The organism is Rhodococcus sp. D-6, assembly GCF_040256695.1.
Classification (GTDB): Bacteria; Actinomycetota; Actinomycetes; order Mycobacteriales; family Mycobacteriaceae; genus Rhodococcus; species Rhodococcus pyridinivorans.
In genome coordinates this window covers 2,064,760-2,122,132 of sequence record NZ_CP132970.1, presented here as the reverse complement: position 1 = coordinate 2,122,132, position 57,373 = coordinate 2,064,760, and the positions used below count along the sequence as shown (strand labels likewise).

55 protein-coding genes and 1 riboswitch (2 of these 56 running past the window's edge) are annotated in these 57,373 nt (G+C 69.5%); of the genes, 28 read left to right on the top strand and 27 right to left on the bottom strand.

From position 1 onward, the window contains the following. A protein-coding gene (locus tag RBB84_RS09980) for an RDD family protein (protein ID WP_033097791.1) crosses the window boundary here: on the top strand, positions 1-2 show a 2-nt sliver of it. The gene continues 475 nt to the left of window position 1, outside the view; a 2-nt sliver of its 477-nt coding sequence is all that appears in the window; the start codon falls outside the window, past its left edge; only part of the stop codon is in view: it crosses the left edge, with 2 bases visible at positions 1-2. A 111-nt stretch (positions 3-113) separates the two neighbouring features. On the opposite strand, the gene RBB84_RS09975 is transcribed toward RBB84_RS09980, so the two are convergent. From RBB84_RS09975 to RBB84_RS09955, 5 genes are all read right to left on the bottom strand, one after another. After that, positions 114-854 carry a DUF4191 domain-containing protein gene (locus RBB84_RS09975; protein ID WP_033097792.1) on the bottom strand — a complete coding sequence of 247 codons (741 nt, stop codon included), beginning with the start codon at positions 852-854 and terminating at the stop codon, positions 114-116. Between the two features lie 83 nt (positions 855-937). Beyond that, the gene (gene lipA, locus RBB84_RS09970; protein ID WP_006554408.1) at positions 938-1,948 is read right to left on the bottom strand and encodes a lipoyl synthase; all 1,011 of its coding nucleotides are present in this window, start codon (positions 1,946-1,948) and stop codon (positions 938-940) included. A gap of 54 nt (positions 1,949-2,002) precedes the next feature. After that, complete coding sequence (gene lipB / locus RBB84_RS09965) at positions 2,003-2,782, bottom strand: lipoyl(octanoyl) transferase LipB (protein ID WP_006554407.1); 780 nt, start codon at positions 2,780-2,782, stop codon at positions 2,003-2,005. A 127-nt stretch (positions 2,783-2,909) separates the two neighbouring features. Then, on the bottom strand, positions 2,910-5,057 hold the full coding sequence (gene sucB / locus RBB84_RS09960) for a 2-oxoglutarate dehydrogenase, E2 component, dihydrolipoamide succinyltransferase (protein ID WP_084295047.1): 2,148 nt from the start codon (positions 5,055-5,057) through the stop codon (positions 2,910-2,912). A 298-nt stretch (positions 5,058-5,355) separates the two neighbouring features. Continuing rightward, the gene (locus RBB84_RS09955) at positions 5,356-6,867 is read right to left on the bottom strand and encodes a leucyl aminopeptidase (protein ID WP_033097581.1); all 1,512 of its coding nucleotides are present in this window, start codon (positions 6,865-6,867) and stop codon (positions 5,356-5,358) included. A 155-nt stretch (positions 6,868-7,022) separates the two neighbouring features. On the opposite strand from RBB84_RS09955, the gene gcvT reads away from it, so the two are divergent. Then, the gene (gene gcvT, locus RBB84_RS09950) at positions 7,023-8,123 is read left to right on the top strand and encodes a glycine cleavage system aminomethyltransferase GcvT (RefSeq protein ID WP_033097582.1); all 1,101 of its coding nucleotides are present in this window, start codon (positions 7,023-7,025) and stop codon (positions 8,121-8,123) included. 32 nt (positions 8,124-8,155) lie between these two features. Beyond that, complete coding sequence (locus RBB84_RS09945) at positions 8,156-9,262, top strand: branched-chain amino acid aminotransferase (protein ID WP_006554404.1); 1,107 nt, start codon at positions 8,156-8,158, stop codon at positions 9,260-9,262. A 74-nt stretch (positions 9,263-9,336) separates the two neighbouring features. Here RBB84_RS09945 and RBB84_RS09940 read toward each other — a convergent pair whose 3' ends face one another. From RBB84_RS09940 to RBB84_RS09930, 3 genes are all read right to left on the bottom strand, one after another. Beyond that, positions 9,337-10,101, bottom strand: a complete 765-nt coding sequence (locus RBB84_RS09940; RefSeq protein WP_033097583.1) for an adenosylcobinamide-GDP ribazoletransferase — start codon at positions 10,099-10,101, stop codon at positions 9,337-9,339. Next, positions 10,101-11,192 (bottom strand): nicotinate-nucleotide--dimethylbenzimidazole phosphoribosyltransferase, encoded by a 1,092-nt coding sequence (gene cobT, locus RBB84_RS09935; protein ID WP_033097584.1) that lies wholly within the window; start codon positions 11,190-11,192, stop codon positions 10,101-10,103. Before cobT ends, RBB84_RS09940 begins: the two co-directional genes overlap by 1 nt. 369 nt (positions 11,193-11,561) lie before the next feature. Beyond that, on the bottom strand, positions 11,562-12,236 hold the full coding sequence (locus tag RBB84_RS09930) for a DUF3043 domain-containing protein (RefSeq protein ID WP_016693856.1): 675 nt from the start codon (positions 12,234-12,236) through the stop codon (positions 11,562-11,564). 141 nt (positions 12,237-12,377) lie between these two features. Here RBB84_RS09930 and RBB84_RS09925 point away from each other — a divergent pair, with 141 nt between their 5' ends. Continuing rightward, the gene (locus RBB84_RS09925) at positions 12,378-12,728 is read left to right on the top strand and encodes an iron-sulfur cluster assembly accessory protein (protein WP_006554400.1); all 351 of its coding nucleotides are present in this window, start codon (positions 12,378-12,380) and stop codon (positions 12,726-12,728) included. Positions 12,729-12,862: 134 nt separating this feature from the next. Next, positions 12,863-13,837 carry a carbohydrate kinase family protein gene (locus tag RBB84_RS09920; protein WP_033097585.1) on the top strand — a complete coding sequence of 325 codons (975 nt, stop codon included), beginning with the start codon at positions 12,863-12,865 and terminating at the stop codon, positions 13,835-13,837. Positions 13,838-13,920: 83 nt separating this feature from the next. Here RBB84_RS09920 and asnB read toward each other — a convergent pair whose 3' ends face one another. After that, positions 13,921-15,846 (bottom strand): asparagine synthase (glutamine-hydrolyzing), encoded by a 1,926-nt coding sequence (asnB, locus tag RBB84_RS09915; protein ID WP_006554398.1) that lies wholly within the window; start codon positions 15,844-15,846, stop codon positions 13,921-13,923. Between the two features lie 353 nt (positions 15,847-16,199). Between asnB and RBB84_RS09910 the strand changes: the two genes are divergently transcribed. Further along, positions 16,200-17,276, top strand: coding sequence for a cytochrome c oxidase subunit II (locus RBB84_RS09910; RefSeq protein WP_006554397.1), 1,077 nt, complete (start codon positions 16,200-16,202; stop codon positions 17,274-17,276). Between the two features lie 33 nt (positions 17,277-17,309). Beyond that, positions 17,310-17,726, top strand: coding sequence for a cytochrome c oxidase subunit 4 (locus RBB84_RS09905; RefSeq protein ID WP_006554396.1), 417 nt, complete (start codon positions 17,310-17,312; stop codon positions 17,724-17,726). Positions 17,727-17,810: 84 nt separating this feature from the next. Here RBB84_RS09905 and RBB84_RS09900 read toward each other — a convergent pair whose 3' ends face one another. From RBB84_RS09900 to RBB84_RS09875, 6 genes are all read right to left on the bottom strand, one after another. After that, positions 17,811-18,821 (bottom strand): HEAT repeat domain-containing protein, encoded by a 1,011-nt coding sequence (locus RBB84_RS09900; RefSeq protein ID WP_033097586.1) that lies wholly within the window; start codon positions 18,819-18,821, stop codon positions 17,811-17,813. Positions 18,822-18,825: 4 nt separating this feature from the next. Then, on the bottom strand, positions 18,826-19,509 hold the full coding sequence (locus RBB84_RS09895; RefSeq protein WP_052040080.1) for a HEAT repeat domain-containing protein: 684 nt from the start codon (positions 19,507-19,509) through the stop codon (positions 18,826-18,828). Positions 19,510-19,671: 162 nt separating this feature from the next. Beyond that, positions 19,672-21,333, bottom strand: a complete 1,662-nt coding sequence (locus RBB84_RS09890; RefSeq protein ID WP_024101297.1) for a cytochrome bc complex cytochrome b subunit — start codon at positions 21,331-21,333, stop codon at positions 19,672-19,674. Continuing rightward, positions 21,330-22,457 carry a ubiquinol-cytochrome c reductase iron-sulfur subunit gene (locus RBB84_RS09885; RefSeq protein ID WP_006550010.1) on the bottom strand — a complete coding sequence of 376 codons (1,128 nt, stop codon included), beginning with the start codon at positions 22,455-22,457 and terminating at the stop codon, positions 21,330-21,332. The genes RBB84_RS09890 and RBB84_RS09885 overlap by 4 nt, the downstream gene beginning before the upstream one ends. After that, the gene (locus RBB84_RS09880) at positions 22,454-23,290 is read right to left on the bottom strand and encodes a cytochrome c (protein WP_183079267.1); all 837 of its coding nucleotides are present in this window, start codon (positions 23,288-23,290) and stop codon (positions 22,454-22,456) included. Before RBB84_RS09880 ends, RBB84_RS09885 begins: the two co-directional genes overlap by 4 nt. A 100-nt stretch (positions 23,291-23,390) precedes the next feature. Continuing rightward, entirely contained in the window at positions 23,391-24,005 is a 615-nt protein-coding gene (locus RBB84_RS09875) for a heme-copper oxidase subunit III (protein WP_006550008.1), read from the bottom strand. 174 nt (positions 24,006-24,179) lie between these two features. On the opposite strand from RBB84_RS09875, the gene RBB84_RS09870 reads away from it, so the two are divergent. Together RBB84_RS09870 and trpD are read left to right on the top strand one after the other, a co-directional pair. Further along, positions 24,180-24,635 (top strand): hypothetical protein, encoded by a 456-nt coding sequence (locus tag RBB84_RS09870; RefSeq protein WP_006550007.1) that lies wholly within the window; start codon positions 24,180-24,182, stop codon positions 24,633-24,635. A gap of 63 nt (positions 24,636-24,698) precedes the next feature. Further along, positions 24,699-25,778, top strand: a complete 1,080-nt coding sequence (gene trpD, locus RBB84_RS09865) for an anthranilate phosphoribosyltransferase (protein ID WP_019289774.1) — start codon at positions 24,699-24,701, stop codon at positions 25,776-25,778. A gap of 83 nt (positions 25,779-25,861) precedes the next feature. On the opposite strand, the gene RBB84_RS09860 is transcribed toward trpD, so the two are convergent. Together RBB84_RS09860 and RBB84_RS09855 are read right to left on the bottom strand one after the other, a co-directional pair. Continuing rightward, on the bottom strand, positions 25,862-26,137 hold the full coding sequence (locus RBB84_RS09860; RefSeq protein WP_006550005.1) for an Lrp/AsnC ligand binding domain-containing protein: 276 nt from the start codon (positions 26,135-26,137) through the stop codon (positions 25,862-25,864). Between the two features lie 32 nt (positions 26,138-26,169). Then, positions 26,170-27,918, bottom strand: a complete 1,749-nt coding sequence (locus RBB84_RS09855; RefSeq protein ID WP_033097588.1) for a DEDD exonuclease domain-containing protein — start codon at positions 27,916-27,918, stop codon at positions 26,170-26,172. Between the two features lie 449 nt (positions 27,919-28,367). Next, a riboswitch (cyclic di-AMP (ydaO/yuaA leader) is annotated at positions 28,368-28,532 on the top strand. A gap of 15 nt (positions 28,533-28,547) precedes the next feature. Here RBB84_RS09855 and RBB84_RS09850 point away from each other — a divergent pair. From RBB84_RS09850 to RBB84_RS09795, 12 genes are all read left to right on the top strand, one after another. Next, entirely contained in the window at positions 28,548-29,129 is a 582-nt protein-coding gene (locus RBB84_RS09850) for a C40 family peptidase (protein ID WP_024101293.1), read from the top strand. Between the two features lie 272 nt (positions 29,130-29,401). Further along, positions 29,402-30,445 (top strand): C40 family peptidase, encoded by a 1,044-nt coding sequence (locus RBB84_RS09845; RefSeq protein WP_006554173.1) that lies wholly within the window; start codon positions 29,402-29,404, stop codon positions 30,443-30,445. Between the two features lie 76 nt (positions 30,446-30,521). Then, entirely contained in the window at positions 30,522-31,862 is a 1,341-nt protein-coding gene (locus RBB84_RS09840) for a membrane protein (protein WP_033097589.1), read from the top strand. 89 nt (positions 31,863-31,951) lie between these two features. Further along, positions 31,952-33,121: a glycosyltransferase family 4 protein gene (locus RBB84_RS09835; RefSeq protein WP_006554171.1), complete on the top strand. Its 1,170-nt coding sequence runs from the start codon at positions 31,952-31,954 to the stop codon at positions 33,119-33,121. 39 nt (positions 33,122-33,160) lie between these two features. Continuing rightward, on the top strand, positions 33,161-33,550 hold the full coding sequence (locus RBB84_RS09830; protein WP_024101289.1) for a hypothetical protein: 390 nt from the start codon (positions 33,161-33,163) through the stop codon (positions 33,548-33,550). Between the two features lie 113 nt (positions 33,551-33,663). Then, positions 33,664-34,101 (top strand): SRPBCC family protein, encoded by a 438-nt coding sequence (locus RBB84_RS09825; protein ID WP_006554169.1) that lies wholly within the window; start codon positions 33,664-33,666, stop codon positions 34,099-34,101. 23 nt (positions 34,102-34,124) lie between these two features. Continuing rightward, positions 34,125-35,333 (top strand): ArsA-related P-loop ATPase, encoded by a 1,209-nt coding sequence (locus RBB84_RS09820; RefSeq protein ID WP_006554168.1) that lies wholly within the window; start codon positions 34,125-34,127, stop codon positions 35,331-35,333. After that, on the top strand, positions 35,321-35,743 hold the full coding sequence (locus RBB84_RS09815) for a hypothetical protein (RefSeq protein WP_033097590.1): 423 nt from the start codon (positions 35,321-35,323) through the stop codon (positions 35,741-35,743). Before RBB84_RS09820 ends, RBB84_RS09815 begins: the two co-directional genes overlap by 13 nt. Continuing rightward, positions 35,740-36,717: an ROK family glucokinase gene (locus RBB84_RS09810; RefSeq protein WP_006554166.1), complete on the top strand. Its 978-nt coding sequence runs from the start codon at positions 35,740-35,742 to the stop codon at positions 36,715-36,717. The genes RBB84_RS09815 and RBB84_RS09810 overlap by 4 nt, the downstream gene beginning before the upstream one ends. Positions 36,718-36,894: 177 nt before the next feature. Continuing rightward, complete coding sequence (locus tag RBB84_RS09805; RefSeq protein ID WP_006554165.1) at positions 36,895-37,680, top strand: lysophospholipid acyltransferase family protein; 786 nt, start codon at positions 36,895-36,897, stop codon at positions 37,678-37,680. A gap of 4 nt (positions 37,681-37,684) precedes the next feature. Then, the gene (locus RBB84_RS09800) at positions 37,685-38,176 is read left to right on the top strand and encodes a polyadenylate-specific 3'-exoribonuclease AS (RefSeq protein ID WP_006554164.1); all 492 of its coding nucleotides are present in this window, start codon (positions 37,685-37,687) and stop codon (positions 38,174-38,176) included. A gap of 54 nt (positions 38,177-38,230) precedes the next feature. After that, positions 38,231-39,616: a class II 3-deoxy-7-phosphoheptulonate synthase gene (locus RBB84_RS09795; protein ID WP_006554163.1), complete on the top strand. Its 1,386-nt coding sequence runs from the start codon at positions 38,231-38,233 to the stop codon at positions 39,614-39,616. Positions 39,617-39,684: 68 nt separating this feature from the next. On the opposite strand, the gene pknB is transcribed toward RBB84_RS09795, so the two are convergent. Next, positions 39,685-41,727 (bottom strand): Stk1 family PASTA domain-containing Ser/Thr kinase, encoded by a 2,043-nt coding sequence (gene pknB, locus RBB84_RS09790; RefSeq protein ID WP_033097591.1) that lies wholly within the window; start codon positions 41,725-41,727, stop codon positions 39,685-39,687. A gap of 182 nt (positions 41,728-41,909) precedes the next feature. On the opposite strand from pknB, the gene RBB84_RS09785 reads away from it, so the two are divergent. Then, on the top strand, positions 41,910-42,281 hold the full coding sequence (locus RBB84_RS09785; protein WP_024101284.1) for an Rv2175c family DNA-binding protein: 372 nt from the start codon (positions 41,910-41,912) through the stop codon (positions 42,279-42,281). A gap of 15 nt (positions 42,282-42,296) precedes the next feature. Here the strand turns inward: RBB84_RS09785 and RBB84_RS09780 are convergent, their stop codons facing one another. From RBB84_RS09780 to RBB84_RS09765, 4 genes are all read right to left on the bottom strand, one after another. Continuing rightward, the gene (locus tag RBB84_RS09780; RefSeq protein ID WP_019289765.1) at positions 42,297-43,235 is read right to left on the bottom strand and encodes a phytoene/squalene synthase family protein; all 939 of its coding nucleotides are present in this window, start codon (positions 43,233-43,235) and stop codon (positions 42,297-42,299) included. Beyond that, complete coding sequence (locus RBB84_RS09775; protein ID WP_170318566.1) at positions 43,228-44,814, bottom strand: alpha-(1->6)-mannopyranosyltransferase A; 1,587 nt, start codon at positions 44,812-44,814, stop codon at positions 43,228-43,230. Before RBB84_RS09775 ends, RBB84_RS09780 begins: the two co-directional genes overlap by 8 nt. Before the next feature lie 100 nt (positions 44,815-44,914). Then, positions 44,915-46,447 carry a phytoene desaturase family protein gene (gene crtI, locus RBB84_RS09770; protein WP_033097593.1) on the bottom strand — a complete coding sequence of 511 codons (1,533 nt, stop codon included), beginning with the start codon at positions 46,445-46,447 and terminating at the stop codon, positions 44,915-44,917. Positions 46,448-46,452: 5 nt separating this feature from the next. After that, positions 46,453-47,499: a polyprenyl synthetase family protein gene (locus RBB84_RS09765; protein ID WP_033097594.1), complete on the bottom strand. Its 1,047-nt coding sequence runs from the start codon at positions 47,497-47,499 to the stop codon at positions 46,453-46,455. Between the two features lie 219 nt (positions 47,500-47,718). On the opposite strand from RBB84_RS09765, the gene metF reads away from it, so the two are divergent. Beyond that, complete coding sequence (gene metF / locus RBB84_RS09760; protein ID WP_170318569.1) at positions 47,719-48,663, top strand: methylenetetrahydrofolate reductase [NAD(P)H]; 945 nt, start codon at positions 47,719-47,721, stop codon at positions 48,661-48,663. Positions 48,664-48,687: 24 nt separating this feature from the next. On the opposite strand, the gene RBB84_RS09755 is transcribed toward metF, so the two are convergent. The 5 genes from RBB84_RS09755 to RBB84_RS09735 are packed head-to-tail and all read right to left on the bottom strand — an operon-like array spanning position 48,688 to position 53,708. After that, positions 48,688-49,905, bottom strand: coding sequence for a glycosyltransferase (locus tag RBB84_RS09755; protein ID WP_033097596.1), 1,218 nt, complete (start codon positions 49,903-49,905; stop codon positions 48,688-48,690). Beyond that, positions 49,875-50,597 (bottom strand): DUF3153 domain-containing protein, encoded by a 723-nt coding sequence (locus tag RBB84_RS09750; RefSeq protein WP_006554154.1) that lies wholly within the window; start codon positions 50,595-50,597, stop codon positions 49,875-49,877. Before RBB84_RS09750 ends, RBB84_RS09755 begins: the two co-directional genes overlap by 31 nt. Then, a complete protein-coding gene (locus RBB84_RS09745; RefSeq protein ID WP_006554153.1) occupies positions 50,594-51,472 on the bottom strand; it encodes a carotenoid biosynthesis protein in 879 nt (292 codons plus the stop codon). The genes RBB84_RS09750 and RBB84_RS09745 overlap by 4 nt, the downstream gene beginning before the upstream one ends. Next, positions 51,469-53,064 carry an NAD(P)/FAD-dependent oxidoreductase gene (locus RBB84_RS09740; protein ID WP_033097597.1) on the bottom strand — a complete coding sequence of 532 codons (1,596 nt, stop codon included), beginning with the start codon at positions 53,062-53,064 and terminating at the stop codon, positions 51,469-51,471. The genes RBB84_RS09745 and RBB84_RS09740 overlap by 4 nt, the downstream gene beginning before the upstream one ends. Beyond that, positions 53,061-53,708, bottom strand: a complete 648-nt coding sequence (locus RBB84_RS09735; protein WP_033097598.1) for a GNAT family N-acetyltransferase — start codon at positions 53,706-53,708, stop codon at positions 53,061-53,063. Before RBB84_RS09735 ends, RBB84_RS09740 begins: the two co-directional genes overlap by 4 nt. A 323-nt stretch (positions 53,709-54,031) precedes the next feature. Between RBB84_RS09735 and RBB84_RS09730 the strand changes: the two genes are divergently transcribed. The 5 genes from RBB84_RS09730 to RBB84_RS09710 all read left to right on the top strand — a co-directional run. Beyond that, positions 54,032-54,517, top strand: coding sequence for an SAV_6107 family HEPN domain-containing protein (locus tag RBB84_RS09730; RefSeq protein WP_006554150.1), 486 nt, complete (start codon positions 54,032-54,034; stop codon positions 54,515-54,517). A gap of 173 nt (positions 54,518-54,690) precedes the next feature. After that, positions 54,691-55,110, top strand: a complete 420-nt coding sequence (locus RBB84_RS09725) for a DUF3040 domain-containing protein (RefSeq protein ID WP_024101274.1) — start codon at positions 54,691-54,693, stop codon at positions 55,108-55,110. A 440-nt stretch (positions 55,111-55,550) separates the two neighbouring features. Beyond that, positions 55,551-55,982, top strand: coding sequence for a division/cell wall cluster transcriptional repressor MraZ (gene mraZ, locus RBB84_RS09720; protein WP_006554148.1), 432 nt, complete (start codon positions 55,551-55,553; stop codon positions 55,980-55,982). A 383-nt stretch (positions 55,983-56,365) separates the two neighbouring features. Next, on the top strand, positions 56,366-57,313 hold the full coding sequence (gene rsmH, locus RBB84_RS09715; RefSeq protein WP_230826285.1) for a 16S rRNA (cytosine(1402)-N(4))-methyltransferase RsmH: 948 nt from the start codon (positions 56,366-56,368) through the stop codon (positions 57,311-57,313). A gap of 3 nt (positions 57,314-57,316) precedes the next feature. Continuing rightward, positions 57,317-57,373: the beginning of a hypothetical protein gene (locus RBB84_RS09710; RefSeq protein WP_019289758.1), read on the top strand. 792 nt of this gene lie beyond the right edge of the window; the window shows 57 of its 849 coding nt (coding positions 1-57); it begins with the start codon at positions 57,317-57,319; its stop codon lies beyond the right edge, outside the window.

Below are 57,373 nucleotides of genomic sequence, written 5' to 3'. Positions count from 1 at the left end.
GACGCGCAGGCGTCCGTTCGCGCTGACCGCGACCACCCGCAAACTTCTCCGCATACACCGAAGGCCGCCTTCGTCCCCGGGACGAGAGGCGGCCTTCGGCGTAGTTCGGAAGATCAGCGGCGGCGCATGGTGCGCTGCACGCTGCGCATCTTCGCGCCGGCGGGAAGCGGGCCCTTGGGCATGGCCGGCCCGGACTTCTTCGTGCTCAGCGCCGACAGGCGACCTTCGATGGTGTCCATCCGCTTGGTATCGATGTTGCGGGGCAGCTTGTTCAGACGCTTCTGCAGCTGGGAGAGCTGGATCTGGCCCTCCTCGTTGCCGACGACGAACTCGTAGATCGGGGTGTCGCCGACGAGACGCGCGACCCGCTTCTTCTCCTGGGCCATCAGGCCCTTCACGCGACCGGGGTTGCCCTCACCGACGAGGATGATGCCGGGACGTCCGATGACGCGGTGCACGGCGTCGAGCTGGGTGGTGCCCGCGACCGCCTGGCTCACGCGCCACGCGCCCTGCAGGTTGTCGAGCGCCCACGCGGCCGCACCGGCCTGACCGTCGGCCTTCGCGTACACGCTCTTCTGCACGCGGCGCCCGAAGATGATGAAGGCCAACAGGACGCCGACGAGGATGCCGACCGGCAGCAGGAACCACTGGATGTCGAAGATCAGGCCGACGAGGAAGAACACCACGATCGAACCGACGAGGGCACCGATCATCCACGGCAGGAGTGCCTTGTCCTCCTTGCGCTGGATCTGGAACGCCTGCCATAGCTGGGTTCGACGCTCCTTCGACGCCTGCTTGCGTGCGGCCTTCGCCGCGGCCTTCGCTTCCTTGTCGGTCTTGCTGCCCTTCGCCATGTACTCAAGGATACGGCCCCGGTGGTGGCACGTTTACCACCACCGGGGCCGCCTGAGGACCTGCCGCGACGAGCGGCGGGAGGTCAGTTGCCGAAGCGCGCGAGAACGGCGCCGGCTTCCTGGGACGCCGTGCCCTCCTCGGCGAGATGCGCCTGGTCGGCGGGAAGTTCGCGTCCGTGGTGGGCCATCGCCTGTGCGTACAGGCGACCGGCGCGGTACGACGAACGCACCAGCGGACCGGCCATCACACCGGCGAACCCGATCTCGCGGGCGGTCTCGGAGTGATCGACGAACTCCTGCGGCTTGACCCAGCGCTCGACCGGATGGTGGAGCGGGGAGGGCCGCAGGTACTGGGTGATCGTGATGATGTCGCAGCCGGCGGCGTGCAGGTCGTGCAGCGCTTCGGTGACCTCCTCGGGGGTCTCGCCCATGCCGAGGATGAGGTTGGACTTGGTGACCAGTCCGAAGTCGCGGGCCTGCCGGATCACGTCGAGCGACCGCTCGTAGCGGAAGGCCGGACGGATGCGCTTGAAGATCCGCGGCACGGTCTCGACGTTGTGCGCGAGCACCTCGGGACGCGACTCGAAGACCTCCTGCAGCAGGTCGGGCTTGCCGTTGAAGTCGGGGATGAGGTTCTCGACGCCGGTGCCCGGGTTGAGCGCGTGGATCTGCTTCACCGTCTCGGCATACAGCCATGCGCCGCCGTCGGGCAGATCGTCGCGGGCGACGCCGGTGATCGTGGAGTAGCGCAGACCCATCGAGCGGACCGACTCGGCGACACGACGCGGCTCGTCGCGGTCGAGCGCGGCGGGCTTACCGGTGTCGATCTGGCAGAAGTCGCAGCGACGGGTGCACTGCTCGCCACCGATGAGGAATGTCGCCTCGCGGTCTTCCCAGCACTCGTAGATGTTGGGACAACCGGCTTCCTCACAGACCGTGTGCAGACCTTCGCGTCGCACCAGGCCCTTGAGGTCGGTGTACTCCGGGCCCATCTTCGCCCGGGTCTTGATCCAGTTGGGTTTGCGTTCGATCGGCGTCTGCGCGTTTCGGGTCTCGATCCGCAGCAGCTTGCGTCCTTCTGGGGCCACAGTCACGCACTCGATCGTACGCCGCCGGTCCTGCCCGGACCCGGCGGGTGCGACCGCCCTTCAGAACCGGTGTGTCGTGAATTCCGGGGTGGTGGTGGGAATTCCGGACGCCCCGACGGCGTGCTCGAAGGTGACCCGCTCGATGTCGCACTCGGTCACGGGGATTCGGCCGTCGAGAGCGGCGATGACGGCCTCGGTGACGGCCGGGATCACGTCGTCGACGGTGACCTCCCGGCCGAGTTCGCCGGTGAGCGACGCGACTCCGGCGTCGCGGATGCCGCACGGGACGATCGAGTCGAACGCGTCGAGAGCCGAATTGCAGTTGAGTGCGAAGCCGTGCATGGCGACACCACGTTGCACCCGGATGCCGATCGCAGCGATCTTGCGTTCGGGGAGCCAGTGCCCGTCGCGCAGCTCGGCGGGAAGCCAGACACCGGAGCGTCCTTCCACGCGGCCGCAGTTCAGGCCCATGTCGGTACAGACGCGGATCAGGCCCTGTTCGACGCGACGCACGTAGCCGACGACGTCGATCGGCTCGGCGAGCTTGACGATGGGATAGCCCACGAGCTGCCCGGGGCCGTGCCAGGTGATCTTGCCGCCGCGGTCGACGTCGATGACGGGCGTGCCGTCGGTGGGGCGGTCGCCGTCCTCGGTGCGGCGCCCGGCCGTGTAGACGGGCGGGTGTTCGAGCAGGAGCAGGGTGTCGGCGCCGATGCCGTCGGCGCGCTCGTTCGCGAGTTCGCGCTGCCTCTCCCAGGCCTCGAGATAACCGAGGGTTCCGAGACATGCGACGGCGACGGGAGCCGAATCGGAACGGGCGGAAGACGAGGGATCACTCATGTTCCTGAACTCTACGCCGCACCGCAGGGGGAGGGCACCCGCTGTGGCGCGGACGCCGACGGGGGCATCACGGCAGTGGTGATGCCCCCGTCGGAGGTCGTCGGACGGATAGTCCGGATCCGGAAACCTACAGTCCCAGATCGGACTCGAACGCGCCCTCCTCGAGACGATGCTTGATCGTCTTGAGGAAGCGGCCCGCGTCGGCACCGTCGATCAGGCGGTGATCGTAGGTAAGCGGCAGGTAGCACATCGAGCGGACGCCGATGGACTCGTTGCCGGTCTCGTCGATCACCACGACCGGACGCTTGACGATGGCGCCGGTTCCGAGCATCGCGGCCTGCGGCGGCACGAGGATCGGGGTGTCGAACAACGCGCCCTGGCTACCGATGTTGGTGATGGTGAAGGTGCCACCGGCCAGCTCGTCGGGCTTGAGACCACCCTTGCGGGCACGCTCGGCGATGTCGGCGATCGCGCGGGCGAGCTCGGCCAGCGACAGGTCGCCGGCGTTGTGGATCACCGGGGAGAGCAGGCCCTGCTCGGTGTCCACCGCGATGCCGAGGTGCTCGGCCGCGTGGTAGGTGATCTCCTTCTTGCTGTCGTCGAAGGAGGCGTTGACGTTCGGGTGCGCGCGCAGCGCCTCGACGACAGCCTTGGCGAAGAACGGCAGGAAGGTGAGGTTGACGCTCTCGCGCTCGGAGAACGCCTTCTTCGCCTGGGCCCGCAGCTGGGCGATCTTGGTGACGTCGACCTCGAAGGTCTGGGTGAGCTGCGCGGTGGTCTGCAGCGACTCGAGGGTCTTCTTCGCCGTGATCTGGCGGATGCGGTTGATCTTCTGGGTCGTTCCGCGCAGCTTGGCGAGCTCGGGGCGCACACCCGGAGCCGGACTCGCCGGAGCGGCCGACTTCTGCTGCTCGCCACCGGCTGCCTTGCCACCCTCGGCGGCAGCGAGGACGTCCTGCTTGCGGATGCGGCCACCGACACCGGTGCCCTTCACCGTCGACAGGTCGACGCCGTGCTGCGAGGCGAGCTTGCGCACGAGCGGGGTGACGTACGGGGTCGCACCGCTCGGGGTGGACTCCTCCTGAGGCGCGGGCTTCGGGGTCGTCGCCGCGGTCCCGACCGGCTTCGGTGCGGGAGCCGGGGTGGCCTGCTCGACCTTCGGGGCCTGCTGCTGTGCGGCGGGCTTCTGCTCGGCGGGCTTCGGAGTCTCCTGCTTCGGAACCTCCTGCTTCGGCGCGGGCTTCTCCTCGGCGGGAGCGGACTGCTGGGCCGGGGCTTCGCTGCCGATGACGGCGAGCTGTCCGCCGACCTCGACGGTCTCGTCCTCCTGAGCGGTGATCTCGGTGAGGATGCCGGCGACCGGGGAGGGGATCTCGGTGTCGACCTTGTCGGTGGAGACCTCGAGGAGCGGTTCGTCCACGGCGACCTCGTCGCCGACGGCCTTGAGCCAGCGGGTGACGGTGCCTTCGGTGACCGACTCGCCCAGTGCCGGCATGGTGACCGGGGTGCCCTCGCCGCTACCACCCGAGGATGCGGGCTGCGCGGGGGCGGACGGAGCCGGAGCGGCCTCCTCGGACGGCTCGGTGGTGGGCTCGACGGCCGGCGCCGACTCCTCGGCCGGGGCGGACTGCTCGGCGGGAGCGGACTGCTCGGCGGGAGCGGACTGCTGGGCCGGGGCCTCGCTGCCGATGACGGCGAGCTGTCCGCCGACCTCGACGGTCTCGTCCTCCTGAGCGGTGATCTCGGTGAGGATGCCGGCGACCGGGGAGGGGATCTCGGTGTCGACCTTGTCGGTGGAGACCTCGAGGAGCGGTTCGTCCACGGCGACCTCGTCGCCGACGGCCTTGAGCCAGCGGGTGACGGTGCCCTCGGTGACCGACTCGCCCAGTGCCGGCATGGTGACCGGGGTGCCCTCGCCGCTACCACCCGAGGATGCGGGCTGCGCGGGGGCGGACTCCGCGGCGGGCTCCTCCGCGGGAGCCTCTTCGGCCGGTGCCTTTTCGGCGGCGGGTGCGGAATCTTCGCCGGCTTCCTCACCGGCGTCACCGATCACCGCCAGTTCGCCACCGATCTCGACCGTGTCATCCTCCTGGGCGACGATCTTGACCAGCACGCCGGCTGCAGGCGACGGGATCTCGGTGTCGACCTTGTCCGTGGAGACTTCGAGCAAGGGCTCGTCGACTTCGACCGTGTCTCCTTCCTGCTTGAGCCATCGCGTGACAGTTCCCTCGGTGACGCTCTCACCAAGCGCTGGCATCTGGACGGAGAAGGCCATGTCTGTTGACTCCTCGACGGTTGTGTTCGTGTGTGTTGAGTTGTACCGACTCGTGGTCGCCGACCATTGTGTGGTCGTTGACCATTGTGCGCGGGCCAGGAACCCCGTGCCTGCTGGTTCACGTGTTCGGTCGGGCCGATACCGGCGGGGCATGGCCCCTCCCATCCTTGCACCTATCTTTCGGTGATGTTCGGGGAGGGGCGGATCACCTCACACCGGGGTTCCGCTGTTACCGATCACACCGGTCCTCTCCCTCGCCCCGGGCGGGGCCAGGCGGGGAGAGGACCGGTGTGGAAGATCATCCGTTGGCGGCGATGTCCTCGATCACGGCGAGCATGGTGCGCACGGGCACGCCGGTGCCGCCCTTGCCGACGTAACCGAACGGTCCGCCGGTGTTGAAGGCCGGGCCGGCGACGTCGATGTGCGCCCACTGCACACCCTCGGCGACGAACTCCTTCAGGAAGATGCCGGCCGTGAGCATGCCGCCCCACCGGTGGGGGGAGACGTTCGCGAGGTCGGCCACGCGGGACTCGAGATCACCGCGCAGTTCCTTCGGGAAGGGCATCGCCCAGCCGTTCTCACCGACCTCCTGGGACAGAGCGGCCACGCGGTCGCGGAACTCGTCGTGACCCATGACGCCCGGCGTCCGGGTGCCGAGGGCGACCATCTGTGCGCCGGTGAGGGTCGCGGTGTCGATGAGGTAGTCGGGATCGTCCTCGCATGCGCGCACGATGGCGTCGGCGAGGATCAGGCGACCCTCGGCGTCGGTGTTGATGACCTCGACGGTGGTTCCACCGTACTGGGTCAGCACGTCGCCCGGACGCTGCGCGGTCGACGACGGCATGTTCTCGGCCATCGGCACGGTCGCGGTGACGTCGGCGGCGACACCGAGCTTCGCGGCGAGCACGACGGTCGCGACGACCGCGGCGGCGCCGGCCATGTCGGAGGTCATCGCCTCCATGCCGGCGGCGGGCTTGATGGAGATGCCGCCGGTGTCGAAGGTGATGCCCTTGCCCACGAGCGCGACCTTCGGGGCCTTGCGCTTCTTCGACGAGTAGGACAGGCGCACGAGACGCGGGGGACGCGACGAGCCCTTGCCGACGCCGACGATGCCGCCGAAGCCCTTCTTCTCGAGCACCTTCTCGTCGAGGATCTCGACCTTCAGACCGGCGGCCTCGCCGAGTGCCTTCGCGCGCTCGGCGAACTCTGCCGGGAACAGGTGGCTCGGCGGGGTGTTCACGAAGTTCCGGGCCGTCGCGACGGCCTCGGCGATCGCGACGGAGCGGGAGAGCGCCGCCTTCGCCGCGCGGTCGCGGGTCGAAGGCACGAGCAGTTCCACCCGCGCGACCGCCTGCGCGTCCTTCTTGGGTGCGGACTTCTCCGACCGGAACTCGGTGTAGGTGTAGGCGCCGAGCGCGAAACCTTCCGCCGCGGCACCGAGGTCGACGGCGGACAGTGTGGTCGCGACCGTCTCCACACCTGTCAGTGCGCGTGCCGCGACCCCGGCGGAGCGGCGGATCTGCTCGGCGTCGATCTTGTCGGCGTCGCCGAGACCGACGGCGAGCACGCTCGTCACGGGCAGGGAGGCAGGCGCCGGCACGCGGGTGAGCTCCTCGCCGCGGCCTTTCGCGCCCACGGCGACCAGGGAGTCGAGCAGTTCGCCGAGAACCGCTTCGTCGATCGGGGCGTCGCCCGCGAGGATCTCGGGGGTGCCGTCGGCGGAGGTCACGCCGATCACCAGGACATCGGCTCGTTTGGAAACCGAACCGGCGAGAACGAGTTCGGGAAGATCGGGAGTGGGTGCACTCACAGGGCATCTCCTTGGAGCTTGGTCGGGAACGAGCGAGTCGTTCTCTTGCGGCGTCGTTCGGTGCGAGGGGAATCGCCTCGATGTAATCGACCCTAATGACAACGACGCCCGGCGTCGCTGTCGGACACGGTGGCGGTGGGATAGCGTCGTACGCCATGAGCGACGAGGAACTGAAGCAGGGCCCCATCCACACCGTGCACGTCGAACTCGGTGCGACCTTCGCTCCGTTCGGCGGCTGGGAGATGCCGGTCTCCTACGCAGGGACGGTCGCCGAGCACACGGCCGTGCGCGAGAACGTGGGACTGTTCGACGTCAGCCACCTGGGCAAGGCACTCGTCGCCGGACCGGATGCCGCCCAGTTCCTGAACACCACGCTCAGCAACGACCTCACCCGCATCGGTCCCGGCAAGGCGCAGTACACCCTGTGCTGCACCGAGAACGGCGGTGTCGTCGACGACCTGATCGTCTACCACGTCTCCGACGACGAGCTCTTCCTCGTTCCGAACGCGGCCAACACCGCAGCGGTCGTCGAGGCGCTGACCGCCGCGGCACCGGCCGGCGTCACAGTGACGAACCAGCATCGCGACCACGCGGTGTTCGCCGTCCAGGGGCCGAAGGCCGTCGAGGTCCTCGAGGCGCTCGGCCTGCCCACCGACATCGCCTACATGGGCTTCGCCGACGCCGAGTACGAGGGTGCTCCGGTGCGCGTGTGCCGCAGCGGCTACACCGGCGAACGGGGCTACGAGGTGCTGCCGCGCTGGGACGACGCCGAAGGTGTCTTCCGCGCGCTGCTCGACGCCGTCCGCGCACAGGGCGGTCAGGCCGCCGGTCTCGGCGCCCGCGACACCTTGCGCACCGAGATGGGCTACGCGCTGCACGGGCACGAGCTGTCCGTCGACATCTCGCCGCTCGAAGCGCGGGTCGGCTGGGCCGTGGGCTGGAAGAAGCCGCAGTTCTGGGGTCGCGACGCGCTGGTCCGCGAGAAGGAGGCGGGCCCGGCACGGAAACTGTGGGGCCTGCGGGCGCTCGACCGCGGCGTCCTGCGTCAGGACCTGACCGTGCGTCGCGACGGTGACGAGGTAGGGCGGACCACCTCGGGCACCTTCTCGCCGACCCTCAAGATCGGCATCGCCCTCGCACTCCTCGACACCGCCGCCGGACTCGAACCGGGCGACGAAGTGAGCGTGGACGTGCGCGGACGGTCGCTGCGCGCCGAAGTGGTGGCTCCGCCGTTCGTCGAGGACCACACCAGATAGGGCTTCTGCAGGCGGTTGTACCATTGTCCTCCATGACAGGTGTCCTCGAATTCGCCCGCGTCCAGCATCCTTCACCGAGCTCTGCGGAGCGGCGCCAGGAGGTTCTGTCGAATCCCGGTTTCGGGCAGTACTTCACCGATCACATGGTGTCGATCACTTACACCGGCGGGATCGGTTGGCACGACGCGAAAGTCGAGCCGTACACCCCGATATCCCTGGACCCGGCCGCGATGGTCCTGCACTACGGGCAGGCGATCTTCGAGGGTCTCAAGGCCTACCGGCAGGCCGACGGCAGCATCGCGTCGTTCCGCGTGACCGCCAATGCCGCGCGCATGAACCGGTCCGCGGAGCGGCTCGCGATGCCGTACCTGCCGCCGGAGCTGTTCGTGAAGGCGATCACCGAGCTGGTCGAGGTCGACAACGAGTGGGTTCCCGCCGCCGGCGGCGAGGATTCGCTCTACCTGCGTCCCTTCGCCTTCGCGACCGAGCCGGCTCTCGGCGTGCGGCCCGCGAAGGAGTACAAGTTCCTCGTCATCGCGTCCCCGGCGGGTGCCTACTTCCCGCGCGGCGTGAAGCCGGTCAACGTGTGGCTCTCCCGCGAGTACGTGCGCGCCTCCCCGGGCGGCACGGGCGCCGCGAAGTTCGCCGGCAACTACGCGGCTTCGCTCGTCGCGCAGGCGCACGCTGCCGAGCAGGGCTGCGACCAGGTGGTCTGGCTCGACGCGATCGAGCGCAAGTACGTCGAGGAGATGGGCGGCATGAACCTGTACTTCGTGTACGGGTCCGGTGCCGACGCGCGTCTGGTCACCCCGGAGCTGTCCGGCTCGCTGCTCCCCGGCATCACCCGCGACTCGCTGCTCACCCTCGCCAAGGACTCCGGTCTCTCGGTCGAGGAGCGACGCATCAGCACCGACGAGTGGCGCGAGAAGGCCGGCAGCGGTGAGATCACCGAGGTGTTCGCGTGCGGTACCGCCGCGGTCATCACGCCGGTCGGCAGCGTCAAGGACAAGGACGGCGAGTTCACCATCGCCGACGGCGAGCCCGGCCCCATCACGATGGCCCTGCGCGACACCCTGACCGGCATCCAGCGCGGTACCTTCGCCGACACCCACGGATGGATGACGACGCTGCGCAAGTGACGTAGCCACGAACGCGAAGGGATGTTGCCGGATTTCCGGCAGCACCCCTTCGTCGTTTCCGGACGCAGTGCGATCTAGAGCAAGGCCGCCGCAGCCACCGCGACGGCAGAGACCGTGCCCTCGGTGACCGCGCCGAGCACGTCGCCGTTCATGCCGCCGAAGCGCGCGACGCAGTGACGGGCGAAAAGCACCGAGGCGACCAGCACCACCGTGACGACGAGCGGTCCCGCCCAGAGCGGACCGGGCAGGCACACGAGCGACAGTGCCACCGCGGCCACCGTCCACACCGTGATCGGCACGACACCCTGCGTCCCCGCCACGAGCGAGCCGAAGCCGCTGCCGGGCGCTGCCGGGACACCGCGCCGGCACGCGACGACCACGGCCACACGTCCGGAGAAGACCGCGAACCCGACCGCCCCCCACGCGTCGGTGTCGACGAGCGCACCGAACGAGGCGGCCTGCAGACCGAGGACGACGACGAGCGCCGCCACACCGAAGGGACCCGCGCCGCCGCTGTGCATCACCTCGCGCGCCCGCTCGGGCGGGCCGTAGCAGCCGAGACCGTCGGCGGTGTCACTCAGGCCGTCGACGTGCATTCCGCGGGTGCCGACCGCCAGCACCCCGACACACACCAGGCCCGTCACCAGTGGTGGCGTCCCGACGGCGGAACCGATCAGGCAGACGGCGGTGGCCGCGGCGGCGAGTACGGCACCGGCGATCGGCGCCACGGAGATCGCACGTCCGGCGACCGTCCGGTCGATCTCCGTCGGGCCTCGCGCGGGCAGGACCGTCAACCACGACAGGGCCAGCGCGACCCCGCCGAGCCAGGCGCGGATCATCAGTCGGCGTTTGCCGGGGCGCTCTCGTCGCGGGTGCTCACGCCCGCTTCGGAGAAGGTGGCCATCTGCGCGAGAATCGCGACCGCACCTTGCAGCACCGGCAGCGCCGTCACGGCTCCCGATCCCTCGCCGAGGCGCATACCGAGGTCGACGATCGGTTCGAGCCGGAGATGACGCAGCGCGATGGTATGGGCGGGTTCGGCCGACCGGTGACCGGACACCCACCAGCGTGCCGCGCCGGGTGCGAGTTCCTCGGCGACCATCGCAGCAGCGGTGACGACGACGCCGTCGAGGATCACCGGCGTCCGGCGGACCGCGGCCTGCGCGAGGAATCCCGCCATCGCAGCGAAGTCCGCGCCACCGGCGGTGCGCAGCAGGGCGACGGGATTGCGTACGTGGGGCCGCGCCCGCCACATGGCGTCGCGGATCGCGGTGACCTTGCGCATCCACCCCGCGTCGTCGACGCCGGTGCCGCGGCCGACCGCGGCCACGGGTTCGGTGGAGGTGAGGATGGCGATGAGAACGGTTGCAGGAGTGGTGTTCCCGATCCCCATATCGCCCGCGACGAGGAGATCGGCGCCTTCGTCGACCTCGCGGTCGGCGAGCGCACGGCCGGCCTCGATCGCGCGGACCGTCTCGTCGTGCGTGAGCGCGTCCTCGCGGTCGATGCTGCCGCTCGAGTGACGGATCTTGAGCTCGGACACCTCGGGGGAGGTGTCGCTCTCGACTGCCATGTCGACGACCCGCACTCCTGCGCCCGCGGCGGCGGCGAGCACGTTCACGGCGGCGCCACCCGCGGACAGGTTCGCCACCATTTGCGCGGTGACCTCCGGCGGATAGGCCGAGACCCCGTTGCGCGCGACGCCGTGGTCACCTGCGAAGACCACGACCCGCGGTCGGCGGAAGGGATGGGGCGGGACCTCGCCCTGACAGGCGGCGACCCAGCACCCGAGTTCCTCGAGCCGTCCGAGTGAGCGGGCGGGTTTCGTCAGATCCCGCTGGCGTTCCTCGGCGGCGACGCGTGCTTCGAGATCGGGTGGGTCGACGCGCGGGAACTCGACGTCGGCGGGGGAATCGGAACCGCTGGTCACAGGTCACCTCTCGGACGGATCTTCACGCGAGAACGCTATCAACCGCCCGCTCTGGCAGAAATCCGATGCTATGCGTCATCACTGCCACTTCTCGGCGATCGGATTCGGTCGGAGGATCGAGACATGATCGAACTCACAGTCACCGTCCTGGTCCTGTCCACCCTGGTCATCGGTCTCGAGGTGCTCCGCCGGCGGACCGCTACCGCGCCGGCCTGGGTCCGGCGCGCGCCCTGGCGACTCCACTGGGAGCGCCCCGCACGGACGACTCGGCCGCGGCACCGCATGTCGCAGGACGTGCAGGCCGCGGCCGAGATCCGGAGCTACCGCCGGTGGTGTGCGGGGCGCCTCACAACTGAGGTCGCCGGGAGGTCAGACGGCGTCCCCCGGGCCGACCCGGGGGAGCGGTGCACGCAGCTTCTTGATCTGGGAGGCGCGCACGAAGGCGTACCAGCCGAGGCCGAAGCCACCGTCGGTCGAATCGGGGAAGCGCTCGCGCACCTTCTTGTTGACCATTCGCCCGAGATAGATGCCCTCGATGATCATCAGGAACATCATCACGAACATCGCGAGCGTGACGTACTGCTGCACCACCGGCCCGAGGAACATCGACATGATGAGCACGAGCGCGAGCGGCATGAACAGGCCGACGAGATTGCGCCGGCTGTCGACGATGTCGCGCACGTAGGCGCGCACTGGGCCGCGGTCGCGGGGGAGCAGGTACTTCTCCTCGCCCGCGAGCATCCGGTTGCGACGCTCGGACGCGTCGGCGCGACGCTGCGCGGCGGCCGCCTTGCGCTCCTCCTTGCTCTGCGACTTGCGCGCGGCCTTGCGGCGCTCGCGGGCTTCCTTCGCAGTCAGGGGAGCGGGGGCGACGGGACCGCGACGACGGTTCTCGGCGTCGCGCCGTTTGGGCGTCGGACGCCCCTTACCGGTCGTCGCCTTCGCGGACGCGGAATCGTCGGGAGTCGCGGCCGGGGAGTCCTCGGTCGCAGGAACCTGGTGATCGGCGGAGTCGTCGGAACCACCGCGGCGTAGCAACTTCACACCACCAGGCTATGGGATAGTGGAGAGAAGCGGGAAATTCCGCACGCCATACCACGCTCGGCGCAACTCGTCCACGAGGAATAGATTCCGGCGCGGTACCGTTGAACCATCGGGTTTCGACACGAACGACAGGGAGCGCCCATGACTGTGCAGCAAGAGACCGATACTCACGGCGTCATCCTGACCGAGGCCGCCGCTGCGAAGGCGAAGGCACTGCTCGATCAGGAGGGCCGCGACGACCTCGCACTGCGTATCGCCGTGCAGCCCGGAGGCTGTGCCGGTCTGCGGTACCAGCTGTTCTTCGACGACCGCACGCTGGACGGCGACCTCACGAAAGAATTCGCCGGTGTGACGCTCGCCGTCGACCGGATGAGCGCGCCGTACGTCGAGGGTGCGTCGATCGACTTCGTCGACACCATCGAGAAGCAGGGCTTCACCATCGACAACCCGAATGCCACGGGGTCGTGCGCCTGCGGCGACTCGTTCAACTGAACCGAGAACGCACCTCGGAACCCCGGCGCTTCACGGCGCCGGGGTTCCGTCGTTTCCGCGGTAGTACCGTGGGACCGCTCCGGCTCTCCGTGTGAGCAGCCACACCATCGACATCCGCGGAAAGGCTCAGCCACGTGACTATCGCCGTGACCGGCTCCATCGCCACCGACCACCTCATGCGCTTTCCCGGCCGGTTCGCCGAGCAGCTGCTCGCCGACCAGCTCGCGCACATCTCCCTGAGCTTCCTCGTCGACGACCTCGTCGTCCGGCGCGGCGGAGTGGGCGGCAACATCGCCTTCGCGATGGGTGTCCTGGGCGGAACGCCGGTGCTCGTCGGCGCCGTCGGCGCCGACTTCACCGAGTACCGCACCTGGCTCGAGGACCACGGGGTCGACTGCTCGTCGGTGCGGATCTCGCAGACCGCCCACACCGCCCGCTTCGTGTGCACTACCGACCTGGACATGGCGCAGATCGCCTCGTTCTACCCCGGTGCGATGTCCGAGGCCCGCGAGATCTCCATCGCCGACGTGGTGAGCAAGCACAGCGTCGACCTCGTGCTCGTCGGCGCCAACGATCCCGACGCGATGATCCGGCACACCGAGGAGTGCCGCCGGCTCGGCGTCCCGTTCGTCGCCGACCCGTCCCAGCAGCTCGCCCGCCTGGACGGGCAGCAGGCCGAGCAGCTCATCGACGGCGCCGAGTACCTGTTCACCAACGAGTACGAGTGGGGACTGCTGCTGCAGAAGACCGGTCTCACCGAGGACGAGGTGCAGACGAAGGTCGGCATGCGCATCACCACCCTCGGCGGTGACGGCGCGACGATCGTCGACCGCGACGGCAACCAGGTGCAGGTCGGTGTGGTGCCCGAGCGCGCAAAGGTCGACCCCACCGGTGTGGGCGACGCCTTCCGCGCCGGCTTCCTGCTCGGACACCGCTCCGGTCTGAGCATCGAACGGGCCGCGCAGCTGGGCTCGCTGGTCGCGGTGCACGTCCTCGAGACCACCGGCACGCAGGAGTGGAACTTCGACCGCACCGACGCCCTCAAGCGTCTCGCCGACGCCTACGGCACCGCCGCCGCCGACGAGATCGGCGCGATTCTCGGCGCCTGAGCGGCGGAACACCCGATCCTGGAAACGCGACGGCCGCGAACATCCCCGGGGATGTTCGCGGCCGTCGCGTACGGGTCGGGTGATCAGATCTCGACCGGGTAGGCCGGCTCCTGGATCTGCGGCACGATGCGCTTCTCCACGAAGATGCCGTGCCAGACCATGAAGCACAGCACCGTCCACAGACGACGGCTGTGATCGATCGGGCCGGTCCGGTGCTCGTCGAGCATCTTCGCCACCGCGCCCTTGTCGAGCAGGTGATCGGTCTGCGACTCGGCGATCACCTCGTGCGCCCAGTCGAACAGCTCCGTGCCGGCCAGCCAGTGCCGCAGCGGCACCGGGAAGCCCAGCTTCGCGCGGTGCAGCACGTGTGGCGGGACGATGCCCTCCAGCGCCTGCCGCAGCGCATACTTCGTCGTCTGTTTCGTGATCTTCTGGTCCAGCGGAACCTGCGACGCCACCCGGAACACCTCGGAGTCCAGGAACGGCACGCGCAGCTCGAGCGAGTTGGCCATCGTCATCTTGTCGGCCTTGACGAGGATGTCGCCGCGCAGCCACGTGAACAGGTCGAGATGCTGCATCCGTGCCACCGGATCCCAGCCGGCAGACTGCGCGTAGATCGGGGCGGTGACGTCCTGGTGCGTCCATTCCGGACGGAAGTCGCGCAGCACCGAGCGCAGCTGCGCGTCGTTGAAGCTGCGGGCGTTGCCGTAGTAGCGCTCCTCGAGCGTCATCGAGCCACGGTGCAGCAGGCTCTTGCCTCGGGTGCCCTCGGGGATGCGCTCCGAGAGCTTCCCGGCAGCCCGGCGCAGCGCCGGCGGCAGGAACTCGAACGGACGCAGCGACAGCGGCTCGCGGTAGATCGTGTAACCGCCGAACAGCTCGTCGGCGCCCTCACCCGACAGCACGACCTTGACGTGCTTGCGGGCCTCCCGGGCGATGAACCACAGCGGCACGAGCGCCGGGTCGGCCACAGGGTCGTCGAGGTACCAGATGATCTCGGGGATAGCCGCGGCGAACTCGCTGGGGGAGACCACCCGCACCACGTGCCGGGCACCGATCGCGGCCGCCGACTCTGCGGCGACGTCGACCTCGGAGTAACCCTCCCGCTCGAAACCCGCGGTGAAGGTGATGAGCTTCGGGTTGTGGCGCATCGCCAGCGCGGCGATGGCCGTCGAATCGATGCCACCCGAGAGGAACGACCCGACGGTCACGTCGGCGCGCATGTGCTTGGCCACCGAGTCCTCGAGGGCCTCGGCGATCTCGCGGTAACGATCCTGTTCGCGGCCCGCCGCGAACGGCCGGACCGGGAAGGTGGGATGGAAGTATCGCGTGATCTCCGGCTCGGCGCCGGGCGTGATACGCGCGTAGCAGCCCGACTCGAGGCGGCGGATCCGCCGGTGCAGCGTCTCGGGCTCGGGAACGTACTGCAGCACCGTGTAGTGCTCGATCGCACGAGGATCGAGCTCGGTGTCGATGCCGATCACGTCGGCGAGCTCCAGCAGACTCTTCTTCTCGCTGCCGAAGGCGGTACCGCCGGTGCCGGTCGCGAGGAACAGCGGCTTGATGCCGAACGGGTCGCGGGCGACGAACAGCTCGCGGGTGTGCGTGTCCCAGATCGCGAAGGCGAACATACCCCGCAGGCGCTGGACCGCGCGCACTCCCCAGTGGTGGTAGGCCGCGACGATCGCCTCGCTGTCGCCCTCGGTCGCGAAGGAGGTACCGAACGTCTCGGTGAGCTCCTTGCGCAGTTCGAGATAGTTGTAGATCTCACCGTTGAAGGTCAGCGCGTAGCGGTCGGGCTGCTCCGGCGGGCCCCAGCGCAGCGGCTGGTGCGAGTGCGCGATGTCGATGATCGACAACCGGTTGAATCCGAAGACGAGGTCGGCGTCGTGCCAGGTGCCGTGCTCGTCGGGGCCGCGATGGCGCAGGCAGTGCATCGCGGAGTCCACCTTCGCGACGGCGTCGTCGCTGGTGCCGTCAGTGGTCAGAAACCCGAGCAATCCGCACACGCGTGGGTTACCTCATTCCGGTCGGGGGTGTCGCGAAGAACCCCGGTGGGTGCCCAGCGCGGGACACCGCACCGCGCATGACACCGGGAACTACCACTCGGGGTCCGGCGTTGGTTCTACCGAAGTATGCCGCAGACGGTCGACATCGGGCAGCCGCGCCCGGACGCCACTGACGATCACTCGCCCGACAGGAGAAAACCGACGTCACGAGCCGGGTCTTCCGGTCGAAACGCCCAGTCCGACACTTTCTTCGTGCCCCGGCGATGGATAGCGCCCGGGTTTGGTCTACGCTGCGTAGTAATTGGGCCGGCCCTCCGGGTGTGCCCTAGTGGAATTGCGGCGATCAGGAAGGCGTGAACGTGGCGCAAGGTCGGATCCTTCGGCGGTTCGGGCTCGCAGCATCACTCGGCATTGCAGCCTTGGTGCTGACCGGGTGCTCGAGCGAAGAAATCCTTCGTTTCGGCTGGCCGGAGGGCATCACTCCTCAGGCCGAGCGTATGCGTGAACTGTGGACGTGGTCGGTTGTCGCCGCCCTCGTCATGGGAATTCTCGTGTGGGCACTCACCTTCTGGGTGATCATTGCCTACCGGCGTCGGAAGGACGATCCGGAGTTCCCGCGTCAGACGGCATACAACGTGCCGCTCGAGCTGGCTTACACCGCGGCGCCGTTCGTCGCCGTGTGTGTCCTCTTCTACTTCACGGTCGTGGTGCAGAACTACGTCCTGGAGAAGGAAGACAACCCGAACGTCGTGGTCGACGTGACGGCGTTCCAGTGGAACTGGAAGTTCGGCTACCGGACGATCGATCTGCAGGACGGCACGGCCCCTTACAACGGTATCGACGAGGTCGCCGAGGCGGCAGTTGCACAGGAGCCGTTCGACCCGTCCACCGCGCACGGTGAATCGGGTGAGGAGCACGAGGCTCCGGGAGCGATCCACGGCAAGCCCGCCGAGGACCTGTCCTACCTGCACTACGACAAGATCGAGACGATCGGCACCAGCGAAGAGATTCCGGTGCTCGTTCTTCCCACCGGGAAGCGCATCGAGTTCCAGCTGGCGTCCTCCGACGTCATCCACGCCTTCTGGGTGCCGGAGTTCCTGTTCAAGCGCGACGTGAACCCGAACCCGCGTGAGAACAACTCCGATCCGGTCTTCCAGATCTCCGAGATCGAGCGTGAGGGCGCGTTCGTCGGCCGCTGCGCCGAGATGTGCGGCACCTACCACGCGATGATGAACTTCGAGGTCCGCGCGGTCAGCCCGGAGGACTTCGCCCGGTACATCGAGCTCCGCAAGCCGGTCGAGGACGGCGGCGAAGGCCTGTCGAACGCTCGTGCGCTCGAAGCCATCGGCCAGAGCCCGATCGCGACCTCGACGACTCCGTTCAAGACCGACCGCACGGATCGGTCGGCGACCGTCGCCGCAGGCGAGTGACGGCCACCCCCTCCGACAAGGACAAGTGCTGATATGAAGATCGAAGCCAAGCTCTTCGAGGTCGTGACGGTGTTCTTCGTGCTCGTCGCCATCGTGTACGGCGTGTTCACCGGGCTCTCGGACAAGGGCATCGAATGGGCCGGCCTCACGGCCATCGTCCTCTCCGCCGGTCTGACCCTGATCGTCGGAACGTACTTCCGCTTCGTTGCTCGTCGTCTCGACACCCGTCCCGAGGACTACGAGGACGCCGAGATCAGCGACGGTGCGGGCGACCTCGGTTTCTTCAGTGCGGGTAGCTATTGGCCGATCCTGCTCGCCGGCGCAGCAGCGTTCGCCGCCATCGCACTGGCCTTCTACCAGCCGTGGATGATCGTCCTCGCGGTCGCGCTCATCATCGCGGCAGCAGCCGGCCTGGTGTTCGAGTACCACATCGGACCCGAGAAGCACTGAGCCGGTACCCTCGACCACACGGGCGCCGCACCTTCGGGTGCGGCGCCTGCGTCGTTTCCGTCGTCGTTCTCGAGGTTCAGTTCTTCAGGGAGCCCGACGCGTGGTGAGGACGACCCTCGCGGTCGCTGCAACCGTACGATTCGGATCGTCGGTCAGAGCCTCGAGCGCGTCGTCGGCGGCCGACCCGGGGATCTCCGCGAGTGCCTGCGTGAGACGTAGCCGGACACCGGCATCGTCCGAGCCGCCGAGCGCGTGCTGCAGCAACCGCACGATCTCGGCGGACGACAGCGGCCGATCTGCGAGCAGGCCGAGTACCTCGGCGGCCTCGACGTCCGACCGGCCCTCCACGATCATCTCTACGAGCACGGGGACGGCCACGTCCACCCCTCGCGCCCCGAGCGTCAGAGCCGCCGTGGAACGTGCTTTGGGATCGGTGTCGTCGAGGGCCCCCTCCAGGAGCCTCGTCGATTCGGGCACACGGAGTTCCGCGAGTGTCGCGATCGCCCGTCGCCGCACCGGCACCTCGTCGGAGTGAAGGCCCTCCGCGAGTGCCGGCAGCGCAGCGTCGAATGCGTCCGCTGCTCGGGCGAGCGACCAGCGCAGCGCGCCGGCGACGAACGGATCCTCCTCCGACAGCGCCGCCCGGACCAGCGCTGCGACCGGCAGCGTCGTGTCCTCGTCCTGGGACAGGATCGCCTGCTGGCGGCGGGAGCCGGAATCGGATTCGAACGCGCGCAACAGCGCGACGAGGCGCAGGACGTCGTCCCAACCGCTGGGGGAGGCCGAGTCGACGCCTTCGAGACGAGCGAGGAGTTCGGTCTCGGCGGCGATCCGTCCGCGCGTGTGCCGGATCAGCTCCTGCACCAGATCCGCCGGAGCGAAATCCGGTTCCCCCAGCGCACGTCCGACCTCGTTCAGCGACAGGCCGAGACTCCGGAGGCTCTCCACGTGGAAGAGCCTCCTGAGGTCGTCCTCGGTGTACTCGCGGTAGCCGCCCGAGGTACGGCCAGTCGGCGTCACCAGCCCCAGGCGGTCGTAGTGCCGCAGCATGCGGCTGCTGACACCGGAGCGCCGCGAGACCTCACCGATCAGCACCGGCTCACTCCCGGATACCGTCCGCGCCGAGTGCGGCGACGCGTTTCGCCGACTCCACAGAGAGGACGAACGCGCTGTCGGGGTCGACGCGGATCCGTTCGGTGGCCTCCGCGTGAGCGCGGACGCGCGGGTCGGGGCTGTTCATCGCCGTGTCCAGGACCGGCGCCGCGGCCTCGTCGAGTGCCGCGAGAGCGCGACCGAGGCTCAGTTGTAGGTCGCGGTCGCCGCGGCCCAGTTCGGCGCCGAGAGCCGCAGCGAGGCCGCTTTCCGAGCCCGGTGGCACGAGAGCGACCGCCGCGCGCCACGCGCTGCGTGCCACCTCGTCGTGCTCGTCGTGGAGCATCCCCGAAACCTTCGGCCATGCGACGGGATCGCCGATCTTCGACAACGTGTGCAGGGCCTGACTGCGTGCCTGTGAGACATCCGAACCGAGCTCGGCGAGCAGACGCGGCACGGTCACCCCGGCCGGCAGACGGCACAGCGCCCAGGTCAGCATGTCGCGGACGAAGAAGTCCGGCTCCACCGCGCACCGGTCGACGAGAGCGGTCACCGTTTCGGGATCGGGTGCGGTACCCGACTCGAGTGCGGCGCGCAGACGCACGGAGGCGTCGTCGGCGGACAGGGCCTCGACGAGGCGGGTGGACAGGGCCTCGACGAGGCGGGTGGACGGGTCCTGATGTGTGCGCATGGGAGGCACCTCCTTCACGACCCATTCGAGCGCTTGTCACAGTGTCAAGGTCAAGACGTACGCTCCGGACGATATCCGGTGGGGGATGGGAGAACCCCCGAATGACGAACGGGGCCCCGGACCGTGATGGTCCGGGGCCCCGTTACGAGCCGCTGATGCGGATCAGTGCTGCGACTTGTCGGGCAGCTGGGCTGCGCCGTCTCCGTTGCCGTGGACGCGCTCCTGGTACTCGCGGAGCGTGTTCCGCAGCTCGAGCTCGGCCTCGTGGTGGGCGGCCTCGAGAGCGGCGGCCTCGTCGGCCGGGTCCGGGCTCCACCAGCTGCCGGAGCCGGGCTTGCCGGCGGTGCCGAGCTTGTTCATCCGCTTCGGAACCGGGGCGGCCTGGTACTCCAGCGGAATCGGGTGGCCGTGCTCGTCCACCGGGCCGAGCGGCTGGTGGATCTCGATGTACTCGCCGGTCGGCAGGCGACGGACGATGCCCGTCTCGATGCCGTGCTCGAGCACCTGACGGTCGCTGCGCTGCAGACCCAGGCAGAACCGGTACGCGATGTAGTAGGCGAGCGGCGGGAGCAGGACGAGACCGATGCGGCCCATCCAGGTCGTCGCGTTGATCGAGATGTCGAACTTGTACGCGATGATGTCGTTGACACACATGATCGTGGCGACGGCGTAGAACGCCAGGGCCATGAACCCGATGCCGGTGCGGACCGGCACGTCGCGCGGACGCTGCAGCAGGTTGTGGTGTGCGTCGTCCTTCGTGAACTTCTTCTCGATCCACGGGTAGACCGTGAGCACGACGAACACCAGGCCCATGATCAGCGCGATCCAGAACGGCTGCGGGATCGTGTACCGGCCGAACAGGTACAGCTCCCAGGCGGGCCAGATACGGGCCATGCCGTCCGTCCACATCATGTAGATGTCGGGCTGCGAGCCGGCGGACACCTGCGACGGGTTGTACGGGCCGATGTTCCAGACCGGGTTGATCTGCAGCAGGCCGGACATCAGGGCGAGCACCGCGAAGGTCATCGCGAAGAAAGCACCCGACTTGACGGCGAAGACCGGGAGGATACGAACGCCGACGACGTTCTGCTCCGTGCGGCCGGGGCCGGGGAACTGCGTGTGCTTCTGGTACCAGACCAGCGCGAGGTGCGCGGCGATCAGGGCCAGGATGATGCCCGGGACGAGCAGCACGTGCAGGACGTAGAAGCGCGGGATGATCAGCTCACCCGGGAAGTCGCCACCGAAGATCGCCCAGTGCATCCACGAACCGATGATCGGGATCGAGAGCGTGATGCCCGAGAACGCGGCGCGGAGGCCGGTGCCCGAGAGCAGGTCGTCGGGGAGGGAGTAACCGAAGAAGCCTTCGAACATCGCCAGGATGAGCAGCAGCGAGCCGATCACCCAGTTGGCCTCACGCGGACGCCGGAACGCACCGGTGAAGAACACGCGCAGCAGGTGGACGACGATCGACGCTGCGAACATCAGTGCTGCCCAGTGGTGGATCTGTCGCACGAACAGACCACCGCGGACCTCGAAGGAGAGGTTCAGGGTCGTCTCGTAGGCGCGGGACATACCCACACCGCGCAGCGGCGTGTAGACGCCCTCGTAGATGACGTGCGCCATCGAGGGGTCGAAGAACAGGGTGAGGAAGATACCCGAGATCAACAGGATGACGAAGCTGTAGAGCGCGATCTCACCCAGGAGGAAGGACCAGTGGGTGGGGAACACCTTGTTGATCTGGCGGCGGATGCCCGCGGACAGGTGGTAGCGAGAATCGAGATTCTCGCCGATCTGTGCGGCGCGGGACGGGGTTGCAGTACTCACGGGCGACGCTCCCAGAATGCCGGGCCGAGTGCCTCGATGAAGTCACCGTTGGCGACCAGGAAGCCCTCTTCGTTCACTGTAATCGGAAGCTGCGGCAGTGCGCGAGCAGCGGGACCGAAAATCGGCTTGCCGTACTCCAGCGCATCGAACTGCGACTGGTGGCACGGGCACAGGATGCGGTGCGTCTGCTGCTCGTAGAGCGAGGTCGGGCAGCCGAGGTGCGTGCAGATCTTCGAGTACGCGAAGTAGTCGCCGTAGTTGAAGCTCTCCTGGCCCTTGCGCTTGACGACACGCTCGGTGTCCTCGGTGCGCAGGCGGATGAGCATGACGGCGTTGCGGATGCCGCGCAGGCTCTGCAGCAGAGCGTGGTCGTCACCGCGATCGGACTCGCGGAACGGGAACACCGTCTCCATACCGCCGGCGTCGAGGTCCTCCGGGCGCACCAGGACGATGTCCTGGGGGCGGCCGGTGTCGCGACGCAGGTAGATGGTCTCGCCGGGGTAGCGCGGAGTCCAGCCCGACACCCACAGCGACGACTGGTCACCCTCGGCCCACGGATTCTTGATCAGGCCGCCGAGCGGCATGATCAGACCGAGGCCGAGCGCGCCACCACCGAAGATCGCGGTGCGCTTGATCAGCTTACGGCGCGGCAGGGTGGACGTCTCGAGCGAGTCGGAGAGCTCGGCGACGATCGTCTTGCGATCGACCTCGGGCGAGCCGCCGTCGTGCCGATCCTGGATCGACACCTCCTCGGGGATGAACTTCTTGGTGAACTGCACCGCGCCCACGCCGATGCCGAGGATGGACAGACCCAGGGTCAGTCCGAGCATCGGGGTGTAGAGGCTGTACCAGCCGTAGTTCTCGTCGCCGATGCCCTGGTACTCCCATGGCCAGAACAGGTAGATCGCGATGAACGCGACACCCGCGATGCCCGCGAGGGCGAACCAGAAAGCGACGTTGCGCTCGGCCCGCTTCTCGGCACGCGTGCCTTCGACGGGCCAGCGATCCTTGCGGAACGCGACGTCGACGCCGTCGAGGTTCGTGCCGAGCGTGACGAGATCGTCCCGGCTCATCCGGTCGAGATCTTCGACCGTGTGCTTGTTCGGCGTTTCGCCGCCACTCATGACCTTGCTCCGATCCACAGTGCAGCGCCGACGACGGCGACCATGCCGACGACCCACATGGTCGGCCCTTCGGCACCGGGGCCGAAGCCGCCGAGCCCGTAGCCACCCGGGTCTCTCGTCTCACTGGCGGACTTGATGTACGCGATGATGTCCTTCTTCTCCTCGACCGTCAGCTGACGATCGGAGAACTTCGGCATGTTCTGGGGGCCGGTGAGCATCGCGGTGTAGATCTGCTGCTCGTTGGCCGGATCCAGGTTCGGTGCGAACTTGCCGGACGAGAGCGCGCCGCCGCGTCCGGTGAAGTTGTGGCAGGACGCGCAGTTCTGGCGGAAGAGCTCCGAACCGCGTCCGATGTCGTTGCCGCGCAGTGACGACTGGGCGATCTCGCCGTTCTCGTCGCGGATGACCGTCGGGCCTCCACCGTTGGCCTGGATGTACGCGCCGAGCGCGTCGGTCTGCGCAGCGTCGAACTTCGGGTCCTTGCGGAGGGCCTGGGCCTCGTTGCGCATCATCGGCATGCGGCCCGAGGAGACCTGGAAGTAGACGGCGGCCTCGCCGACACCGATGAGGCTGGGACCGCGGTCCTGGACGCCCTGAAGATTGACACCGTGGCAGGTCACGCAGGAGGTCTCGTAGAGCTGCTGACCCTCGCGGATCAGAGCGCTCTGGTCGTCCTGCGCTGTAGCCACCTGCGGGGCAGGTGTCAGTGCGGAGGCGATGAAGCCTGCGCTGAGGAGACCGAGCGCAAGGACCAACGCTCCGGTGACGCGCCGGCGCATCTTGCGCTGGCGGCGGGACTTCGCAGCATCGGCTGCAGAGGATCGACCGGGCATGTCACCCTCGGAGGCGAGAGGTGGGGATGAACTCATCTGTATCCCTTTTTTTATGTCGGGACGGACTGGACGTCAGGGGGCTGCCTGGGCGTTCAGCTGGCTAACGGATGAAATAAATCGTGGCAAACAGCGCGATCCAAACGATGTCGACGAAGTGCCAGTAATACGAAACGACGATGGCCGCAGTGGCCTGCGCAGGCGTGAACTTGCTGACCTTCGTGCGGAACAGCAGGAACACGAATGCGATGAGGCCGCCGATGACGTGCAGGCCGTGGAAACCGGTGGTCATGTAGAACACCGAGCCGTACACGCTGCCGGGGATGGTCGTGCCGTCCTTCACCAGGGTGATGTACTCGTAGCCCTGACCGAGCACGAAGAAGGTGCCCATGCCGAGGGTGATGATGTACCACCGTCGCAGGCCGAAGACGTCGCCGCGCTCGGCGGCGAAGACGCCCAGCTGGCAGGTGAAGGAAGAAGCGATCAGCACCATGGTGATCGGTACCGCCAACCACAGGTTCAAGTGGGTGGGCGGGGGCGGCCACATGCCCTCCGGGGCCTGTGCCCGTGCCACGAAGTACATGGCGAAGAGCCCTGCGAAAAACATGAGCTCACTGGACAACCACACGATGGTGCCGACGCTGACCAGGTTGGGCCGGTTCAACGAGTGCACGCGCTGTGTGATTGCAGATCCTGAAGTCCCTACTGCGCTCGTCACGCTGGCTAGTATGACCCGTCGTAGTACGTCTTGGGCAATCGGGGCCGAAATCGGCGCGTCCGTGCAGGTCCCGGACCTGTATTTCTCCAGGTGGGCACTCGGTGGCGGGTGCTCGGTGGGGTGTCACACGGGACATTTCGGAGGGTCGCGGAGGTCACGTGCGATCGTGGTGACATGAGTACCGGAAAGGGTGTTCGGGGGTGGCTGCGGTCCCTGATCGGTCGGCGCAGCGAACCGCTCGACGCGAACCGGCCCGACCTGGTCGTGGTCGTCTCGTCCTTCGACGACGCGGAGGCGTGTTCGACGGCGCTCGAGCGTGCCGCCGAGGCGACACCTGTGTGGCAGGCCGAGGACGAGGCGGTTCTGCGGCACCACCTCGCCCTGCCCGCCGACAGGGTGGACCGGGCGGCGGAACTGGCCGGGCAGGACGGCTACGTCGTGGCCGGGACCGGCGACGGGAACGTCCCAGCCGCGGCCGTCGCGGGCGCCTCGGTGATCCTGCAGCGCGTGCAGGTCCTCGATGCACTGCACTGTGCGCAGGAGAAGTCGCGCATGGCCTCGCTTGCCCAGCGGCTCGGTGGAACGGCCCTGGGATGGGACGCTCTGCAACCGCAGGATTCCGCTGGCTAAGCTGACCGGTCGGAGGGCACGCCGGTGCCCGGTGAGGAGCGAGATGCGGCGAGGGCAGGTGCGATGAACGCGACGCGAGACGCGGACGAGGTGACGCAGAACTGGCCCTCCGTCCTGGGAGTGCTCACGGCCGGGCAGAACCTGTCCGCCGCGGAGGCGCGATGGGCGATGAGCGAGATCTTCTCCGACAACGCCACTCCCGCTCAGATCGCGGCCTTCGGTGTCGCTCTGAAGATGAAGGGCGAGACACCCGAGGAGGTGCGGGCACTCGCCGACACGATGCTCGACTACGCCCGGTTGGTCCCGGTCGACGGTGACGTGGTCGACGTCGTGGGCACCGGTGGCGACCGGGCGAACACCGTCAACATCTCCACGATGGCCTCGCTGGTCGTCGCCGCAGCGGGTATTCGCGTGGTCAAACACGGCAACCGCGCCGCCTCGTCCAAGAGCGGCGGCGCCGACGTGCTCGAAGCGCTCGGAGTGCACATCGATCTCGGACCCGACGAGGTGGCCCGCTCGGTCGCCGAGGCCGGGATCGGATTCTGCTTCGCGCCGGTCTACCACCCGGCGCTGCGTTTCGCGGCCGCACCGCGCAAGCAGATCGGCATCCCGACGGTCTTCAACGTCCTCGGCCCGCTCACCAATCCGGCCCGCCCGAGCGCCGGCCTGATCGGGTGCGCCTTCGAACCGCTCGTCCCGACCGTCGCCGGTGTGCTCGCGCAGCGCGGCAATTCGGCGCTCGTCGTCCGAGGCGACGACGGTCTCGACGAACTGACCACCTCCACGACCTCGCGCGTGCACGTCGTCCACGGCGGCGAGGTCCGGGTCGTGACGCTCGATCCGCGCGATCTCGGTATCGAACGGGTTCCGCTCGAGGCACTCCGCGGAGGCGACGCCACGGAGAACGCGGCGATCGCGCGGGCGATGCTGGCGGGGGAGACAGGGCCGGTGCGCGATGCCGTGCTCCTCAACGCCGCCGGGGCAATCGCGGCTTTCCGGGGCGTCGACGGCGTTCTCGAGGATGCCCTCACGGCCGGGCTCGAGACGGCGGCAGAGGCGATCGACAGCGGCCGGGCCACGGCCGTCCTGGAGCAGTGGGCCGAGGTCACCACGCGGCTGGGTGCCGGTTCCGGACACAAATGACCGGAGAAGAATAAGGACACACGAACGACGGGCCCGCACTGCATCGGTGCGGGCCCGGCGGTCGTCGGTGGTGCTGCGGGGTGTCAGTTCCCGATCGAGAAACCGGCCTCGACGTCGGCGCTCGAGTACGACTGGAATGCGATGTGGGTGACGGTCTTCGTCACGCCGTCGATCTTGTTGATGCCCCGGGTGACGACCTCCGCGATCTTCTCGTGGTCGCGGACCCGGACCACGGCCACGAGGTCGACGTCGCCCGCGCAGGAGTACACCGTGTCGACACCGTCGAGGTCGGCCACCGCTTGCGCGGTCTCGGGGATACGGTTCGCCTCGGCATCGATCAGGACGATCGCGTTGATCATGGGGTCTCCTTCAACCTTCCTCGGGGATTGCATCAGCCTAAGCGGTGCGGGTCGTCGGCGGAGAGGAGCCTGCGGACCGCGCGGGCGTCGCGGGCGAGCTCGGCCCACGTGCTCCACCGGCCCGCACCCCGTGTCGGTTCGCACCAGCCCTCGCTCGCCCGGACGATGCGGATGCCCTCGCCGTCGAGCCAACGTGCGACCAGACCGATCTCCTCCGGGGACGCGCCCCGGAGCGGGCCGGGTGACGGCCGCACCGTCTCGGCCGCGGCGACGATCGCCTCGACGACGGGCATCGGGCGCACACCGCGCGGTGCCACTCCGGCGGACGCGAGACGACCGGCGCGCACGACGGCGAACTCCCACCCGCCCTCGGCCCGCGGTCGCGCGGCGACGAGTTCGTCGACGGCCGCCAGCGCCGCGAGGCGTTGCGTGCGCCGCAGCGCGACGAGGGCGGCGGCGAGGCGGTCGCGGAGGCGGGCGGCGTTCTCGAACAGCTGGTCGCGCACGAGGGCGTCGAGTCGCTGCTGCGCCGATTCGACGGCGTCGTCGGCGGTTCCGCGGACGACCGCGCGCGCACGCTCGACCTGGGCTGCGTAGGCGGAGGCGTCCTGGACCCCGAAGGCGGCTGCGGCGCAGCCCCCGACCGCGACGGGCGGGCAGCGGTCGCCGTGGCGGGCCGTACGGCCGATCCTGCGCGTGCACGTGCGCAGACCGCACATCTCCGCGAGCAGTGCCGCGACATCCGCGGCGTCGGCGCGCACCGAGAACGGGCCGACCGAGTCGGGTCCGGGGGTGCGGCTCACGGCGAGGCGCGGGAACGCCTCGTCGGTGAGGATGATCCACCAACCGCGCATCGGATATTTCGACCGGCGGTTGTAGGGAGGGGTGTGGGCCGCGATCAACCGGAGTTCGCGGACGCCGGCCTCGAGCCCGTGGGCGCATTCGACGTGATCGATGCGTGTGGTGAGCGCGACCATCTCGCGCAACCGCGGTCGCGTCTCGGAGCCCGTGAAATAGGTACGGACACGCCGGTGCAGGTCGACCGCCGTGCCGACGTACAGCACCTCGTCCGACGGGCCGCGGAACATGTAGACACCCGGTTTGCGCGGCAGATGCGCGGCGAGTGCGCGTTTGGCCCTCTGCTCGGCGGTGACCACCGGCATATAGTCGCGCAGTTCGGTGAGGCTGTGGACGCCCTGGTTGCCGACCCGTTCGATGAGGGCGTGCAGGACGTCCACGGTGGCGCGTGCGTCGTCCAGGGCGCGGTGGGTGGGCACGGTGGAGACCCGGAACAGTTCGGCCAGCGCGGACAGCTTCACCGACGGCGCTTCGTCGCGTCCGAGGACGCGGCGGGCCAGCTTGACGGTGCACAGCACCTGGAAGCGGGGCCACGCGAGTTCGCACTGCGCCGTGGCCGCCTCGAGGAAGCCGACGTCGAATCCGGCGTTGTGTGCGACGAGCACCGCTCCGGACGCGAATTCCAGGAAGGCGGGCAGCACCTCCTCGACCTTGGGCGCCGCATAGACCATCGCGGTGGTGATGCCGGTGAGCTGCACGATGTACGGGGGGATGGGTCGCCCCGGATCGACGAGGGTCGCGAACTCGCCGAGCACCTCGCCCCCGCGGATCTTCACCGCGCCGATCTCTGTGATGGCGTCCTCGGCTGCCTTCCCGCCGGTCGTCTCGAGGTCGACGACGACGAAGGTGGTCTCGCGCAGCGGAGTGTCGAGCTCGTCGAAACCGAGTTGCACGCCGAGGGCGGATGGTTGCGGCGAGGTCATGCGGCAGAGCCTAGGAAGCGTCACCGACACGCCGTCGAGCGGGCTTCGGAGCGGGGTTCGGAGCACGGGGAGACGAGGATCACACTGCGTTCTTTTCGGCTCGATGAAGGGTAAACGGAGGCCGGAGAACAGACCGATCGGCCTCCGGGAACGACAATCCGGCGAATCGGGCGCATCGCCTCGTCGACGGTCGATGAGTCAGCGTGCCCTGACCTGGTTCTTCCGGAAGGAACTCGGGTGAAACGGGCGCCGGGCCTCTCCCGAGCGGAGGTGCGCCGGACAGTGGCCGTTACCGCGCCGTTATCGGACCGTTGCCCCGCGACGGCATTCCTCCAGGGGTGGGCCGAGAAGGTCGGGTCGCCCGGCAAGGCGGTCGACTTCACCGATGCCGTTTCGTAATCTTTTCGAGACCGAGCGGAGAGTTTCCGCCCCACCCCCGGGTCGGAGCCGCACGGTTACCGCCTAATCGCTTCTCCCGTCTGCGGGAGCGGTGAGCCGGGGACCCACACGTAGTACTCGGGGTGAATCCCCTCCGCTGCTCGCGGGGAGGGGTAGGGCTGATCTTCCGGCCCGAACCCGTCAGCTAACTCGGTCGGCGGGTGAACGGAAGAAACGGAGAACGTCCCCTCGTGGTTTCGAACAACAGCACGCGCACCGTCCGGCGCGCACTCGTCGCCGGTGCCATTGCTCTCGGAGCAGTCACCGTCTCGGCCGGCCCGGCGATGGCCGAGCCGATCAACATTCCCGGTGTCGGAACGTTCGACCTCCCGGCCGGTGTGACCGTGCCGCCGGAGATCGCCAACATCGTTCCGCCGGCCCCCGAGGCCGCCCCCGCGCCTCAGTCCGGTTCCTTCACCGCCCCCTTCAGCTCTGTCGGCCAGCGCGCTGCCGACGCCGCGCAGTCGAAGATCGGTGCCCCCTACGTCTACGGCGCTGCCGGCCCGAGCTCCTTCGACTGCTCGGGTCTCGTGCAGTGGGCCTACAAGCAGGCCGGTCTGAGCGTCCCGCGCACCAGCTACGAGCAGGCCTCCGCCGGTGCCCCGGTGGACGTCGCGGCTCTGCAGCCCGGGGACGTCGTGTCGTTCTACGGCGGCAGCCACACCGGCATCTACATCGGCGGCGGCAACATCGTGCACGCCTCCACCTCGAGCCAGCCGGTCAAGATCGCACCGCTGAACTCGATGCCCGTCGACGGCGCCCGTCGCTTCTGATCGGTCGGCGCCCGTCGCTTCCGATCGGCTGAGCACCCCGCTCCAGCGCCGACGCACTGCCCGAGGAGGGTGGGTCCGGTACGTACCGGACCCACCCTCCTCGTGTGTCTGCACGTCCTTTCCGATGCAGGAACTGCTTGCACAAACGACCGCTGCGTGGGAGGGCTACTCGCAGGTAGACACAAACCTATGCAATTCCGTAACCTGATCGAGACCTTTGGGAAAGGATGCGAGCCCACGTGGTTTCCGACAGGACGAAGCACCTCGTACGAGTGCAGGACAGGCGACGGACCGGCCGTCCGGCGCTCGTCGTAGCCCTCGTGATGATGGTCCTCGGTTTCACCCTGGCGCCGGCGACGGCGCAACCCGCAGGGGAGAGCCCGGCAGCACGCCTCGAGCACCTCGCGGATCTGTCGCGTCGCAGCGAACAGGCCACCGAGGCGTTGCACGCCGCCGGGGCGGATCTCGAAGCGAAGGTCGCTGCGCAGCACGAGGCCGAGGTGCGTGCCGGCCAGGCCGACGACGCGCTCGGCGCCGCTCGCGCCGAGATCGCCCGCTTCAAGCCCACCGTCGACAAGCTCGCGCGGGCCAACTACCGCGGTGCGCGCACCAACCGGCTGTTCGCCGTCATGGTGAGCGACTCGCCCCAGCAGATGCTCGACCAGATGGTCCTGCTCGACGTCCTGGGCGAGCAGACCTCGCGTGAGGTCGAGGGCTTCCGGGCGGCCACCGCCGCTGCGGCCGAGGCGGCCGTCGCCGCGCAGCATGCCGCCGACGAGGCGCGTGCCGCCGCCGAGCAGGCCCAGACCCTCCGCGACGAACTCCAGCGGCGACAGGCCGAACTCGAGGAGCAGATCGAAGGGGTCCTGAACGCCTTCGAGGCGCTGAGCGACGCGGAGAAGGCCGAACTCGCCGGCACTCCCTTCCCTCCGGGCCTCGACGCCGAGAAGATCCTGCAGCACCTCGTCCCCGGCAGCAACGGCGCCGCGCTCCGCGCCGCCCTGTCGCGGATCGGCTCGCCGTACGTGTGGGGCGCGACCGGCCCCGACCAGTTCGACTGCTCGGGACTCATGGTGTGGGCGTACAACCAGGTCGGCAAATCACTGCCCCGGTCGAGTCAGGCCCAGGCGCAAGGCGGCATCCCCGTCTCCCGCGACAATCTGCAGCCCGGCGACCTCGTGATCTTCTACGACGACGCCTCCCACGTCGGCATGTACGTCGGCGATGGCAACATGGTGCACGCGTCGACCTTCGGTGTGCCGGTGAAGGTGCAGTCGATCGATCGCTTCCCGTTCCACAGCGCCCGGCGGTACTGACCGGGTAGAGGCGGGATCGCAGCCGGTGGGCGAGGGCGTACGGGACCACCCTCGGACACCGACCTAGACTGACGCGGTGCCCGCGCGATCGCCCTTCACCGCCGGTACCCGCAAGTGGGAACGTCTCGGCCTGGCCGGGCTCGTGGTCGCGCTGGTCACGGCAGGACTGCTGCTGGCCGTCGACCCGGTGGACACCGACGACGCCGACAGCCGGGTACGGGCCGAACTGCAGGTCGTGCTCGACGACTGGGCGCACGCCGTCCGGACCGGCGACGACGGGTCCCTCGCGGAGTTGATCGACGACGCGTCTCCGGAACTCCTCGACGCCGAACGGGAGCGGATCGCGGCGATCTCCGCCGTTCCCCTCGCCGATCTCGGCTACGAACTCGCCTCCGAACCCGCGCTGCTCCTGCCGCCCGAGACGATCGCCCGGTTCGCGGCCGACGAGGTACGGGCGCACCGAGTCCACCTGCGGTACGCCGTGGACGGAATCGACGACATACCCACCCGGCGACCGGTGACCGTGCTGTTCGTCCACCGGCCGCAGGGCTGGCGGATCGCCGACGACGCACCCGATCTCGCCGGGGCGCAGACCGTCACCTGGCGAGGGCCCTGGGACCACGGCAGCCTCCACCTCGCGACCGCGCAGACCGAGGGTGGTCGCTCGCTCGTGATCGGACACCCGGACAACGCCGCCTTCGTCGACGACCTGGCAGGCGAACTGCCGTCGGTGGTCGAGGCTGTCGACGACCTTTGGGGCGATTCCTGGCCGCGACGCGCACTGGTGGTCGTGACGTCCTCACACGAGGAGTTCTCGCACCTCGTCGGGCCACGACACGACGGCGACGACATCGCGGCCGTCGCGGTCTCCGACGATGTCGACCACGAGCGCGGGATCGCCACCGGGCAGCGCATCGTCTTCAACCCGGCCGCGAGCGACCGGCTGGACGACACCTCCCGCCGGATCGTGCTCGCGCACGAGACGGTGCACGTCGCCGCACGCGCCGGCACCGTGGACGGCTCCCCGATGTGGGTCCTCGAGGGCTTCGCCGACTACGTCGGCCACCGCACGGCCGCGGAGGGCCTCGCCACCGGGCCGGTCGACGTGCAGCGGATCGCGCCGACGCTGACCCGGCAGGTACGGGCGTCGGGTGCACCGACGTCGCTGCCCGCCGACGGCGACTTCATCGGCGACCGGTCGACGCTCGCCTACGAGAGCTCCTGGTCGATCGCCGCGTACACCGCGGACCAGTTCGGACACGACACGCTCGTCTCCCTCTACCGCGCCCTCGCCGCGGGTCCCGTCACCGACGAACACCTCGACGACGTGCTCACAGACCTGCTCGGCGTCGACACCGCCGGCTTCGTGGGCGGTTGGGGTCGCTGGCTCGGAGAGCGCATCCGCGACATCCGCTGACCGGGACGGTCCGGGCCGGGCCCATCGGCACCGTCCGGAGCTCGGGACCCGTCGGCGCCTTCCCGTCGCGCTGCTTCTACGGTGGTCCCATGTCGCGGACCCTGCTGGTGACGAACGATTTCCCGCCCCGACCGGGGGGCATCCAGTCCTATCTGCACGCCTTCGCGAACCAGCTGCCGTCCGACGACCTGGTCGTCTACGCGCCGCGGTGGCGCGGCGACAGCCATGTGAAGTTCGACGCACGAGTCCCCTTCGAGGTCGTCCGTCATCCCACGACACTGATGCTGCCGACACCCGACGTCGCGCGACGGGCCACGCGGCTGCTCACCGAACACGACTGCGACACCGTCTGGTTCGGAGCGGCTGCACCGTTGGCGCTGCTGGCGCCCGTGCTGCGCCGCGCCGGCGCTCATCGCATCGTCGCCAGCACCCACGGCCACGAGGTGGGATGGTCGATGCTTCCCGCCGCCCGGCAGGCGCTGCGGCGGATCGGCGAGCACACCGACACCGTCACCTACGTCAGTCGTTACACGAGGGGGCGGTTCGCCTCGGCATTCGGCCCCGAAGCGGGTCTCGAACACCTGCCGTCCGGGGTGGACACCGACGTCTTCCGGCCGGATCCGGCGGCCCGCGCCGAACTGCGGGCACGTTATGGTCTCGGCGACCGGCCCACCGTGCTGTGTCTGTCGCGCCTGGTGCCGCGCAAGGGACAGGACGTGCTCATCCGCGCGCTGCCCGCGATCCGGAAGCGGATCGACGGTGCCGTCCTCGTCATCGTCGGCGGCGGACCGTACGAGTCGCGCCTGCGGGAGCTCGCGCGCCGCACGGATGTCGAGGAGCACGTCGTATTCACCGGCACCGTGCCGTCGGCCGAGCTCGCCGCGCACCACACCATCGCTGACGTGTTCGCGATGCCGTGCCGGACCCGCGGCGGCGGTCTCGACGTCGAGGGCCTGGGCATCGTGTACCTCGAGGCGTCCGCGACCGGGGTGCCCGTCGTGGCAGGCCGGTCGGGTGGTGCCCCGGAAACGGTGCGCGACGGTCGCACCGGCTACGTCGTCGACGGCACCTCCGTCACAGCCGTCGCGACCGCGGTGTCCGGTGTCCTCGCCGATCCCGATCGTGCCGCCGCGATGGGCGCGGCCGGTCGAGAGTGGGTCTCCAGCGATTGGAGATGGGACGTCCTGGGCGCAAGATTGCGCGGTTATCTCGACGCCTCGGCGCCCCCGAACGAGACGGTGACGCCGTCGGCGGGGTGACCGGACGGGCCGCCGACGCGATATGTGAAGCTGTTCTGCGTGAGCAGCATTCAGGTGGCGGACCAGACCTTCGTAGCGGCGCCTCCGGAGCGTATCGCCGAGGAGGTCGCGGCCCTCGATCGGTGGCGTGCATGGTGGCCCGATCTCGTACTGACCGTGCGGGAGGACCGAGCCGAGAAGGGCATCCGGTGGACGGTGTCGGGTCCGCTCGACGGAACGATGGAGGTGTGGATCGAGCCGGTTCTCGACGGCGCGGTGATCCACTACTTCCTGCACTGCGAGCCGGCCGGTGTCGCGCCCGAGCGGGTGGCGGGTCTCGACCTCGCGGGAATGAACCGTACGCGCCGGGTCCAAGGGAAGGTGATGACCTTCGAGGTCAAGCAGCGTCTCGAGGCCGGTCGTCCGGCAGGTGAACCGCCGCGACACTGAAGCCACCGAAGGAGCGTCGTCCCGATACCGTTGTTCCCACGGTGTGTGATAGACCCTCGGGGCGGGACTGATCGGTGCACACCCGAGGGACCGAGAAAGGGAGCCGTCACCACATGGCCGAGAAGACGAAGAGGTCGATCACCATCGACGCGCCGGCCGAGCGTGTCATGGAGGTCATCGCAGATTTCGATGCCTATCCGACGTGGGTGTCGGCGGCGAAGACCGTGGAGGTCGTGGAACATCGTCCCGACGGCCGCGCCGAACGCGTGCGCTTCGTCCTCGACGCCGGCATCGTCAAGGACACCTACGTCCTGCGGTACAAGTGGGCGTCCGACAACCGTGCCGTGAGCTGGGAGCTCGAGAGCGGTGAGATCCAGAAGGCCCAGTCCGGTTCGTACGTGCTGACCGAGGCCCCCGGCGGCACCACGGTCGTCGACTACCAGCTCACCGTGGATCTCACGATCCCGATGATCGGTCTGTTCAAGCGCAAGGCGGAGAAGGTCATCACCGACACCGCGCTGAAGGAACTCAAGAAGCAGGTGGAGGGCTGAACGTCCGGCACGCCCCGGCCCGCGTGCGATGGTTCCTCGGAAAGGGCGGCGCCGGGAAGACGACCCTTGCCGCGGCCGAGGCGCTTGCGACCGCCCGTGCGGGAGAACCCGTGCTCGTCGTGTCCATCGACCGGGCGCACTCCCTCGGCGACGTGCTCGACCTGCCTCCGGCCACGAACCGGGACGCCGGCGCGACGGACATCCGCACCGTCGAGGACAACCTCGGCATGGTCGAGATCGACTCGCTGCAGTTGCTCCGCACGCGCTACGCGGTCCTCGCCTCGATGGCGGCGCTCGCCGGGACGCACGAGCACGCAGACCAGTTCGACCTGCCCGAGCCCGACGAACTGACCGGGCTTCCCGGCGTCGAGGAACTGCTCGTGCTCGCCGAGGTCGCGCGACTCGCGGACAGCGGACGGTGGGCTCTCGTCGTCGTCGACGCCCCGGCCTCCGCCGACGCCCTGCGCACCCTCACCGCGCCGCGCACGGTCTCCGATTCGCTGGAACGGATCTGGCCTCAGCACAGCCGGGTCGCGGCGGCCACCGGTCCGGACCCCCGCACGGGTGTCTTCGTCGCGCTGTTCGATCGGTTGCTGTCGGGGATCACCGCGGTACGCGACCTGCTCGACGATCGCGGACGCAGCGCCGCGGTGATCGTGGCGACGCCCGACCGCGCCGGTCGTGCCGAGCTCGCACGGGTGCGATCGTGGCTCGCCCTGTCCGGCATTCGCGTCGACGCGGTCGTCGTCAACGGCGTCGTCCCCGCGGTGGGCGGTTCGGGTGCGGCTGCACGGCTGCTGGCCGATCAACGGGCCGCGCACGAGGCGATCGTCGCCGAGATCGGGGCGGCCGTCACCGACGTTCCCGTGATCGTGTGCGAGCGCCGTGCTGCGGAGCCGGTAGGGTTGGCAGCTCTGGAGGAGCTCGCCACGGCGCTCCGCCGCGATGCACTCGTTCCCTCGTCGGAGACCGACGAGCCGGTCCGGGTGCAGCAAGAATCGGGAACGGGGGTGGAGTCGGTGTACGCGATGCGCATGTACCTGCCGCTCGCCGATCCCGCGTCCCTGACACTCGGACGGATCGGCGACGACCTCGTCGTCGGCGCCGACGGCATGCGACGCCGGGTGCGACTCGCCTCGGGGCTGCGGCGGTGCACCGTCTCCGATGCCGAGTTCGACGGAACCGATCTGGTGGTGCGATTCGTACCGGATCCGGCGGTGTGGCCGCTGTGAGGGACGACCACGAAGCCCTGATCTCCGAGTTGTTGTTGCTCGCCGACGCCGTGCTCGACCGCGTCGAGGGCACGGTGCAGCAGTTCGTCGCCGCGACCGGCGACGCGTCGGCTCATACCGCCCCCGATACCGCGACCGGTTCGACGGCGCCGGGTGACGCCGAGGCCGCGACCACCCCGAACGGGTGCGCGTGGTGCCCGCTCTGTGCCGCCGCAGCCCTGGTTCGCGGCGAGAACCACGAACTGGTCAGCAGGCTGGCGTCGAAACTGGCGGCATTGATCGCGTTGCTGCGGAAGTTCCTCGCGCAGTTCCTGCCCTCGACCGGTGGCGTCCCGCCCGAGCCGACCCCCGATCCGCCGACACGGGATCGTCCGGCCTTCGAGCCGATCTCCGTCAACCTCCGCACGTGAACACGCACGACCCCGGGCTCACGGTCGGGATCGACATCGGGGGCACGAGCATCCGCGCGGCAGCCGTCGACCGTAACGGCGACGTCGTCGACAGTGTGCGCACGCAGACGCCGTCCTCCGCGGTCGCCCTCGAGAACGCGCTGCACCGGCTCGTCGAGCATCTGCGTGAGCGCAACGACATCGGCGCGGTCGGGCTGGGGGTCGCGGGTTTCCTCACCGAGGACCGCACCACCGTGCGGTTCGCACCGCATCTGCCCTGGCGCGATACGCCGCTCGCCGAGACGCTCACCGAACGCTTCGGGTTGCCGGTCGTTCTCGAACACGACGCCAATGCCGCGGCCTGGGCCGAGTACCGCTTCGGCGCCGCCGCGGGCAGCACGATCGCGGTGATGGTCGCGCTCGGAACGGGCATCGGCGCGGCCCTGCTGCTCGACGGCAGGATCTATCGCGGTGCCTACGGTGTGGCGCCCGAACTCGGTCACCTGCAGGTCGTGCCCGACGGGCGGCCCTGCCCGTGCGGCAAGCAGGGATGTTGGGAGAGGTATTGCAGCGGAACGGGTCTCGTGGACACGACCGTCGAGATGCTCGCGGCCGAACCCGGGCGGTCCGTTCTCGCGGGCGAGATCGCCTCGGATCCCGGATCGCTCACCGGCCGGCGGGTCGCCGGTGCGGCCCACGACGGCGACCCCGTCGCTCTCGCGGCCTTCGACGATTTCGCCCGCAGGCTCGCGCTCGGACTGGCGCTCGTCGCCGACGTCTACGACCCCGAGCTCGTCGTCATCGGGGGAGGGGTCTCCGGTTCCGCGCCGTTGTTCCTCGACGCCGCGCGCGAGCACTACGCGGCCGTGACCACCGGCGCCGGCCATCGTCCTCTCGCGCGCGTCCGGGTCGCGCAGCTCGGCGACGCCGCCGGGCTCATCGGTGCCGCCGATCTCGCCCGATCCGCGATCGAAACCTCACGACCGCCGCTGTAGTCGAATTCCACTGGAGGTGAGATTCGCCGGAGGTGAGATTATCGTCACGTCGACGTTGAAAGGGTGGGGTCGAGCACTGGGGCGATGTGCGAGGGGCAGTCGCGTCGTCGTAGAGTCGACCGGCGGGCGGTGCTGCACCGATCCGTGTGGGGGATGATCGGATTCGGGAAGGATGCCATGTGGTACTGGCTGTTCAAGTACGCCCTCCTGGGGCCGCTGCTGTGGCTCATAGGACGTCCGAAGTTCGAAGGCGGCGAGAACATTCCGGCGCACGGACCGGCGATCCTGGCCAGTAACCACCGGGCCGTCCTCGACTCGTTCTACCTTCCCCTCCTCGTACGTCGGCGCATCACCTTCCTCGCGAAGAGTGAGTACTTCACCGGCACCGGACTCAAGGGCGCCTTCCAGCGCTGGTTCTTCTCGTCCGTCGGGCAGGTCCCCATCGACCGCACCGGCGCCGACGCCGCGCAGGATGCGCTCAACGCCGGGGTCCGGGTGCTCGGCCAGGGCAAGCTGCTCGGCATCTATCCCGAGGGCACCCGCTCACCCGACGGACGCCTCTACAAGGGCAAGACCGGCCTCGCGCGACTGGCGCTGGAGACCGGCGTCCCCGTGATCCCCGTCGCCATGATCGGCACCGACCGGATGAACCCCATCGGGTCGAAGATGTGGCGACCGGCGAAGATCACCGTCCGGATCGGTGAGCCCATCGACTTCTCCCGGTTCGAGGGCATGGGCGGAAACAGGTTCGTGGAGCGCACCGTCACCGACGAGGTCATGTACTCGCTCATGCAGCTGTCGGGCCAGGAGTACGTCGACATCTACGCCGCCTCCCTCAAGAACAAGGGCTCGGCGGACGAGTCGGGGGTCGGGGACACGGGCGCGTCGACGAACGGCAGTGCCGCGACCCCGCCGCAGGACGGTCCCGTCGCGGACCGCGTTCCCGACACGCGTGCCGGGTGAGCAGGTGCGCTACTTCTACGACTGCGAGTTCATCGAGGACGGACGCACGATCGAACTCGTCTCGATCGGTGTCGCCTGCGAGGACGGCCGCGAGTTCTACGCGGTGTCGACCGAGTTCGACCCGACCCGGGCCGGAGCCTGGGTGCGCCGCAACGTCCTCCCGAAGCTCCCGCCCCCGGCGCACCCCGCCTGGAAGTCGCGATCGAGGATCCGCGACGACTTACTGAAGTTCCTCGTGCCACGACCGGGCATCCGGCCCGAACTGTGGGCGTGGATCGGAGCCTACGACCACGTCGTGCTCGTCCAGCTGTGGGGCACCATGCCCGAACTCCCGGACGTCCTGCCCCGCTTCACCCGCGAGCTCCGGCAGTATTGGGAGGACTCGGGCTCACCGCCCCTGCCCCCGGCGCCGGACGACAACCACGACGCCCTCGCCGACGCCCGCCACAACCTCGCAAAGTTCGAAGCGATCGAGGTTGCTCGCCGGTCGCGGTGACGCGGGTAACGGGGTGCTGCGCCGCTTCCGGCCGTCACGCCATATCCTGGACGGGTGAACTGGACTGTCGACGTGCCGATCGACCGCTTGCCCGAACTTCCCCCGTTGCCAGAGGAGCTGCGTGCCAACCTCGACGCGGCGCTTGCAAAGCCGGCGCTGCAGCAGCCCAGCTGGCCCGAGGAACAGGCCGCGGCGATGCGCACCGTGCTCGAGAGCGTGCCTCCCATCACCGTGCCCCGCGAGGTCGAGGAGCTGCAGAACCAGCTCGCCGCCGTCGCTCGGGGTGAGGCCTTCCTCCTCCAGGGTGGCGACTGCGCCGAGACGTTCGCGGACAACACCGAGCCGCACATCAAGGGCAACATCCGCACGCTGCTGCAGATGGCGGTGGTGCTGACCTACGGTGCGTCGACGCCGGTCGTGAAGGTCGCGCGGATCGCCGGCCAGTACGCCAAGCCGCGTTCGTCCGACACCGACGCGCTCGGTCTGCCGTCCTACCGCGGCGACATGGTCAACTCGCTGGTCGCCGATGCCGAGGTGCGCAGGCACGATCCGTCGCGCCTCGTGCGCGCCTACGCGAACGCGAGCGCCGCGATGAACCTCGTGCGTGCCGTCACCGCCGCCGGTGAGGCCGACCTGCACCGCGTGCACGACTGGAACCGGGCCTTCGTCTCGGCCTCGCCCGCCGGTGCCCGCTACGAGGCGCTCGCCTCCGAGATCGATCGTGGTCTGCGATTCATGGACGCTTGCGGTGTCATCGACCCGAATCTGCGCGCGGCGACGATCTATGCCAGCCACGAGGCTCTCGTCCTCGACTACGAGCGCGCGATGCTGCGCCTCGACAACTCGGGCGACAAGCCGCGCCTGTACGACCTGTCGGCCCACTTCCTGTGGATCGGTGATCGCACCCGCCAGCTCGACGGCGCGCACATCGCGTTCGCGGAACTGCTGTCGAACCCGATCGGTCTGAAGATCGGTCCGTCGACCACCCCGGAGATGGCCGTCGAGTACGTCGAGCGCCTGGATCCGCACAACACGCCGGGCCGACTGACCCTGATCTCCCGGATGGGTCACTCGAAGGTCCGCGATCTGCTGCCCGGCATCATCGAGCGCGTCGAGGCCTCCGGTCACAAGGTGATCTGGCAGTGCGACCCGATGCACGGCAACACCCACGAGGCGTCCACCGGCTACAAGACCCGTCACTTCGACCGCATCGTCGACGAGGTGCAGGGCTTCTTCGAGGTGCATCGCGCGCTGGGCACGCATCCGGGTGGCATCCACGTCGAGCTCACCGGTGAGGACGTCACCGAGTGCCTCGGCGGTGCCCAGGACATCTCCGATCTCGACCTGCACGGTCGCTACGAGACGGCGTGCGATCCGCGGCTGAACACGCAGCAGTCGATCGAACTCGCGTTCCTGGTCGCGGAGATGCTCCGCGGTTGATCGCAGCGGAGATGCTCCGCGGTTGATCACAGCGGAGATGCTCCGCGGGTAGGGGACAGGCGGTCGGATCAGGGCAGTGCGGTCAGCGTGACCGTGCTGCCCTGTTCTGCTCTCCGCCCCGCCCCGGGATTCTGGCCGATCACGACCGAGCGGTCGGAGTCGCCGAGTTGCCGCACCTCGACCTCGAATCCGAGGCGGGTGAGCTCGTCGCGGGCCGAGCCCACCGAGCGTCCCAACATCGACGGCACCTTCACTGCATTGGATACAAGGAGGGTGACGGTTCCGCCGGCGCTGACGTCTTCGCCCTCCTCCGGGTCGGTGCCGATGACCCGCCCCTCGTCGACATCGGCGTCGAAGACCTCACGGATGTCCCCGACGGTCAGGCCTGCCTCGTCGAGGATGCGACGCGCCTCGTCGACCGGGCGCCCGGTCAGATCGGGCAGGGTCACGGGCGGCGGTCCCTTGCTGATCACAAGCGCGACCTCGGACCCCACGGGCAGGACGGTGCCGGGCGCGGGGTCGAGCGCGGCCACTCCGCCCTCGGGCACCGTGGTGCTGAACGCGGTACCGCCCTCGACCGGTTCGAAGGTGCGGCTCCGCAGTTCGTCCTCGACGACGGATCTCTCACCGGCGCCGGGAATGGACGGGACGGTGGGTCTGCCGAGCGACACGAGCAACGCGATCGTGTCGCCGTCGGGCACGCGTGAGCCCGCGGTGGGGTCGGTGCCGAGGACGGTGTCGACGGGAACGTCGTCGGAGTACTCGCCCCGGATCTCGCTGGACAATCCGGCCGTCTCGATCGCGGACACGGCCGCCGCCTTGTCGAGTCCCAGCACGGTCGGGACGTCGCTGAGCCGGCCGGCGCCGAGCCACCACCCGGCGATCCCCATGAACAACGCGAGCACGATGATCGCGGCGATCCAACCGGCGGCGGACCGGCGCTGACGGCGGCGGTCGACGGCGTAGTCGGGCCGGGGCGCCACCGGTTCGGTATCGGGACGCGGATGGGTGCGGGTCGCGACCCGGGTCGGGTGCGGGCGCGTGGCCGGTGCATTCGGGCCGGGCGTGGCCGGCACGGCGGTCTGCACGGTCGTCGGAGCATGCGAGTTCGCGGCCGAGCCGGTAAGCACCGTCGTCGCCGGAGCAGGATCGGCAGGCCCGGAAGCGGCGCCGTCGATGGTGCGGGTCGGTGCCGCGGCATCGGGATCCACCACGGGTGGCGTCCGCACCGCGGATCGTCTCGGAGCCGGAACCCGGTAGCGGGGGAGATCGAGCGTGTCGCATATCTCGCCGAGCGCGACGGCCATCACCTGCGCGTCGGCGTAGCGTTCCGTCGGTTCGCGTTCGGTGGCCCGGCGGACGAAGGCGTCCAGTTCGGGAGGAACCCCGTCGATGGCCGAACTCGGATCCGGCACGTCCTTCTCCACGCGCTGGTACGCCACCGACAGGGACGTGTCGCCGGTGAAGGGAGTGCGGCCGGTGAGCATCTCGTACACGAGCACACCGGCGGAATAGACGTCGCTACGCGCGTCGGCGCTGCCGATGGTCACCTGCTCCGGAGACAGGTACGCCGCGGTGCCGAGGATCACGCTGCGCGAGGTGGTGGTCGCGGCGGCGACCGCCCGGACGAGCCCGAAGTCGGCGATCTTCACCTCACCGTTGCCGGAGATGAGGATGTTCTCGGGCTTGATGTCGCGGTGCACGAGACCCGCCCGGTGGGCGACGGCCAGGGCCCCGAGGACCGGTGCGGCCACGGCGGCCGCGGCGTGCGGCGGCATCGGCCCGCGTTCGCGCAGCAGCTCGCGCAGGGTGCCGCCCTCGACGAGCTCCATCACGAGGAAGACGTGATCGCCGTCCTGGCCCTGGTCGTAGACCGCGACGAGCCCGGGATGCGTCAATCGCGCGACGGATCTGGCCTCGAACTCGAACCGTGCCAGGAATTGGGGATCGGCCGCGAACTGCGGATCCATGATCTTCACGGCGACGGGACGGTCGAGACGCATGTCGGTGCCGCGGTAGACGGTCGACATGCCGCCCCGCGCGATCTGCGATTCGATGCGATAACGCCGGTCGAGCACGACGCCGACCAGTCGGTCGCCTCCAGCGGTCACCCGGTGTACCCCCGTGTCTCGTGCGTGATGGTGGGACGCCGGTACCCGGGCCTTCGAGGTATCGACGTGACGAAGCTCCGGCTCCGCGTGTGCGGAGCGATTTCGTCCCCGTCGATCGTAGCCAGCTCCCGTGGACGGTAGCCGCGTAGCTGCCTGCGCGGCCGCAGCGATAACGTGGTGGGGTGAGTGCAATCCCTTACTGCGACGACGTTCTCGACCGCTCCGTGCCCGTGGTGCAGCTCGTCGACGTGGCCAAGAGCCTCGGCGTCGCCACCTCCCGCGTACACCAGATGGTGCGCGACCGGCAGCTGCTGGCGTTCAAGCGCGACCGCGTGCCGGTCCTGCCCGAGGCCTTTCTCGACGAGGAAGGAAACGTTCTCAAGGGTCTTCCGGGCCTGATCGCGGTGCTGCACGACGGCGGTTACGAGGACGACGAGATCCTGCGGTGGCTCTTCGCCGAGGACGATTCTCTTCCCGGTGGATGCCCTGTGGCCGCGATGCACACGCAGTCCGCGCGCGAGGTCGTGCGGCGGGCGCAGGCGCTCGCCTTCTGAGTCTCCGGGGCGTCGTTACCGCTTCCGGAGCAGCGAGCCGGCGACGTACTCGGTGATCATGACCGCGGCGCGCGTGCGGCGCGGAACCGTCGCGCGCCGGTCGAGCACCCGGAACCCGCTGCGTTCGACCTCGTCGAGAATCCGCCCGTAGAGCGTGAAGGCTGCGCGGATACCCGGCCGGATCCGGTCGGGGAGTACCTCCAGCCCGGGTTCGGCTTTGCGATATTCGGCGCGGGTCAGCGCGACCGCGTGGGCGAGTGCCCGCCGGACTCTCGGGTCCATCGCGCCGGTGCGCCGGCATTCCTGCAGCAGGTCGATGTCGACCCCGAAGGCCGACCACAGTTCGAGCGGGATGTAGAGACGTCCGCGTTCGAGGTCCTCGCCCACGTCGCGGATGAAGTTGGTGAGCTGGAACGCCGCCCCGAGCGCGGCTGCGGCGGGCGGGGCGGCCGGATCGTCGACGTCGAGGATCGGCAGCAGTTCGAGACCGATCACCGCCGCCGAGCCGTACATGTACTCGCGCAGTTCCTCCATGGTCCCGTAGCGGGGCCGGAACTCGGGCGTGCCGGGCACGTCCATGCGCATGGATCGGATGAACGCCTCGAAATAGTCGATCGGGATGCGGTACTGCCCGATCGTGTCGGCAAGCGCGCGGACCACGAGACCGGTGTGGTCGAGCGGGCCGGGAGCGCCCGCGAGTGCGGCGTGCAGACGGCTGTGCGCGTCGTCGACACCACGGATCGCGGCCTCCGGGTCGTCCACGGCGGTGACGTCGACGATGTCGTCGACGTGTCGGGCGAAGCCGTAGAGCGCGTGCACGGCGTGTCGTCGCGAGGCGGGCAGCAGCCGGGTCGCGAGGTTGTAGGTGCGTCCGTGTTCGGCGGTGAGCTCGGCGCAGTAGGCGTAGGCCCGGGTGAGATCGTCGGCCGCGATCCCCGTGGGGCGCTCAGGCACGGTCGTCCAGGGCAGCGCCGGCGGGTGATGCCGGTCGAGGTCGTAACCGCAGGCGCAGCGGGTCGTAGGTGACCAGCGAACGGGCCGCGACGATCGAGGCGAACACCGCGAGCGCGACGTGCGCGATGTTGTACATCCCGATCGACCCGTCGGGGTTGAAGATCAACATCAGCCATGTCGACAGTGCGACGAGCACCATGAGCACCCGGGGCGACATCGCGAAGGCGGCGGCGACGGCGAGCGGCCAGGAGTAGTACCAGGGCAGCGCGGCGGGCGACAGCAGGGTCACCGCAGTCAGCGCCACGACGATCCCGAAGATCGCGTCGCGCTCGGTGCGGCGGAAGCGCCACCACGCCCACACGAGGATCACCACCAGCGCGATCGCGCAGAGCATGCGTGTGATGTCGAGGACCGATCCGAGCCGCCACGGAGTGACCCAGGTGACGGCGTGCGCCATCATCGTCGGCAGCGACAGCCAGTTGATGATCTTCGACGAGCCGGACAGGGCGGTGAGCCAGCCGATGCCGACACCGGCGAGCAGCGAGGTGCCACCGAAGACCGCGGCGAAGACCCCCAGTCCCAGGCCGACGGCCTTGGCGAACAGGCGCACGGGCGCTGCCGGTTCGCGTCCCTCGGCAAGCGCACGATCGCGTTCGTGGATCATCCACACCCACACCAGGAAGGGCAGTGCCAATCCTGCGGTGGCCTTGATCGCGGCGCCGAGGGAGACCAGGGCGATGCCGCCGAGGTGCCGGCCCTCGAGCACGAACACGATGCCGGCGATCATGAGACCGACCATCAGCAGCTCGTTGTGCACACCGCCGACGAGGTGGATCAGTACGAGCGGGTTCAGCACTGCGAGCCACAGGGCAATCGCGGGATTTCCGCCCATGCGACGGGCGAGTTTCGGCACGGCCCACGCCATGAGTGCCAGGCCGGGAAGCATGGTCAGGCGCCACAGCCAGGTGCCCGTCACCACGTTGTCGTCGGTGATGGACGTGATGCCCGCACCGAGCAGCAGGTGGACGGGCCCGTAGGGCGTGGTCGTCGTTGTCCACACATTGCTGACGTTGTCGAGCAGGACGCCCGGATTGACGACCGGGCCCACCTCGTACGGGTCGAAACCGTCGCGCAGCAGTGCGCCCTGCGCGAGGTAGGAGTAGGCGTCGCGGCTGAACATCGGTGTCGCGACCAGCAGGGGAGCGGTCCACGCGGGCAGCACCGTCCACAGATCGCGCACCGTGACGTGCCCGGCGAGGGTCGCCCGGCCGACGCGCACCCACGCTGCGATCATGAGGAGCACACCGACCCACAGGATGATCCGCGAGAGCAACTGGCCGTGGCCGAACCGCAGCCACGACAGATAGATGTCCTCGAGCAGCGGGTCGATCCGCCGGACACTGCCCGATCCGAAACTGCCGAAGGTCATGAGTACCGCGCCCCACGCACCGAGCAGCGCGGCATGGCCGGCGGGACTCCTCAGGAATGCGTGCTTCGGACGCTCACCCGCCGGTGCGGCCGTCCCCTCCGGCGCGGGCGAGGTCTGTGGCTCGGCGTCGGGCGAGGCAGGGGACGACATCGGTACGGTTCCTCCCCCGTGGACGTGTGGATGCGCGGCGCGCAGGTAGCTGGCGAACGAGGACAGTTTAGTGGAGACGCGGAGCGTGGTGCGCCCGGTGTCACCGCCTTCGCGGAGCACCGAGCCGTTCGGCGGCGAGCCTTCCGGACAACAGCACGGTGGGGACACCGACACCCGGCACCGTCGCCGACCCCGCGAGCACCACGCCGGGAACGGCCGGATCGAGGTTGCGGCGCCGGAACGGTCCCGTCTGCCGGAAGACGTGAGCGCTCGAGAACGGGCTGCCCGCCTGCATGCCACGAGCGTGCCAGGTGGCCGGTGTGTCGATGTGGTCGACGCGGAAACCGTCCGCGATGCCGCCGTATCCGCGGCGGTCGAGGACATCGAGCAGTTCGTTGCGATAGGGCACCGCGAGCTCGGCCCAGGCGAGCGGAGCGCTGTCGAGGTTCGGGCACGGCGCCAGCACCGACAACGGTTCGTGCTCGACGCCCTCACGGGTGAACCGCAGGCCGGGATCGGACAGTGCCGGTCGCGTGATGAGCAGCGAGGGATCCGACATCGGCCGACCGCGTCCGCGGTTGCGGGTGATCTCCGCGAAGGTGCGGTCCCACTCGCCGCCGAAATCGATCACGTGGTGGTGTTGCGCCGCCCAGCCGCGGGTCACCCCGGTGGGGATCGACCCGTGCAGCACCACGGCCGACGGCGCGGCCAGCGTGCGACGGCGCCGTCGGCGCGGCAGTAATCCGTCGACCACCGGGGTGTCGGGGGTCAGGACGGCCGCGTCGCACGGAAAGCGCTCTCCGTCGCGGGTGCGGACACCGTCGACCCGACCGCCGGACAGATCGAGCGAGGTCACCTCCCGGCCGAGTTCGAGCCGTCCGCCGGCCTCGACGAACGCCGCGGCCATCGCGCGGGCGACCGACCGCATGCCGCCGTCCACCGCGTACACGCCCAGCGAGGTGTCCATGTGCGCGATGGCCCCGTAGACGGCGAGGGCCCGCGCCGGAGCGACCCCCGCGTACAGCGCCTGGAAGGTGAAGACGCGGCGCAGGCGCGGGTCGGTGATCCTACGGTTCACCTGCGCGCCGAGCCTGCCGAACCCACCCAGCCGGAGCAGGCGCGCCAGGTCGCGCAGTGCCGCCGGGGACGACACCAGGTCGAGCGGCGAGTCGAAACTCGCGTCCATGAAGCGGTCGAACTCGGCGTCGAAGATGTCGGCGAGCCACGCGCGCAACCGCAGATAGCGGCGCGCCTCCTCCGCACCGCACACCCGCGAGATCTCCGCGACCATGGCGTCGGGGTCGGAGTGCACGTCGATCGAGGTGCCGTCGGCGAACCGTGCGTGATAGGCAGGGGACAGTCGCCGGGTGTGCAGCGCCGGCCGGACGGAATTCCGGTCGGCGCCCACCGCGGCGAGCGCGTCGTCGATCAACTCGGGCATCGTCAGCACGGTGGCGCCGTTGTCGATCTCGTAGCCCGGGCCGTGATAGCTGCCGACCCGGCCGCCGACGTCGTCGGCGCGTTCGAGCACCGTGACGTCCTTACCGGCGCCGCGCAGGTACAGTGCCGCCGACAGACCGGCGAGACCGGCACCGACCACGACGACCCGGTCGGCGCCGGGAACGGTCCGCACCGCCCTCACGCCACCCGTCGCGTCGCCGCGACCGCCGACTCGCGCAGAAGGGCCTTGCCCTCCTCGGTGGCGCCGGACGCCTCGAGCGCCTCGAACGCGCTGTCGGTCAGTTCCGAGATGCGGTCCTCGATTCGGGCGACCGCGCCGAGATCGACGAGCAGCGAGCGGAGGTGCTCGACCTGCGCGTCGGACAGATCGGTCCCGATCGAGGTGCGCAGCAGCTCGGCCGCGGCCGGATCGGAGGCATCGGCCGTCTCCAGTGCCAGCGCGTACAGGACGGTCCTCTTGCCCGAGCGCAGGTCGTCGCCCGAAGGCTTGCCGGTGACCTCGGGGTCGCCGAAGACACCGAGCAGGTCGTCGCGCAGCTGGAACGCCAGGCCGATGTCGATGCCGAAGCGGCGGTATGCGGCGATGAGGTCGTCGTCGGCGCCGGCGAGGGCAGCGCCGATGTGCAGGGGGCGTTCGATCGTGTACGCCGCGGTCTTGAACCGGTTGACCCGCGTAGCGGCCTCCACCGATTCGTCCGCCGCCACTTCGTTGGCGATGTCGAGGTACTGCCCGCCGAGCACTTCGGTGCGCATCGCGGTCCAGGCCGGGACCACGCGCGCGACGGTCGCGGGGTCGAGCCCCGCCGAGTGCAGCATGTCGTCGGCCCAGACCAGGGCGAGGTCGCCGAGCAGGATCGCGACCGACTCGCCGAACTGCTCCGGCCTGCCGTGCCAGCCGGCCTTCCGGTGCTGCTCGGTGAACTCGACGTGCACGGTGGGGAATCCGCGGCGCGTGGTGGAGGCATCGATGATGTCGTCGTGGACGAGCGCCGCGGCCTGCACGAGCTCGAGCGCGGAGCACGCCTGCAGGACGGCCTCGGCGTCCGGCCCGGTCGGGTCACCACCGGCGCCGAGCCAGCCCGTCCAGGCGAAACGCGGACGCACCCGCTTGCCGCCGCGCAGCACGAATGCCTCGAGCGTGTCGACGGCCTGCCGGTATCCATTGCCCACCGAGTCGACCAGGTCGGAGCGTGAGGTGAAGAACTGCCGGAGGGAGTCCTCCACCCGATGGGGGAGCTGCTCGGCAGACAGGTGAACGGCGCCGGTAGACAGGACGAAACCTCCAGGTCGATGGGTGACGGCACCTCGGAGGCGGGTGAGCCGGAGGTGCCGCGACCAGCCTATCCCCACAGTCGGGTCGTCGCCGGTAGCGACCGCCCCGGGGGCGCCACCTATGCTGGACCGGTGACAAGCGACTTCGTCAGGGCAACCGAGGACGGCGGGATTTCTCGGACCCCGTCGATCGTGGACCGTCTCGGGTCCGCGCGTTCGGGCCGCATTCCGTTCTCCGTCGAGTTCTCCCCGCCTCGCGACGCCGAGGCCGAGGGACGACTGTGGCGCGCCGTGCGGACGTTCGAACGTCTCGGCCCGGCCTTCGTATCGATGACCTACGGCGCCGGGGGCTCCACCCGCGACCGTACGGTCCGGGTCACCGGCCGCCTCGCCGAGGAGACCACCCTCCTGCCGGTCGCGCACCTCACGGCCGTCGGGCACAGCATCGACGAACTGCGCGCGATGGTCGGCGCCTACGCCGACCGCGGCATCACCAACATCCTCGCGCTGCGCGGTGACCCGCCGGGCAACCCGCTCGGCGAGTGGGAAAAGCACCCCGAAGGTCTCGAATACGCCGACGAGCTCGTGCGTCTGGTGCGCGAGCTCGGCGACTTCCACGTGGGCGTCGCGTCGTTCCCCGAAGGACACCACCGGTCCCCGGACCTCGATCACGACACCCGCTATCTCGTGCAGAAGCTCCGTGCGGGTGCCGAGTACTCGATCACCCAGATGTTCTTCGACGTCGAGCACTACCTGAGGCTGCGCGACCGGGTCGTGGCCTGCGACGCCGAGCAGGGGCTCAAGCCGATCATCCCCGAGATCATGCCCATCACGTCGCTGCGCTCGGCGCGGCGCAGCCTCGAACTGTCGGGTTCGCATCTGCCGCCCGTTCTCGAGGAGCGGCTGCGGCGCGCGGCAGGCGACGGTCCGGAGGAGAACCGCGCCGCGGTGCGCGAGGTGGGCATCGAGGTGGCGACGGAGATGTGCGAGCGGCTGATCTCCGAGGGTGCGCCGTGCCTGCACTTCATCACGCTCAACTTCGCCCGCGCGACCGGCGAGGTGCTCGACCGCCTCGGCTACGAACTCGAAGCTCCCGCCGCGGTGCAGCCGGCCTGACATCCGGCCCGCGCCGGTTCGGGGTCAGGGCAGGACGCGGGCCTTCCACGCCGCGCGTCCGCTGCGCCGTGCCCGGATCGACGACGCCGTGAGCGCACCGACCGCCAGGACCGATGCCGGGTGCGCCGCGGCGTCCAGCAGATCGTCGACGGGGCGGCCCGGAGCATCCGGGTGTCGGCGTCCTCCCCGCTCGGTGACGCGCGCGAGAAGGCGTGACGTCACGCCCGCGGTGGCACCGGCCACGCCCCAGCGTCGCGTCCGTCCCCCGCCGACAAGCGCCGCGGCCGGGGGCACGAAGTAGGCGAGGAGATACAGCGCGACCACCGCGGCCGCCCCGACCGGGGATCCGAACGCCGACCACAACCAGCGGGTGTAACCGCCGATCAGCGGGCGGGCTCCGTCGTACATCCGGCACGACGCCAGTCCGCCCGCGGCCGCGACCGTCGTAGGCAGTCCGGCGCGACGCAGTGTCCGGGCCAGATCCAGATCCTCCGTGGGACTCGCCGCGACCGCGGCGTGCCCGCCGATCGCCGCGTAGGCGCGCGCGTCGAAGACGAGGAACTGTCCGCACGCGACCGCCATCGACGGCCGGTGGGTGCGGTGCGAGACCGCGACGGGGAGCAACGAGAACCACGACCAGAACAGCAGGGGCTGCACGAGCCGTTCGAGCGCCGATCCGGTGAGCTGGTACGGGAACGGTGAGACGAGCGCGGCGTCCTGGTGGCGCAGCAGAGCGACGGCGGCGGCGAGCGCGTCGGGTGCGAGCCGGACGTCCGCGTCGACGAACACGACGATGCCGCTGTCGGTAGTCGATCCGGCGTGGGCGACGGCTGCGGCGCACGCGGCCGCCTTCCCGGTCCATCCTTCGGGCGGTGGCTGTGTCGATCGGACAACGGTGATGCGCTCGTCGCCCTCGGCCGCGGCCGTGGCCAGGTCGGCGGTGCCGTCGGACGAGTCGTCGTCGAGGATCACCACGCGCAGGGCGTGCAGTCCTGTCTGTGCCCGCAGGTCGGAGACGATCGCGGCGATGCGGGGCGCCTCGTCGCGGGCGGGGACGACGACGGTGACCTGCTCGTCGACCACCGGTCCCGGCACGAGACGAGGGAGCGAGACCCGGTTCGCGACGGCAACGGCCGCGCCGTAGGAGGCGACGAGAGCGCCACCGGCGACGAGTCGCGTGAGACCGGGGGACGGGTCGCGCGGAAGGCGGGTCAGGACCGCGTCCCGTTCGCCGACGACCACTGCGGCGCGGGATTGCGGGTGAACCAGGCCGCGCCGGCGATGATCAGCGTGACACCGAAGGCGCCGCCGGCCATGATTCCGGCCCAGCCCGCGAAACCGCGCGTGTTGGGATCGGCGTAGCGCACCTCCGCGCGGAGGGTGCTCACCTCGCCGGCCGGAATCTTCCAGGTCACGACCGAATCCGACTCGCGGGTGCCGTTGGTGGTCGCCACCCGGGCGGGGAACGCGATGGTGAACTGCACGTCGGTGCCCTGGGTGGGAGCGGACTCGAGATCCACACGTCCGTTCAGTGCCACCAGATCGCCCGAGCGCTGCAGGTTGAGCTGGAACATGCCGGCGCTCTGATCGGACATCGTGGCGAGCTGCTGGACGTCGCCGAAGGTGAGGTCGTTGAAGAAGACCTGGCTCCCGACGTAGCCGTCCTGCGAGTACTCCTGCACCCGCACCTTCCCGGCCAGGGCCGAGGGAGCGGTGAGTTCGGGGCCGGGATCGTTCTCGTCGGCGGGGATGGTCGCGGCGACGATCTGCCCCGACACACGGTCGTCGGAGGAGATCCCCATCGTCGCCTGCACGCGCAGGCAGCCGGTGAGGAGCGGGAGGCCGAGGAGCACGAGCCCCACGACCGCGACGACACGACGGCGGACGGACAGGATGGACGACTGCACGGAGAACATGGTGCCAGGCACGGTCATCCTCGTCGGTTCTTCGGGTCGCTCGCGGCGAGTCGTGCCTCGTCCCGCCCGGGACCGGACACGCTTGCGCGCCACGACCGGACGAGTGAGACCAGCAGGGGAAGACCCAGTACCCCCATGACGACCAGCCCGTAGACCGCGGAGTAGCCGAGTTGGGGAGCGTCGAGGAATACGCTGTGGGCGAGGGCCGAACCGAGCCACGTCCACAGGAACAGCGCAATCGGCACGGCGTCGTGCCGGGGCGCGTCGGCACGGTCCGAGCGGGAGTCGACGAGCACGAGTACGGTCGCCATGATCGCGGCGACGAGGAGCCAGCCCGCGTAGTTGGTGAGCGGGATGTGCTCGATCCCGGGCAGGCCGCCGGCGTTGCACCACGACCAGTGCCCGTCCGCCACCATCTGGGGGTCGAGATAGAGATCCCAGCCCAGCATGCCGACGGTGACCGCCGCGACCCTGCCGGGACCGTTGCGGACGAGGCGGGAGGCCACGCACCAGACGGGGTACAGGCCCGCCGACCACGCCAGCGGCACCACCAGCGGGACGTCGAGTGCGGCCGGCCCGAGCCTGTCGGTGACGTAGCTGTAGCAGCCGTAGGGATAGCCGGTCATCGTGCCGACCACCTCGGACAGATACCCGATGCCCGCCGAGCTGACGAACAGGACGACGGCGAAGGTGATGCCGCGGTTCAACGCGGCGTGGACGAGGCAGGCGGCGGTGAGCAGCGTGACGACCGCGACGGTCGCGGCGTCCCGGGCGCCGCCCTCGGTGAGGGGATAGGCGATCTGGGCGAGGACCGCGGCGACGGCCGGGACGATCGGAAGGACCGTCCGCCACCGGGCCGGTCGGGGCGGTGCGGGGACGCGGGTGTCGGTCACCGCGACACCCAGCCCTTCACGCGGTCCACGAGACTGCCCTTGGCGTCGGCGAGGGCGACCCGGGCGGCGTTGCGGCCGCTCGCACCGGAGACTCCACCACCGGGATGGGTCGAGGCGCCGGTGAGATAGAGGCCGGGCGCGTCGGGCACCCGGTAGCCGGACAGCTCCGGCAGCGGACGCCACAGGAACATCTGGTCCAGCGACATCTCCACGTGCATGACGTTCCCGCCGAGCAGGCCGAGTTCGCTCTCGATGTCCGCGGGGGTCTGCACGTGGCAGTGCTCCACGCTCGCGGTGAAGCCGGGAGAGCGCGTCTCCATCTCGGCGAGGATGCGGTCGGTCTCGGCGCCGGCGATGTCCGCCCAGCGACGTCCGCCGCGCAGCGCGTACGGATGCCACTGGGACCACAGCGTGATCTGGTGCTTGCCGTCGGGTGCGATCGTCGGGTCGAGGGCGGAGAAGCTCATCGCGAGGACGGTGGGTCGCGGGGGCAGGTCTCCCGCCATCGCGGCACCATGCGCGGCGCGCAGGTGGGCGCGGTCGTCGACGAGCAGTTGCAGACCGGAGGTCGTCGATTCGGGCTCGTCGCAGCCGCGGTAGCGGGGCAGCGAGTCGGTGCCGAGGCGCAGGACCATGCCGATGCCCGGACCGACCCGCATGCTGCGACGCCAGCCCTCGAGCCGGTCGCGGTCGTATCCGCCGCGGTCGAGCAGATCCAGCGTGGTCAGCACGTGGCATCCGGCGACGACCCTGTGGGCTTGCACCGAGCGTCCCGATTCGGTGCGCACGGTCCACAGATCGCCGGTCCGGCGGATCTCGGTGGCGGCGTCGCCGCAGGTCACCGTGCCGCCATCGGACCGCAGCCGCGACAGCAGGGCCTGGGTGAGCGCACCGCTTCCGCCGATCGCGCGACCCGGGGGAAGGGTGTGCATGAGGGCGGCGAAGCCCACCATCGCCGCGGTGCCGGGTTCGGACATGGGCGGGCCGGACTGCGCGCCGAACCAGGCGAGGGCCGCCTTGAGGGGTTCGTCGTCGAAGTACTCGTCGAGCAGGCTGTCGCCGGTGGTGAGGAACCGGCGGGACAGGGCGCTGCCACCCTCACCCGCGTCGAGTCCCCAGAACGAGGACAGCAGGTGCCGGCCGGTCGGGGGACGGGTGAACGACGTCATCACCGCCGCGCTGCGCGGGCCCCAGTCCTGCACGAAGCGGCGGTACGCGTCGGCCTCGCGGCGTCCGCAGGCGGCCTCGACGGAGGCGCAGGTCCGGTCGAGATCGCGGTGGAAGACGATGCCGGGACGGTCGGAGTCCGCAGGGGGCGGCGCGTACGCCCACGGGTCGCAGTCGATGTAGCGCAGGCCGTGGGCGGCGAGTTCGAGTTCCTCGACGATCCCGGAGTGGCGCACCATGATGTGCGCCGAGGAGCCGCGGTCGACGGCATATCCGGGGAAACGTTCGACGGTGGAGACGGCGCCGCCCGGCACGGTGTCGCGTTCGAGAACCTCCACCGACCATCCGTCGCGGGCGAGATAACACGCGGAGACCAGGGCGTTGTGGCCCGAGCCGACGACGACGACGTCGAGTGTGGCGTTCATGGGGTACCGCTTCCGTCCGGATCGCCGATCGTGTGATGGTGGTGCAGAACGAGGTCCGGCTCGAGGGGCAGGCTCCTGCCGAGGACCGCGAACGGGCGGGCGTCGCCGGTGAAGACGAACCGGCGGACGACGTCCTGGAATCCGAACCGACGGTACAGCCGCCACGCCCGGTTGTCCTCGCCCGGCACCTCGGGTGTCGACAGCAGTACGGCCGCTTCCGTGCGTCCCCGCAGCAGCGCCGACAGGAGCAGTTCACCGATGCGGCGTCCCTGCATGTCGGGTCGGACGTGCAGTTCGGTGAGCTCGAAGTAGTCGGAGAGAACGCGATCGATCTCCTCGGGGGACCGTCCGGAATGGCGCATGCCGGCGCGCACCTGCTGGTGCCACCACTGGCGGGTGTCGCCCCGGTAGCCGTACGCGATCCCGACGACGGTGTCCGGATCCTCGGGGAGGCTCGCGGCGAACGCCTGCCAACCCGCGCGGGCCGAATGCTCGGACCACATCGGCGCGCGGTGGTACTCCGTGCCTCGGGGATATCGCATCGCCGCGACGTAGACGGTCAGCAGCGAGGGCAGGTGCGCACGGAAGTCCGCGGGGGAGAGCTCGGTGAGGATCGGGGCGTCCTGGCAGGGATCGGTGGTCATGCGTGACTCGTTCGGGTGGCTCGCGGTGCGTCGGAGGTGCTCGGGTCTCGCTGATCGTTCGGGATGACGTGGCCGCTTTCTCTTGACGGGTTGTCGGTGGGTCCAGCTATATTGAATACGTCGAACGCATGTTCGACATCGGTGATCCGGGGATGTTCGAGGGAAGCGAACATCCCCGGATCACCCTGGGGTCTCCCGCTCGGCGTCCGTGTCGGGCCTCACTCGAGGACAGTGATCTCCGTTCCTCGGCGTTTCGGCGGGAATGCCACCGGATACCGCTCGTTGTAACGAGTGGTGAGACCACGCCGAGGAGGTGCGTGAACATGGCCAACGGTCAGGTCGCGAGTCGAGGCCCGCGCCGAACGTCTCCCACGCTCGGGCCGTCCGCATGCATCGACCATGCCACCTCGGCGCGCGCGGCGACGCTGCTGCGCAAGGCCGACGATCTGCTTTCCGGTGCCGCCGGTGCCGGCGATCCGGGCGAGCGGTTCCGCCTCGCCTACCTGGCGGCGCTGCGCGGTGCCGGTGCGGTGGTCGCGGCCGCGGAGCTGCGCTCCGGGATCCGGCCCCGCCGACCCGCGACGCGCAACGCATGGGCACTCATGGCGCGCGCCGACGAGTCCTTCGCCGTCTGGGCCGACTACTTCGCCGATCGCTCCGCCACCCGCACCGCGGTCGAGGCGGGGGTCGCGCAGGCGGTGGGAGCCGACGAATCCGGTGCCTTCTACGACGAGGTGGGCCACTTCCTGCACGATGTGGAGGGCTATCTCGACGCCGAAGCAGAGCCGGAGGTCGGTGTCGGTGGGTGACTTTCGCCCCTTCACGAGGGCCTTCGCCGACGACGGGATCGAACTCACGTGTGGAGTTTGTGGTCCACAGCGACATCTGCTCGTATTATTGACTCAGGCGGCCGTACGGACGGCCCCCCACCGGATTCGCCCCACGGATCCGGTGGCCACCGTTTAGTGCCGGGGGAGGTACCGTGCCACTCTCCGAGCACGAGCAGCGCATGCTCGATCAGATCGAGAGCGCGCTCTATGCTGAGGATCCCAAGTTCGCCTCGACCGTGCGTGGCAGCCGGTTGGGGATGGCGTCGAACCGGCGGCGGTTACAGGCCGGCGCATTGTTCGTGTTGGGCCTGACGCTGCTGATCGCCGGCGTTGCCCTGCCGCTCAAGCCGGGCGGCTTCCCGATCATCAGTCTGCTCGGGTTCCTCGTGATGTTCGCCGCCGGAGTCTTGTTGCTCCTCGGCGGTCGTCGGCCGTCGACTCCAGGGGCGACGGGCGGTAGTTCCGGTTCCGGAAAGTCCGGTCGAAGTTCCCGCGGCGGCAAGAAGTCCTCGGGTGGTGGCTTCACCAACCGCATGGAAGAGCGGTTCCGGAGGCGTTTCGAGCAGGACTGACCTCCTCGACCATCAGGTGTACCGACGACGGCGCGACCCACGGGTCGTGCCGTCGTCGTTCGTCTGCAGACCTTTCACCGACCCGGCGTCGTCCGCCTCTCCGCCCCTCCACCACCGCGCCCCACTCGCGCAATCTCCGTCTCCCCACCGCCTCCCACCTCGGCTCCGGCCGCAGTGTTTTCCCTGGTCGCCGATTGCTCGGCCCTCGCTCCGCCGGTGGGGCGGATCGTCGGGGCGCCGACAGCGGTGGATCCGTCGTCGTCACGCGAGCGCGTGTCCCCATTTTCCGCCACCTGCTCTGAGCTGGGAATGTGACGACAACACGCGCGGCCGGGCGGCAGTAATCCGTTTCCGGTGGGGCAAAGTGGGGTAATGTGGGGCGCGGCGGGACAAGGTGTCCTGTCGCGCGAAGCATCCGTCCGGCAGCGGGGAGGCGCCGAGTGTTCCTCGGTACCTACACCCCGAAGTTGGACGACAAGGGCCGGCTGACACTGCCGGCGAAGTACCGAGACGAGCTGGCGGGAGGGTTGATGATCACGAAGGGGCAGGATCACAGCCTCACCGTGTTCCCTCGCGACGAGTTCGCCGCTCTGGCCGAACGCGCTGCGAGTGCCTCACGGAGCAACCCTCAGGCACGTGCGTTCCTGCGGAGTCTCGCGTCGGGAACGGAGGAGCAGCGACCCGACTCACAAGGCCGGATCACGCTGTCGTCAGCTCACCGCAAGTACGCCGGTCTCACCAAGGACTGCGTGGTGATCGGTTCGGTCAGGTACCTCGAGATTTGGGACGCGACGGCATGGGAGACCTACCTCGCCGAGCACGAAGAAGACTTCTCGGAAGCGAGAGACGAAGCACTACGCGACATCTTGTAACCACGGCTCGGGCTGCGCGGCGAGTGCCGCGAGGCCTCTGCCCGATGTGCCGGCCCTGACGCACTTCCCCAGCGCCAGGTACGGACCGGAGGGCCCTGACGCACTTCCCCGGCGTCAGGTCTCTTCGGACTCGGACAGAGACCTCGAGGCATTCGCCGTCTTCCGTATCCACCCCCGTGGCGGCGAGCACGGTATCGAGACGAGCGACAGGCAGGCACGAGGCATACCACCGTCCACCCGACGAGTACCCGACAGACCGTAAGCGGCCCGAGCAGGATTCCGGAGGACACATGGTGGACGGCGAGCACGAATCCGTCGATGGTACGGATGAGGCCACCGGTGCCGATGTGACATCTGCGGCGGAATTCGGCCACGTGCCCGTCATGCTCCAGCGCGCCGTCGACCTTCTCGGTCCGGCCATCGAGAGCGTCGGTCCCGACGGCGAGGGCGCGGTCTACGTCGACGCGACACTCGGTCTCGGGGGGCACTCCGAACACTTCCTGACGATCTACCCGAGGCTGCGGCTCGTCGGCCTCGACCGTGATACCGACGCACTGGCGATCGCCCGCGAGCGACTCGCACGGTTCTCCGACCGCACAGACTTCGTCCACACCCGCTACGACGGGATCGCCGACGCGCTCGAGAGCGTCGGCCTCGACCGGTACGGCTCGGTCCACGCCGCCCTGTTCGATCTCGGCGTGTCCTCGATGCAGCTCGACGAGGCGGAGCGCGGTTTCGCCTATTCCAAGGACGCCCCGCTCGACATGCGGATGGATGCCACCACCGGCATCACCGCGGCCGATGTCCTCAACACCTACAGTCACGGCGACCTCGCTCGCATCCTGAGCACCTACGGCGAGGAGCGCTTCGCCGGCAGGATCGCCTCCGAGATCGTGCGGACCCGGGCCAAGACTCCCTTCCGGACGAGCGGCGAACTCGTCGAACTGCTGTACCGCACGATCCCGGCGGCGACCCGCCGTACCGGTGGTCACCCGGCCAAGCGCACCTTCCAGGCGTTGCGGGTCGAGGTCAACGCGGAGCTCGACTCGTTGCGCACCGCGATCCCCGACGCTCTCGACGCTCTCGCGGTGGGCGGCCGGATCGTCTTCATGTCCTACCAGTCGCTCGAGGACAAGGTCGTCAAGCAGGAACTGACACCGCGTGCGAAGTCCCGCAGTCCCGAAGGGCTTCCGGTCGAACTGCCCGGGACGGGACCGGAACTGCGCATCCTCACCCGCGGTGCGGAGCGGGCAACGGACGACGAGATCGAGGCCAACCCACGTTCGGCGCCCGTCCGCCTGCGTGCTGCAGAACGAATCGCCAGGAGGTAACCGATGACCGTACAGGTGGCACCCCCGCAGCGCCGGAACCCGGGGCGATCGACCGCAGCG

Excerpts from the sequence above, each read along its gene's own strand:
- RBB84_RS09975 (WP_033097792.1), bottom strand. The coding sequence starts at position 854 with ATGGCGAAGGGCAGCAAGACCGACAAGGAAGCGAAGGCCGCGGCGAAG.
- lipB (WP_006554407.1), bottom strand. The coding sequence starts at position 2,782 with ATGAGTGATCCCTCGTCTTCCGCCCGTTCCGATTCGGCTCCCGTCGCC.
- sucB (WP_084295047.1), bottom strand. The coding sequence starts at position 5,057 with ATGGCCTTCTCCGTCCAGATGCCAGCGCTTGGTGAGAGCGTCACCGAG.
- gcvT (WP_033097582.1), top strand. The coding sequence starts at position 7,023 with ATGAGCGACGAGGAACTGAAGCAGGGCCCCATCCACACCGTGCACGTC.
- RBB84_RS09945 (WP_006554404.1), top strand. The coding sequence starts at position 8,156 with ATGACAGGTGTCCTCGAATTCGCCCGCGTCCAGCATCCTTCACCGAGC.
- RBB84_RS09940 (WP_033097583.1), bottom strand. The coding sequence starts at position 10,101 with ATGATCCGCGCCTGGCTCGGCGGGGTCGCGCTGGCCCTGTCGTGGTTG.
- RBB84_RS09925 (WP_006554400.1), top strand. The coding sequence starts at position 12,378 with ATGACTGTGCAGCAAGAGACCGATACTCACGGCGTCATCCTGACCGAG.
- RBB84_RS09905 (WP_006554396.1), top strand. The coding sequence starts at position 17,310 with ATGAAGATCGAAGCCAAGCTCTTCGAGGTCGTGACGGTGTTCTTCGTG.
- RBB84_RS09895 (WP_052040080.1), bottom strand. The coding sequence starts at position 19,509 with ATGCGCACACATCAGGACCCGTCCACCCGCCTCGTCGAGGCCCTGTCC.
- RBB84_RS09885 (WP_006550010.1), bottom strand. The coding sequence starts at position 22,457 with ATGAGTGGCGGCGAAACGCCGAACAAGCACACGGTCGAAGATCTCGAC.
- RBB84_RS09880 (WP_183079267.1), bottom strand. The coding sequence starts at position 23,290 with ATGCCCGGTCGATCCTCTGCAGCCGATGCTGCGAAGTCCCGCCGCCAG.
- RBB84_RS09870 (WP_006550007.1), top strand. The coding sequence starts at position 24,180 with ATGAGTACCGGAAAGGGTGTTCGGGGGTGGCTGCGGTCCCTGATCGGT.
- trpD (WP_019289774.1), top strand. The coding sequence starts at position 24,699 with ATGAACGCGACGCGAGACGCGGACGAGGTGACGCAGAACTGGCCCTCC.
- RBB84_RS09860 (WP_006550005.1), bottom strand. The coding sequence starts at position 26,137 with ATGATCAACGCGATCGTCCTGATCGATGCCGAGGCGAACCGTATCCCC.
- RBB84_RS09855 (WP_033097588.1), bottom strand. The coding sequence starts at position 27,918 with ATGACCTCGCCGCAACCATCCGCCCTCGGCGTGCAACTCGGTTTCGAC.
- RBB84_RS09835 (WP_006554171.1), top strand. The coding sequence starts at position 31,952 with ATGTCGCGGACCCTGCTGGTGACGAACGATTTCCCGCCCCGACCGGGG.
- RBB84_RS09825 (WP_006554169.1), top strand. The coding sequence starts at position 33,664 with ATGGCCGAGAAGACGAAGAGGTCGATCACCATCGACGCGCCGGCCGAG.
- RBB84_RS09805 (WP_006554165.1), top strand. The coding sequence starts at position 36,895 with ATGTGGTACTGGCTGTTCAAGTACGCCCTCCTGGGGCCGCTGCTGTGG.
- RBB84_RS09775 (WP_170318566.1), bottom strand. The coding sequence starts at position 44,814 with ATGTCGTCCCCTGCCTCGCCCGACGCCGAGCCACAGACCTCGCCCGCG.
- RBB84_RS09750 (WP_006554154.1), bottom strand. The coding sequence starts at position 50,597 with ATGACCGTGCCTGGCACCATGTTCTCCGTGCAGTCGTCCATCCTGTCC.
- RBB84_RS09740 (WP_033097597.1), bottom strand. The coding sequence starts at position 53,064 with ATGAACGCCACACTCGACGTCGTCGTCGTCGGCTCGGGCCACAACGCC.
- RBB84_RS09735 (WP_033097598.1), bottom strand. The coding sequence starts at position 53,708 with ATGACCACCGATCCCTGCCAGGACGCCCCGATCCTCACCGAGCTCTCC.
- RBB84_RS09730 (WP_006554150.1), top strand. The coding sequence starts at position 54,032 with ATGGCCAACGGTCAGGTCGCGAGTCGAGGCCCGCGCCGAACGTCTCCC.
- rsmH (WP_230826285.1), top strand. The coding sequence starts at position 56,366 with ATGCTCCAGCGCGCCGTCGACCTTCTCGGTCCGGCCATCGAGAGCGTC.